The sequence below is a fragment of the Pedobacter sp. ISL-64 genome, from assembly GCF_018613605.1.
Lineage (GTDB): Bacteria > Bacteroidota > Bacteroidia > Sphingobacteriales > Sphingobacteriaceae > Pedobacter.
The window spans coordinates 288,357-346,027 of the sequence record NZ_JAGGPU010000006.1; the positions used below are offsets into that span (position 1 = coordinate 288,357).

General features: G+C 38.0%; 56 protein-coding genes, 1 tRNA gene and 1 riboswitch (2 of these 58 cut by a window edge). Of the genes, 25 read left to right on the forward strand and 32 right to left on the reverse strand.

Annotated elements, in window-relative coordinates; all coding sequences use genetic code 11:
• The 3 genes from J7E57_RS09240 to J7E57_RS09250 form a co-directional block, all read right to left on the reverse strand.
• Positions 1-169, reverse strand: partial view of an SAM-dependent methyltransferase gene (locus tag J7E57_RS09240; protein ID WP_215127298.1) — the beginning only. Its footprint begins 581 nt before the window's first position; the window shows 169 of its 750 coding nt (coding positions 1-169); its start codon is at positions 167-169; the stop codon falls past the left edge of the window.
• Positions 159-1,349, reverse strand: a complete 1,191-nt coding sequence (locus J7E57_RS09245; RefSeq protein WP_215127300.1) for a cytochrome P450 — start codon at positions 1,347-1,349, stop codon at positions 159-161. The genes J7E57_RS09240 and J7E57_RS09245 overlap by 11 nt, the downstream gene beginning before the upstream one ends.
• A 211-nt stretch (positions 1,350-1,560) precedes the next feature.
• Positions 1,561-3,714 carry a GH92 family glycosyl hydrolase gene (locus tag J7E57_RS09250; protein ID WP_215127302.1) on the reverse strand — a complete coding sequence of 718 codons (2,154 nt, stop codon included), beginning with the start codon at positions 3,712-3,714 and terminating at the stop codon, positions 1,561-1,563.
• A 222-nt stretch (positions 3,715-3,936) separates the two neighbouring features.
• On the opposite strand from J7E57_RS09250, the gene J7E57_RS09255 reads away from it, so the two are divergent.
• Together J7E57_RS09255 and J7E57_RS09260 are read left to right on the forward strand one after the other, a co-directional pair.
• On the forward strand, positions 3,937-6,204 hold the full coding sequence (locus J7E57_RS09255) for a glycosyl hydrolase family 95 catalytic domain-containing protein (RefSeq protein WP_215127304.1): 2,268 nt from the start codon (positions 3,937-3,939) through the stop codon (positions 6,202-6,204).
• A gap of 170 nt (positions 6,205-6,374) precedes the next feature.
• A complete protein-coding gene (locus tag J7E57_RS09260; protein WP_215127306.1) occupies positions 6,375-6,728 on the forward strand; it encodes a nuclear transport factor 2 family protein in 354 nt (117 codons plus the stop codon).
• 313 nt (positions 6,729-7,041) lie between these two features.
• Here the strand turns inward: J7E57_RS09260 and J7E57_RS09265 are convergent, their stop codons facing one another.
• On the reverse strand, positions 7,042-7,236 hold the full coding sequence (locus J7E57_RS09265; protein ID WP_215127308.1) for a hypothetical protein: 195 nt from the start codon (positions 7,234-7,236) through the stop codon (positions 7,042-7,044).
• Positions 7,237-7,409: 173 nt separating this feature from the next.
• Entirely contained in the window at positions 7,410-8,834 is a 1,425-nt protein-coding gene (locus J7E57_RS09270) for a glycoside hydrolase family 125 protein (protein WP_215127310.1), read from the reverse strand.
• Positions 8,835-9,123: 289 nt separating this feature from the next.
• Here J7E57_RS09270 and J7E57_RS09275 point away from each other — a divergent pair, with 289 nt between their 5' ends.
• Complete coding sequence (locus J7E57_RS09275) at positions 9,124-10,311, forward strand: DUF1624 domain-containing protein (RefSeq protein ID WP_215127312.1); 1,188 nt, start codon at positions 9,124-9,126, stop codon at positions 10,309-10,311.
• Here the strand turns inward: J7E57_RS09275 and J7E57_RS09280 are convergent.
• The 4 genes from J7E57_RS09280 to mutS form a co-directional block, all read right to left on the reverse strand.
• Positions 10,308-10,913 (reverse strand): thioredoxin family protein, encoded by a 606-nt coding sequence (locus J7E57_RS09280; RefSeq protein WP_215127314.1) that lies wholly within the window; start codon positions 10,911-10,913, stop codon positions 10,308-10,310. The two genes, J7E57_RS09275 and J7E57_RS09280, sit on opposite strands and share 4 nt — an antisense overlap.
• A gap of 6 nt (positions 10,914-10,919) precedes the next feature.
• A complete protein-coding gene (locus tag J7E57_RS09285) occupies positions 10,920-11,387 on the reverse strand; it encodes a TlpA disulfide reductase family protein (RefSeq protein WP_215127316.1) in 468 nt (155 codons plus the stop codon).
• A 166-nt stretch (positions 11,388-11,553) separates the two neighbouring features.
• A complete protein-coding gene (locus tag J7E57_RS09290) occupies positions 11,554-12,060 on the reverse strand; it encodes a C40 family peptidase (RefSeq protein WP_215164961.1) in 507 nt (168 codons plus the stop codon).
• Between the two features lie 45 nt (positions 12,061-12,105).
• Positions 12,106-14,685 carry a DNA mismatch repair protein MutS gene (gene mutS, locus J7E57_RS09295; RefSeq protein WP_251029865.1) on the reverse strand — a complete coding sequence of 860 codons (2,580 nt, stop codon included), beginning with the start codon at positions 14,683-14,685 and terminating at the stop codon, positions 12,106-12,108.
• A gap of 658 nt (positions 14,686-15,343) precedes the next feature.
• Between mutS and J7E57_RS09300 the strand changes: the two genes are divergently transcribed.
• Both J7E57_RS09300 and J7E57_RS09305 read left to right on the forward strand, forming a co-directional pair.
• Positions 15,344-16,093, forward strand: a complete 750-nt coding sequence (locus J7E57_RS09300) for a phospholipase D-like domain-containing protein (RefSeq protein WP_215127320.1) — start codon at positions 15,344-15,346, stop codon at positions 16,091-16,093.
• A 75-nt stretch (positions 16,094-16,168) separates the two neighbouring features.
• A complete protein-coding gene (locus tag J7E57_RS09305; protein ID WP_215127322.1) occupies positions 16,169-16,483 on the forward strand; it encodes an HPF/RaiA family ribosome-associated protein in 315 nt (104 codons plus the stop codon).
• Between the two features lie 153 nt (positions 16,484-16,636).
• On the opposite strand, the gene J7E57_RS09310 is transcribed toward J7E57_RS09305, so the two are convergent.
• The 4 genes from J7E57_RS09310 to J7E57_RS09325 all read right to left on the reverse strand — a co-directional run bounded on the left by J7E57_RS09310 (position 16,637) and on the right by J7E57_RS09325 (position 20,356).
• Positions 16,637-17,377 (reverse strand): menaquinone biosynthetic enzyme MqnA/MqnD family protein, encoded by a 741-nt coding sequence (locus J7E57_RS09310; protein ID WP_215127324.1) that lies wholly within the window; start codon positions 17,375-17,377, stop codon positions 16,637-16,639.
• 144 nt (positions 17,378-17,521) lie between these two features.
• A complete protein-coding gene (locus J7E57_RS09315; protein WP_215127326.1) occupies positions 17,522-18,145 on the reverse strand; it encodes a histidine phosphatase family protein in 624 nt (207 codons plus the stop codon).
• 100 nt (positions 18,146-18,245) lie between these two features.
• Entirely contained in the window at positions 18,246-19,439 is a 1,194-nt protein-coding gene (gene mqnE, locus J7E57_RS09320) for an aminofutalosine synthase MqnE (RefSeq protein WP_215127328.1), read from the reverse strand.
• Between the two features lie 422 nt (positions 19,440-19,861).
• Positions 19,862-20,356 carry a lipocalin family protein gene (locus J7E57_RS09325; protein WP_251029866.1) on the reverse strand — a complete coding sequence of 165 codons (495 nt, stop codon included), beginning with the start codon at positions 20,354-20,356 and terminating at the stop codon, positions 19,862-19,864.
• 122 nt (positions 20,357-20,478) lie between these two features.
• Between J7E57_RS09325 and J7E57_RS09330 the strand changes: the two genes are divergently transcribed.
• The gene (locus tag J7E57_RS09330) at positions 20,479-21,594 is read left to right on the forward strand and encodes a trans-sulfuration enzyme family protein (protein ID WP_215127330.1); all 1,116 of its coding nucleotides are present in this window, start codon (positions 20,479-20,481) and stop codon (positions 21,592-21,594) included.
• Positions 21,595-21,719: 125 nt separating this feature from the next.
• Here J7E57_RS09330 and J7E57_RS09335 read toward each other — a convergent pair whose 3' ends face one another.
• Positions 21,720-22,733: a hypothetical protein gene (locus J7E57_RS09335; RefSeq protein WP_215127331.1), complete on the reverse strand. Its 1,014-nt coding sequence runs from the start codon at positions 22,731-22,733 to the stop codon at positions 21,720-21,722.
• Positions 22,734-22,944: 211 nt separating this feature from the next.
• Positions 22,945-23,055: riboswitch (SAM riboswitch) on the forward strand.
• Between the two features lie 263 nt (positions 23,056-23,318).
• On the opposite strand from J7E57_RS09335, the gene J7E57_RS09340 reads away from it, so the two are divergent.
• The 3 genes from J7E57_RS09340 to J7E57_RS09350 all read left to right on the forward strand — a co-directional run bounded on the left by J7E57_RS09340 (position 23,319) and on the right by J7E57_RS09350 (position 27,169).
• Positions 23,319-24,650, forward strand: a complete 1,332-nt coding sequence (locus J7E57_RS09340) for an O-acetylhomoserine aminocarboxypropyltransferase/cysteine synthase family protein (protein WP_215127333.1) — start codon at positions 23,319-23,321, stop codon at positions 24,648-24,650.
• Positions 24,651-24,695: 45 nt separating this feature from the next.
• Complete coding sequence (gene metX, locus J7E57_RS09345) at positions 24,696-25,793, forward strand: homoserine O-acetyltransferase family protein (protein WP_215127335.1); 1,098 nt, start codon at positions 24,696-24,698, stop codon at positions 25,791-25,793.
• A 131-nt stretch (positions 25,794-25,924) separates the two neighbouring features.
• Positions 25,925-27,169: a homoserine dehydrogenase gene (locus J7E57_RS09350; RefSeq protein WP_215127337.1), complete on the forward strand. Its 1,245-nt coding sequence runs from the start codon at positions 25,925-25,927 to the stop codon at positions 27,167-27,169.
• A gap of 78 nt (positions 27,170-27,247) precedes the next feature.
• Here the strand turns inward: J7E57_RS09350 and J7E57_RS09355 are convergent, their stop codons facing one another.
• Both J7E57_RS09355 and J7E57_RS09360 read right to left on the reverse strand, forming a co-directional pair.
• Positions 27,248-27,697: a hypothetical protein gene (locus J7E57_RS09355; protein WP_215127339.1), complete on the reverse strand. Its 450-nt coding sequence runs from the start codon at positions 27,695-27,697 to the stop codon at positions 27,248-27,250.
• A 41-nt stretch (positions 27,698-27,738) separates the two neighbouring features.
• Positions 27,739-28,509: a queuosine precursor transporter gene (locus J7E57_RS09360; protein WP_215127342.1), complete on the reverse strand. Its 771-nt coding sequence runs from the start codon at positions 28,507-28,509 to the stop codon at positions 27,739-27,741.
• Between the two features lie 197 nt (positions 28,510-28,706).
• Here J7E57_RS09360 and J7E57_RS09365 point away from each other — a divergent pair, with 197 nt between their 5' ends.
• The gene (locus J7E57_RS09365; protein ID WP_215127344.1) at positions 28,707-29,933 is read left to right on the forward strand and encodes a multidrug effflux MFS transporter; all 1,227 of its coding nucleotides are present in this window, start codon (positions 28,707-28,709) and stop codon (positions 29,931-29,933) included.
• Position 29,934: 1 nt separating this feature from the next.
• On the opposite strand, the gene J7E57_RS09370 is transcribed toward J7E57_RS09365, so the two are convergent.
• Complete coding sequence (locus J7E57_RS09370; protein ID WP_215127346.1) at positions 29,935-30,624, reverse strand: PepSY-associated TM helix domain-containing protein; 690 nt, start codon at positions 30,622-30,624, stop codon at positions 29,935-29,937.
• On the reverse strand, positions 30,590-32,122 hold the full coding sequence (locus tag J7E57_RS09375; RefSeq protein WP_215127349.1) for a DUF2271 domain-containing protein: 1,533 nt from the start codon (positions 32,120-32,122) through the stop codon (positions 30,590-30,592). The genes J7E57_RS09370 and J7E57_RS09375 overlap by 35 nt, the downstream gene beginning before the upstream one ends.
• Positions 32,123-32,403: 281 nt before the next feature.
• On the opposite strand from J7E57_RS09375, the gene J7E57_RS09380 reads away from it, so the two are divergent.
• The 8 genes from J7E57_RS09380 to J7E57_RS09415 all read left to right on the forward strand — a co-directional run bounded on the left by J7E57_RS09380 (position 32,404) and on the right by J7E57_RS09415 (position 39,774).
• Entirely contained in the window at positions 32,404-33,549 is a 1,146-nt protein-coding gene (locus J7E57_RS09380) for a methionine aminotransferase (RefSeq protein WP_215127351.1), read from the forward strand.
• Positions 33,550-33,569: 20 nt separating this feature from the next.
• Entirely contained in the window at positions 33,570-34,373 is an 804-nt protein-coding gene (locus tag J7E57_RS09385) for an amidohydrolase (RefSeq protein ID WP_215127354.1), read from the forward strand.
• Positions 34,374-34,532: 159 nt separating this feature from the next.
• The gene (locus J7E57_RS09390) at positions 34,533-35,567 is read left to right on the forward strand and encodes a N(4)-(beta-N-acetylglucosaminyl)-L-asparaginase (protein WP_215127356.1); all 1,035 of its coding nucleotides are present in this window, start codon (positions 34,533-34,535) and stop codon (positions 35,565-35,567) included.
• A 43-nt stretch (positions 35,568-35,610) separates the two neighbouring features.
• On the forward strand, positions 35,611-36,489 hold the full coding sequence (locus J7E57_RS09395; RefSeq protein ID WP_215127358.1) for a YegJ family protein: 879 nt from the start codon (positions 35,611-35,613) through the stop codon (positions 36,487-36,489).
• A 23-nt stretch (positions 36,490-36,512) separates the two neighbouring features.
• Positions 36,513-37,274, forward strand: coding sequence for a copper homeostasis protein CutC (locus J7E57_RS09400; protein WP_215127360.1), 762 nt, complete (start codon positions 36,513-36,515; stop codon positions 37,272-37,274).
• 563 nt (positions 37,275-37,837) lie between these two features.
• Complete coding sequence (locus J7E57_RS09405) at positions 37,838-38,365, forward strand: hypothetical protein (RefSeq protein WP_215127362.1); 528 nt, start codon at positions 37,838-37,840, stop codon at positions 38,363-38,365.
• Between the two features lie 103 nt (positions 38,366-38,468).
• On the forward strand, positions 38,469-38,990 hold the full coding sequence (locus J7E57_RS09410) for a hypothetical protein (RefSeq protein WP_215127364.1): 522 nt from the start codon (positions 38,469-38,471) through the stop codon (positions 38,988-38,990).
• Positions 38,991-39,153: 163 nt separating this feature from the next.
• Complete coding sequence (locus J7E57_RS09415; RefSeq protein ID WP_215127366.1) at positions 39,154-39,774, forward strand: CPBP family intramembrane glutamic endopeptidase; 621 nt, start codon at positions 39,154-39,156, stop codon at positions 39,772-39,774.
• Here the strand turns inward: J7E57_RS09415 and J7E57_RS09420 are convergent.
• From J7E57_RS09420 to J7E57_RS09430, 3 genes are all read right to left on the reverse strand, one after another.
• Complete coding sequence (locus tag J7E57_RS09420; RefSeq protein WP_215127369.1) at positions 39,771-40,163, reverse strand: DUF983 domain-containing protein; 393 nt, start codon at positions 40,161-40,163, stop codon at positions 39,771-39,773. The genes J7E57_RS09415 and J7E57_RS09420 overlap by 4 nt on opposite strands.
• 124 nt (positions 40,164-40,287) lie before the next feature.
• Positions 40,288-40,872 carry a Crp/Fnr family transcriptional regulator gene (locus J7E57_RS09425; RefSeq protein WP_251029867.1) on the reverse strand — a complete coding sequence of 195 codons (585 nt, stop codon included), beginning with the start codon at positions 40,870-40,872 and terminating at the stop codon, positions 40,288-40,290.
• A gap of 187 nt (positions 40,873-41,059) precedes the next feature.
• Positions 41,060-42,046 (reverse strand): D-alanine--D-alanine ligase, encoded by a 987-nt coding sequence (locus J7E57_RS09430; RefSeq protein WP_215127371.1) that lies wholly within the window; start codon positions 42,044-42,046, stop codon positions 41,060-41,062.
• A 188-nt stretch (positions 42,047-42,234) separates the two neighbouring features.
• Between J7E57_RS09430 and J7E57_RS09435 the strand changes: the two genes are divergently transcribed.
• The 5 genes from J7E57_RS09435 to J7E57_RS09455 all read left to right on the forward strand — a co-directional run bounded on the left by J7E57_RS09435 (position 42,235) and on the right by J7E57_RS09455 (position 45,671).
• Positions 42,235-43,005, forward strand: a complete 771-nt coding sequence (locus tag J7E57_RS09435) for a PASTA domain-containing protein (protein WP_215127374.1) — start codon at positions 42,235-42,237, stop codon at positions 43,003-43,005.
• A gap of 19 nt (positions 43,006-43,024) precedes the next feature.
• Positions 43,025-44,080, forward strand: a complete 1,056-nt coding sequence (gene mltG / locus J7E57_RS09440; protein ID WP_215127376.1) for an endolytic transglycosylase MltG — start codon at positions 43,025-43,027, stop codon at positions 44,078-44,080.
• Positions 44,080-44,484 carry an acyl-CoA thioesterase gene (locus J7E57_RS09445; RefSeq protein WP_215127378.1) on the forward strand — a complete coding sequence of 135 codons (405 nt, stop codon included), beginning with the start codon at positions 44,080-44,082 and terminating at the stop codon, positions 44,482-44,484. The genes mltG and J7E57_RS09445 overlap by 1 nt, the downstream gene beginning before the upstream one ends.
• A 12-nt stretch (positions 44,485-44,496) precedes the next feature.
• Positions 44,497-45,486 (forward strand): YihY/virulence factor BrkB family protein, encoded by a 990-nt coding sequence (locus J7E57_RS09450; protein ID WP_215127380.1) that lies wholly within the window; start codon positions 44,497-44,499, stop codon positions 45,484-45,486.
• A 95-nt stretch (positions 45,487-45,581) separates the two neighbouring features.
• Positions 45,582-45,671, forward strand: a tRNA-Ser gene (locus J7E57_RS09455).
• Between the two features lie 180 nt (positions 45,672-45,851).
• Here J7E57_RS09455 and J7E57_RS09460 read toward each other — a convergent pair.
• A complete protein-coding gene (locus J7E57_RS09460; protein WP_215127383.1) occupies positions 45,852-46,250 on the reverse strand; it encodes a VOC family protein in 399 nt (132 codons plus the stop codon).
• Positions 46,251-46,283: 33 nt separating this feature from the next.
• A complete protein-coding gene (locus J7E57_RS09465) occupies positions 46,284-47,033 on the reverse strand; it encodes a DUF6597 domain-containing transcriptional factor (RefSeq protein WP_215127385.1) in 750 nt (249 codons plus the stop codon).
• 422 nt (positions 47,034-47,455) lie between these two features.
• On the opposite strand from J7E57_RS09465, the gene J7E57_RS09470 reads away from it, so the two are divergent.
• Positions 47,456-47,905, forward strand: coding sequence for an SRPBCC family protein (locus tag J7E57_RS09470; protein WP_131029825.1), 450 nt, complete (start codon positions 47,456-47,458; stop codon positions 47,903-47,905).
• A 194-nt stretch (positions 47,906-48,099) separates the two neighbouring features.
• Here J7E57_RS09470 and J7E57_RS09475 read toward each other — a convergent pair whose 3' ends face one another.
• Both J7E57_RS09475 and J7E57_RS09480 read right to left on the reverse strand, forming a co-directional pair.
• Positions 48,100-49,014 (reverse strand): pentapeptide repeat-containing protein, encoded by a 915-nt coding sequence (locus J7E57_RS09475; protein WP_215127387.1) that lies wholly within the window; start codon positions 49,012-49,014, stop codon positions 48,100-48,102.
• 132 nt (positions 49,015-49,146) lie between these two features.
• Positions 49,147-49,986 carry an AraC family transcriptional regulator gene (locus J7E57_RS09480; RefSeq protein WP_215127389.1) on the reverse strand — a complete coding sequence of 280 codons (840 nt, stop codon included), beginning with the start codon at positions 49,984-49,986 and terminating at the stop codon, positions 49,147-49,149.
• Positions 49,987-50,105: 119 nt separating this feature from the next.
• Between J7E57_RS09480 and J7E57_RS09485 the strand changes: the two genes are divergently transcribed.
• Entirely contained in the window at positions 50,106-51,119 is a 1,014-nt protein-coding gene (locus J7E57_RS09485) for a zinc-binding alcohol dehydrogenase family protein (RefSeq protein ID WP_215127391.1), read from the forward strand.
• Positions 51,120-51,536: 417 nt separating this feature from the next.
• Here J7E57_RS09485 and J7E57_RS09490 read toward each other — a convergent pair whose 3' ends face one another.
• From J7E57_RS09490 to J7E57_RS09520, 7 genes are all read right to left on the reverse strand, one after another.
• Entirely contained in the window at positions 51,537-51,836 is a 300-nt protein-coding gene (locus tag J7E57_RS09490; protein WP_029276618.1) for a hypothetical protein, read from the reverse strand.
• A gap of 41 nt (positions 51,837-51,877) precedes the next feature.
• Positions 51,878-52,435: a hypothetical protein gene (locus tag J7E57_RS09495; protein WP_215127395.1), complete on the reverse strand. Its 558-nt coding sequence runs from the start codon at positions 52,433-52,435 to the stop codon at positions 51,878-51,880.
• A gap of 153 nt (positions 52,436-52,588) precedes the next feature.
• Complete coding sequence (locus J7E57_RS09500; RefSeq protein ID WP_051691792.1) at positions 52,589-53,005, reverse strand: helix-turn-helix domain-containing protein; 417 nt, start codon at positions 53,003-53,005, stop codon at positions 52,589-52,591.
• A gap of 134 nt (positions 53,006-53,139) precedes the next feature.
• On the reverse strand, positions 53,140-55,068 hold the full coding sequence (locus J7E57_RS09505; protein ID WP_215127397.1) for a polysaccharide biosynthesis protein: 1,929 nt from the start codon (positions 55,066-55,068) through the stop codon (positions 53,140-53,142).
• A gap of 31 nt (positions 55,069-55,099) precedes the next feature.
• Positions 55,100-56,158 carry a GNAT family N-acetyltransferase gene (locus tag J7E57_RS09510; RefSeq protein ID WP_215127400.1) on the reverse strand — a complete coding sequence of 353 codons (1,059 nt, stop codon included), beginning with the start codon at positions 56,156-56,158 and terminating at the stop codon, positions 55,100-55,102.
• A gap of 30 nt (positions 56,159-56,188) precedes the next feature.
• The gene (locus J7E57_RS09515; protein WP_215127402.1) at positions 56,189-57,226 is read right to left on the reverse strand and encodes a GNAT family N-acetyltransferase; all 1,038 of its coding nucleotides are present in this window, start codon (positions 57,224-57,226) and stop codon (positions 56,189-56,191) included.
• Positions 57,227-57,265: 39 nt separating this feature from the next.
• Positions 57,266-57,671, reverse strand: the 3' portion of a protein-coding gene (locus J7E57_RS09520) for a GNAT family N-acetyltransferase (protein WP_215127404.1). Its footprint extends 89 nt past the window's final position; only the last 406 of its 495 coding nucleotides appear in the window; its start codon lies beyond the right edge, outside the window; its stop codon occupies positions 57,266-57,268.

Sequence of the window (57,671 nt, forward strand, 5' to 3'; positions counted from 1 at the left end):
GTTTTATGACGAGCGCCTCGCATGCAGCTTCCAGGGTTGCATGATTGTTGGTCCAATCGCCTACATTATAAAAACCTGAATTGCCATACATGGCTTTCATGGTTTCAGACAGGATCATGTGATCGTACCTCTCAATAAAACTACCCGCAGTGGTCAATTCATTTTTCATGATTCCAGTTTATATCCAATAAAATAGAAGATGGCCCTCTTTGAACGCTGAAATGACTCCAGCTTATATGATCAGCAACAGGAGCGTAAGTGCTCACATGCGCAAAAAAACGGTGCAGGCCAATACCGCCCTGAATTTGCGCAAGTCTCGCGCCTATACACCTAAAAGCACCCGCGCCAAAACCAAGATGGTTTGGTCTTCTGGTCAATATTAATTGATCCGGGTTGTCAAATTTTGCAGGATCCCTGTTTGCCGCACCTATGCTAATGAGCAATTGGCTACCGGCAGGAATAGTAGTGCCGTGAAGATGTATCGGTTCCTGAGTAATTAGCAAAACGGATTGTAGCGGAGAGTCATAACGGATCAATTCATCCACGCTACTTATCGCAAACGGCAAGCTTTCGCGAAGCATTGACTGGTCTTCAGTTCTGCCTTGTAATGCTACCAAAGCATTTCCCATAAAATTCATCATATTCTGATGGCCGGCATAAAAAAGTAACACCATCAGTGAAATTATATAAGAATCATTCCGGTCATCAGCTGGCACAACGGCGAGGATAGCACTGCACAAATCCTTACCAGGTGTTTGGCGTTTCAACCCGATCAGCCTTCGCAGCGTGTCGATGAATGTTTTTTTTTGTTCGTCCCCACCATTTGTCCATGATTTTTCATCAATAAAACTCAGGTATCCCCCTTGCAAGCGACTCACTATTTTGGAAAACGCATCCACCTCTTCTTGTGGCATCCCCATTACCCGGCAAATCGTTCCGAATGTAAACGGATGGGCATAATCACTCATGAATTCCATACGGGAGGAAAAACGAAGCGCATCGAAAATTTTATCTGCCTGTCGCTTCATGTCATCTTCATCGACTTGGAGCGTTCTGGCAGCAAGTTGGTGCATGATCTGCTTGCGAAATGCAGGCGTATTACCGGGTGCCAGCGCATGTAATGTTTGCGCAATGGCTTTTTCAACCGGACTCAAATACTGAAAAGTTCTGCTGTCCTGCCCCCAATGCGAACAGCGGGGATCACTTAATAACATCAGTGCATCCTCATAGCCTGTGATCATCCACATACCTTCGGACGTTCTAAAAACAGGTTTTTCCTGTTGAACCCATTTATACCATGGGTAAGGATCAGCAATTGAATATCGAGGTTCGTCTGCGTTTATTATCATGTTATAGGTAATGGAATGACCAGATGGCTTAAATTTAGAAAATCAGATATAATGTAGAACAGCAGAAAAACAATAAGACACCATCCATTCTCTTCGTAAATATAAGTAAATTTAATCAACCCCTCAAGCCAAATACCATGGAAGCTTTGGAAAAGATCGATACGTACGGATCACTAAGCTCTCAAATAAACAAATAGTTGCTTAAATAAACTTATCGTGTACCAATTTCTACCTTGCCACCATTTTTAAACAGATCGTGGGAGATGAAATATCCGTTATTTGCTTTCCCGTTAACTTTAATGTTGGTGATCCCCCTTCCCTTCCCAGGTTTGGTTATCGTTAACAATTTTCCTGTACTGGTTTTCCATTTTACCTCATCAAAAAGTGGAGCAGTAACCAAATATTCGGCATCAGTTGCGGAGAATGGATACAAACCTAAAGAACTGAATACATACCAGGCCGACATTTCACCAGCATCATCCATTCCCGAAAGTGCCAAACCATCGCTTCCTATACCATATAGCTCATTTAAGATTTTGTCGATAATTTTTTGTGATTTTTCTGGTTTCCCGATAAACGTATAAGCAAAAGGAGCTTCATGATCTGGCTGATTTCCCTGGCAGTATTGACCAATCATGGTTTCTACATTCCTTGCAATATATTTCGGGTTCCAGGGTACAGTAAACAGGGAATCTAACTTGGATTCGAACCCTTTTGCACCACCATATAGTTCGATTAAACCTTTCATGTCATGAGGTGCATAAAACGAAACCTGCCAGGCGTTGGCTTCCCTGTACATGTATTCGTAATAAGGGTATTGTGGATTAAAAGGTTTGATCCAATCGCCATTCTCTAATCTGCCCCTCATAAAGCGTGTACTTGGATCGAACATATTTTTATAGTTTTTCGATCTCGCCATCAAAGTGCGGTAATTGCTGCTATCACCCAGTTTTTTGGCGATTTGGGCCAGCGAATAATCATCGTAAGCGTATTCCAGCGTTTTAGAAACGCCTGCCTTGGCTTTGGTTTCGACATGTGGATTTTTAACCTCAGGATCAGAAATATAACCCTTTTCGATATATTCTTTCACAAATGGACGGGCGCCACCATCTACATTGGCATTACGTAATAAAATTTGATATGTCCCCCCGATATCGAAATCATCTATTCCCCTCAAATAAGCGCCTGCAATAGAAGATGCGCCATGGTCGCCGTGAAAAAACGTTGGGATGAAACCTGTTTTATCGCCAACCTCTTTCATGGATTTAATCACGTCAAGCGTAACCTTAGGCGTAATTAAACCCAGCAGTACATCCTTATTGCGATAAGTGTCCCAAAGGGAAGGTTCGGTATAATAGTCGAAATTCCCCTTAACAACATTGCGCTTAGCATCTTTAAATTCCCCGTTTACATCACTCCGCAAAGCTGGCCATAAAAAAGACCGGTACAAACAAGAATATAACATTTGCTTCTGTTTTTCGGTGCCACCCTTTACCTGTATGGCAGATAAAAGTGTTTCCCATTTTGCAGTCGCTTCATTGCGAGTCTCCTGAAAAGTCTTGTTGCCAATCTCTCGTTCCAGGTTTTCTTTGGCATTAGCCGTACTTACAAACGATAAGCCGATTTTAAGTTCCACAGGCGCTGCACCGGCATCGGCCAGATGGATAATAGCGTAACCAGAACGTTTGCCCACATCAGTCTGATCAAGTTTTTCGATCTTGGCATTTACCGTTGCATAGAAATATACATTTTCGCCACCTTGGAAGCCCTGTACAGCAGAAGTACCAACTTGCTCGATATTCCAGGTAGAAACCCTGCTATTGGCCTTTCCCATGTCGAAAAGAATCTGTCTGTTATTGGAGTTTTTATATTCATATTGATGGAATCCACACCTCAAGGTTGAAGTAAGCTTCACGTTAACCTTATAGTCTTCAAGATAAACCTGGTAAAAACCTGGTGCTGAACTTTCATTTTTGTGCGAAAATTTCGATCCGAATTTACCGTTGGCATTAGATAGTGGTAGAATTGGAATGTTGCACAGGTTCCAGTGCCCTTTATTGGTGTGCGCGAAGCCATAGATAGTGTCGTCTTCATATTCGTAACCAGCACCAGATCCAAATTCGGTAATCGGACTTAACTGCACCATAGCATTGGGTAATGAGCTACCTGGAAAAGTTAAACCTGCCCACGATCGCCAGCCCTGTGGCAACTCATAGCCTAAAATTTTAGGATCGGTTAAGGGCGCTGTGCCGATAAAAGTATTTACATACTTGGTAAAAAATGTTTTGGATTGACTTTGAACAGTATAAACACTCGTAAGGCTCAAAAACAAGATTAAGGATAAGAATTTGGTTAGCGATTTCATTTTACATAAAACGTTTTAGTGTGTTATATCAAATATAGAAAATCTATTAAAATCCAATCAAAAATATCATAATAGTTACCAATTAAAGTTTGCTGATGCAACTACTGAATGCTTAAATAATTGAATAGTATGCCAATAATCGATAAGCATTCGCCTATTAAGTCCATAGCACAATCGTTTGATTATCTATATATTTGACTACACACTAATCAAATAATCCACATGTTCTTTAATTGCAAGCAAGTTATTCTCTGCACGCTAATCTCATTTTTAGCTTTTAGTTTTTCTACACCTATTTTTGCTCAAAAGAACGAAAAACCATCTTTATTGCTTTGGGACAACAAGCCTGCAACAAAATGGATGACAGAAGCCTACCCCATTGGTAATGGTCGCATTGGTGGTATGATTTTCGGCGATGTAAATCAAGAACATATTCAGTTTAATGATAATACGCTCTGGACAGGAGATGAAAATGATCGCGGTATGTACCAGGCTTTTGGAGATATATTTATTGATTTCGATAATAAAGAACAAAATTTCAGCAATTATACACGGAAATTAAATCTAACGGATGCGGTCCATTCCATCAGTTACACTCAAAATGGAAACAGTTATAAACGTGAATATTTTTGCAGCTTTCCGGATAAAGTAATGGTTTTAAGGTTAACTTCTGATCAGAAAAAATCATACTCGGGCACGGTTAGCCTTAAAAACGCACATCAGGGCAATATCACAGTAAATGGGAATACCATCCAGTTTACTGGAAAGTTATCCAACGGAATGCCTTATCAGGCCACTGCTTTGGTTAAAATCGAAAATGGTAGCAGCCATGCAGTTAAAGACAATGATGGCGAAAAATTAAAAATAGAAAATGCCGATGCCATAACCATCCTCTTTACAGCGGCTACGAATTACAGTAATAAACATAGCGATAACTGGAAAGGAGAAGAACCGGCTTCAAAGATAGACCGCATCCTGAAACAAGCAACTGCAAAATCATATTCAAGTCTTTTAAAAGCACATATTGAGGATTACCAGCAATTATTTAACCGTTTGGCTATTAATTTAGGTGAGCATGATATTAATAACAACAGTTTGCCAACTTATCAAAGGCTTATCAATTATAAGAAGACGCCTGATCCGGCCTTAGAAGCGTTGATTTTTCAATACGGAAGATACCTTCTGATCAGTTCATCAAGACAGGGAGGTTTACCGGCCAACCTGCAGGGGCTTTGGAACGAAAGCAATACTCCGCCATGGGGCAGCGATTATCATTCTAACATCAATATCCAGATGAATTATTGGCTGGCAGAGCCGACCAACCTTTCTGAATGTCAGCTCCCATACCTCGATTACATTAATAGCATGCGGGAAGTGAGTGCTGTAGCCACACGTAAACAATATCCGAATACCCGTGGCTGGACCGTAAAAACTGAAAATAATATTTTCGGCGGAATGAGTTTTTTATGGAACACGCCTGGTAGCGCGTGGTATGCACAAGCACTGTGGGAGCATTACGCTTTTACAAAAGACAAGGATTATCTAAAGAATTTTGCTTACCCAATTATAAAGGAGATATCGGAGTTTTGGGATGACCACCTGAAAAGAAGACCAGATGGGACTTTGGTATCGCCATTAGGCTGGTCGCCAGAACATGGGCCAACTGAAGATGGCGTAACGCACGATCAGCAAATTGTATACGATCTCTTCACCAATTATATAGAAGCAGCCGAAATTTTAGGCATTGATGGTGATTATAAAAAACACATTGCAGATCTTAAGGCTCACTTATTAAAGCCTAAAATTGGCAAATGGGGGCAATTGCAGGAATGGGAAACCGACCGTGATGATCCCAAAGATCAACATAGACACATTTCTCATCTGTTTGGTCTGCATCCAGGGAGAGAAATCAGCACCATTAAAACACCAGAACTTGCCAAAGCCGCGAGGGTAACTTTAACTGCACGTGGCGACGAATCGACAGGATGGTCTATGGCCTGGAAGATTAACTTTTGGGCCAGACTACAGGATGGAAATCATGCCTACAAAATATTACAGAACTTCATTACGCCAGTAGGTGGCTCAGGTACCGATTACAACAAAGGTGGCGGCATTTACACCAATCTTTTCTGTGCACATCCACCGTTCCAGATTGATGGAAATTTTGGTTATACTGCGGGCGTTTCAGAAATGCTCTTACAAAGCCAGGCTGGTGAATTGCAATTTTTACCTGCCCTGCCCGATCAATGGTCAACAGGAAGTATCCAGGGTTTAAGAGCAAGAGGGAACTTCGAAATTACCGATCTGCAGTGGAAAGATGGTAAAGTCATAAGACTGTCGATCAAATCGTTATCAGGCGAAGATTGCATTGTGAGGTCTCCTAATACGTTAAAACCTAAGCTTAAAGGCATCGATGAAGAAAAATCAGGAAATGACTTTAAATACAGTTTTAAAACACAGGTTGGAAAAGTATACAGTTTTGAAGGCTAAATGAAATTAGTGAATGATTGAGTTTTGAATGATTGAATGTTGGAATAACATGTTAACTATTTCCTCATTCAATCCTTCACTCATTCTCTAATTTTATCCTTCACTCATTCAATTATTCCCTTCCAAACATTTCTCTTCCAATTTTCGTTTAATCATAAATAGATTTTGTTATGAGCACATCCGATAAACTATTAACCGAACATAATGCTAAAGTTGTTGTCCTTGATTTTATCAATGCATTAAACACCGAAAACTTTGAAATGGCCAGAGCACAACTGCATGATAATATGACTTTTAAAGGGGTAATGGGCGAAAGAAATGGCGCAGATATTTACATCGAAGACATGAAGAAAATGAAATTCAAATACGATGTTAAAAAAGTATTTGTAGATCAGGAAGAAGTTTGCCTTTGGTACGATATAAACATGGGTAAAAGCACCATATATGCCTGTGGTTGGTACCAATTAGCCAACGAAAAGATTAAATCGTTCCAGGTGATTTTCGACCCGAGACCAATTTTATAAGATTAACTTATCTATGCAACTTTAATCCCGAGGGATTTATTTTCTAAATCAATATGACCGTATCGTCATTTCGACCGTAGTGGAGAACCCGAAGGCTCTACGAAGTAAAATCTTTTAAATTTGATATCAATAACTTGGTACAAAGATCTCTCCATTTCGCTTCGCTACAGTCGAGATGACGATCATTGTATTGGAGTCTGTCAATGGTAGCAAAGCTTCAGGATTTTTACCGGTTTTAGATACCAATACATTTCTCTGTTCTATTACGTTTCATCTAATAACTATCGATCAAAATGACCGATTGTAATAAACATTAGCAAACCTGTTTGAGTTTCTTTACGATGATGTAACCGGTTTCCAACTGAAAAAGAAACATTAAAAACTCATCCGTTTCACTGATTTCAATACTTTTAACTGTGCCAGATTGGCCCTTTCCATTTGTTATAACCTCTCCTATTTTAATTTCTAAAAGTGTCGAAGTAGGCAAATTATCATTTATTATTGTCATATTGTAAAAGGTAAGTTCAGTGTGAATATGTTTTTTTAGACGTAAAAGATACCTTTATGGGCATTGGCAATTTCTGATATAATGTATGGAAAGATAAAACAAAGCCGTATTGATTGGGAATTGAACTGAATATCAAAATCAGCCAATAACACCAATCAATACGGTCGGTTATATTAAACTTTTAATAAAGCTGGTTTTTCATGGTAGGTTCTCCAAAGTAACTCACCAAATAAGGTGTTAGACCAGGCAAACCAAGCCCTTGTAAAGTTCGCCGGGTTATCTTTATTGAAAGACTCGTGCATAAAACCCTTGCCAGCATGTGTTTTACGTAACATATCGATGCAGGATTTAATCTCTGCATCATCTTTCGATGTTAAGGCACGCATGGTGATACTCATTGGCCAGATCATATCCTGACCAGCATGTGGCCCACCAATACCCTCAGCAGCTGTACCTTTAAAGAAATATGGGTTATCTTTAGAAAGCGCAAATTTCCTGGTATTTTGATAAATCGGATCTTCAATTTTCATCGCACCTAAATAAGGTAAGCCCAATAAGCTTGGCACATTAGAATCGTCCATCAGATATGAGCTTCCAAAACCATCTACTTCAAAGGCGTAAATTTTACCATATTTTGGATGATTAACGATAGCGTGTTTCTGTAGCGCTGCACTCACTTCATCAGCAAGGTTTAACAAACCGCTTTCCAAAGCCTGGTCACGCTGTAAAGCTTTAATCATTTCAGCCGCCTGTTTTAAGCTCGATACCGCAAAAAAGTTAGAAGGAACCAGGAATGGAAAAATGGTGGCATCGTCACTCGGACGAAATGCCGAGCAGATTAGGCCAACGGGATTTACAGGAAAACCGTAACCAGCCATTGGTAATGAATCGGTAGGCTGGGTAGTTTCCCGCTGAAAATGGTATGGTCCTTTATCCGTTTTTCGCTGTTGTTCTTTAAACGTTTTTAAAGTAGCTTCAATTCCTTTTTTCCAATTGGTATCAAAAGGTGTTTTATCTCCGGTTTTTTCCCAGTAGTGGTACGCCAGGCGGATGGGATAACATAAGGAGTCTATTTCCCATTTGCGCTCGTGCACACCGGCTTGCATGGCAGTTTTATCAGTTTTCCACTCGCCTACCTTAGTAGGATCGCCATAAAAAGCATTTGCATAAGGATCTTTTAAAACACACTTAGTTTGATGGATAATTACGCCAGCTATTAATTTTTTAAGTGGCTCATCTTCATTTACAAATTGAAGATATGGCCAAACCTGTGCTGAGCTATCGCGCAACCACATCGCATCAATATCACCGGTAATTACATAAGTATCTGGTCTACCCTCTTTTTCTGAATGGTAAACCGTAGTATCTAAAGTATTTGGAAAACAGTTTTCGAACAGCCAGGCTAATTCGGGATTTTTAACGTTTGCCTGGAAAGTCTTAATTGCGGCATCTACAGCTTTACTTTGAAAGTGTCGTTTTGCGGCAGCTACACGTACCACAGGGAATTCTGGTGCAAGATTAGCAGCAAAAGAAAATTTCGATGCGACAACTCCTGCCCCTAACAAGCCTGTGTTTTGTATAAATGTTCTTCTTTTCATTATGATGTGTTATGATATTTTGGTTTAATTTCTACTAAACGAAATCTATCCATTATCAATTATGATAAATAGTAGTGGTCAGATATTATTCGGTTAGCGCTTAACAAATATTATTATAATTTTTCGAACATCAAAATCATTATAGTCAATTAAGCTATTCCTAAATCGATTTTCTTCTACATCGTATTGAAATAGATTCAGATCACATTTTTGACGAAAACTAAAGGTAATAATTATGTCAGTAAAAATAATTCGGAATGAGTATATTTAAATAACCAAACCTATTCTTATGAATGCTGATAACAATACCCTATCCAAGCGAATTTTATCCATCGATATATTACGCGGATTAGTGATGATCATTATGGCGCTGGATCATACGAGAGATTTCTTCCATGTAGGGGCCATGACCGGCGATCCGCTAAATCCAGACACCACTACAGGAATGCTATTTTTTACCCGTTGGATTACACATTTCTGTGCACCAACCTTTGTTTTCTTATCAGGATTATCGGCCTATTTATCAGCACAGCACAAAACAGCGGCACAGGCGAGCTCATTTTTATTAAAACGAGGGTTATGGCTAATACTGATTGAAATTATTGTGATTACTTTCGGATTAACGTTTAATCCAACCTATAATTTTATTATTCTTCAGGTGATCTGGGCTATCGGCAGTAGTATGGTATTCCTGGCATTAGCCAGTCGCATTTCGTATAAGACCGTACTCATAATCGGCCTGATATTGGTTTTCGGACATAATCTTTTTAATTTATTCCCTGCTCCAACAGACTCCAACGGTGGTTTGATCTTAAAAATATTTTTCACGGCATCAGGAACTGTTGTACCGCTTTCAAGCAATCACCTTATCGGTGTATTTTACGCCATCTTCCCATGGACGGGTGTAATGTTTGTGGGCTATGGAGTTGGTGCATGGTATAAAAAAGGTTACGCTGCCGAACGCCGGCAGCGAAATTTATTAATTATAGGCTTGCTAACCATATTTGTGTTTATCTCCCTAAGGCTGATCAATATATATGGCGATCCTGCGCCGAGAAAAGAATACCACGATTTCTTTAAGAATCTACTTGCCTTTTTTAATGTAAGCAAATATCCACCATCCTTACAATATACCGCCATGACTTTAGGTCCGGCTATGCTATTTTTGGCTTTTACTGAAAACCTGAGCAACCGGTTTACCAGAATAGCTTCTGTATATGGTGCTGTCCCCTTCTTCTATTATGTACTGCACTTTTATTTGTTGCACACCCTCTTAATTGTGGTATTTTTTGCCACAGGACATACTACCAAAGAAATTGTGCAGGTACCATTTTGGTTTAGGCCTGCAGCGTTTGGGTTTAATTTGCCAATAGTATATCTAATCTGGTTTTGTGTAGTCGCCTCTTTGTACCCTCCATGCAAGTGGTTTAAACGATATAAGGAAACACACCGGCAATGGTGGTTAAGCTATGTTTAGCCTTTTTTCCATTTTATACCACAGCCAACAGCTTTAGTTGATACAATTGCAGGCTTTTTACCAATCGATAATTCGTTAACTGCATTTTTAACGTACTCCACTTTTGTACTGTTTACTTCTTCCGGATCGTTATCTATGGCACCAATGTACTCAACCACATTTCCTTTGTCGGTTTTGTTCAGCACAAAAACATGTGGTGTTCTGGTTGCACCAAACTGTTTGGTTACCACATGATCGGGATCTAACAGATAAGGGAAATTGAATTTCTTTTCTGAGGCCAAAGCTTGCATTTTTTGAAAACTTTCGTCCGGAACGGTACCTGCATCGTTCGGATTAATAGCTATTACTGGATAACCCTTTGCAAAGTAAGTGGTGTTTAAAGCCGAGATACGCGCTTGATAAGCTTTTGCCACGGGGCAAGTATTACAGGTAAAAACAACAATATAACCCTTTGCATCCTTGTAATCGGCCAGCGTAACCATTTTGTTATTTACGTTTTTAAGCGAGAAATCTTTTACTACATCGCCCACTTTATAACCTTCAGTCTGTGCAAATGCGAATCCGGGGATCAGCATAAAAGCCATTAAAATCAATCTTTTCATAACGATCTATTTTAAGTTTAACAAAGTATTTTTCAGTTCAGTTTCTGTAAATTCTTTCTCATAAAAACGCCTGGCTTTCTTATTTACAAACAGTGTAGCAGGAATAGCACCCGACCATTTTTTGTCGATCCGTTCAATATACTCTTGCTGATCGGGTTCGTTTAAAAGAAATACTTCGGCATTAATTTTATTGTTCAACACAAATGGAATCACTCCCTTTTGCAATTTTGACTTGAAATCTAAACTCACCAAAAGCACTTTAACTGGCTTTTTTAAATTGGCTAAACGTAATTTCTCGAAATTCGGCAACTCAGCCACACATGGCGAACACCAGGTTGCCCAGAAATTGATTACATAGGTTGTATCTTTTCCATTGGCAATGCGTTTATCCAGATCATCCAATTTGAGCAATTTCACCTGCGCAGCAGCTGAATAAGTAATTAAACATAAGCAGATTATAAAAAATATACGCATCAATGGATAACGAAAAATAATAAAGTTTGTTTTATTGATTGGAGCCTAGAAAAGTGATCGTCATTTCGACTGAAGCTCACCGATTTTTCATCGGGAGCGAAATGGAGAAATCTATAACTTAGATTTCTTCATTTCGTTGCACTCCAGTCGAAATGACGAAAATGGATTAATTCACCGATCCCGATTTAACCAAAACACGTTGATAAGCAGGTAAAGTTAAATCATCAACAATTACGCCTCTGGTAGTGCTTGCATGTACGAAAAAGCCATTATTAAGGTAAACCCCCACATGGTCAACATCATTGCCGCCAAAAGAGAAAAATACGAGATCTCCTTCTTTTAAACGATCAATATCTTTGCGTTTTACAACATTAGCCTGTTCGCGTGAAATACGGGGTAATGTAACGCCATAAATTTCTTTCTCCAATAGAAAAGCAAAACCCGAACAATCAATACCTCCCTTATCCAATCCTCCAAAACGATATTTTACGCCTGTCCAATCAGTAATGAAGCGATAAAGCGGTTTACTCTGTAAATTTGCCATCGCATCGGCCGCTTTGGAAGCTTTAGTATCACTTTTAACAGTATACTTACGTGTACCGCATGACGAAAGAAAAAATATAATTGCTATTAAAAAGAATATATTCCTTTTGAGGTGGAAGGTAAAAGGCATAAGGTTTAAAACCTTATGCCTTAAACCCCACACCTACAACCTCTCTTAGTTCTTAATCAATCGCTGTATTTCGTCCAGTTTCAATAAGGCTTCAACAGGTGTTAATACGTTTACATCCAAATTATTCAATGTATCGCGGATTTTCACCAGAACAGGATCATCTATAGCGAACATCTGTAACTGATAAGCCTGGTTCTGCACTTTTTTAATGCTGTCTTTTATGCTTTGTCCTTCTGTACGGTCTATTTCAAGTTTTTTTAATATTTCATTGGCACGGCCAATTAATTTTGCTGGCATACCGGCCATTTTTGCAACGTGTATACCAAAGCTATGTTCGCTGCCTCCAGGAACGAGTTTCCGTAAAAAAATAACCTTATTAGTCATTTCTTTTACCGATACATTAAAGTTTTTAATGCGCGGCATGGTATTGGCCAGTTCATTTAATTCATGGTAGTGCGTGGCAAATAAGGTTTTTGGTCTGGCAGTTGGATGCTGATGCAAAAATTCGGCAATGGCCCAGGCGATTGAAATACCATCGTAGGTACTCGTTCCACGACCAATCTCATCGAGTAAGATTAAACTGTCATCCGAAATGTTGTTCAGGATACTGGCCGTTTCATTCATTTCGACCATGAACGTGCTCTCACCTGAAGAAATATTATCAGATGCCCCTACCCGGGTAAAAATCTTATCTACAATACCAACTTCAGCATCTTTAGCAGGAACAAAGGAACCCATTTGCGCCATCAGTACAATCAGCGCCGTTTGCCTTAAAATGGCCGACTTACCCGCCATGTTGGGGCCAGTAATCATAATAATCTGCTGACTTTCGGTATCTAGATATACATCGTTCGTAATGTATTCCTGACCCACAGGCAATTGCTTTTCAATTACCGGGTGGCGGCCTCCTTTAATATCAAGCACCTTATTTTCGGTAACTTTGGGTTTGTTGTAGTGGTTTTTAACTGCCAACTGTGCGAAACACAATAAACAATCAAGCTGTGCAATTAAGAATGAATCAAGTTGGATCGGTTTAATGTAACTGGCCGTTTCGTACATCAGTTCATTATATAATCGGATTTCAATGGCCTGTATCTTTTCTTCGGCACCTAAAATCTGATCTTCGTATTCTTTAAGCTCTGGTGTAATGTAACGCTCCGCATTTACCAGCGTTTGTTTACGGATCCAGCCCGCTGGTACTTTATCTTTATGGGTATGGGTAACTTCTAAATAATAACCGAAAACGTTATTAAAGGCAATTTTTAACGATGGTATTCCCGTTGCCTCTGCTTCGCGTTTTTGTATCTGAACCAGATAATCTTTACCACCAAAAGCAATTTTACGCAAGCGGTCTAGATCTTCATCAATTCCGTCTGCAATTACATTTCCTTTAATCAGCAAAGCTGGTGGTTCGGGCTGTAATTCCCTTTCAATTCTCTCCCTAATGGCCAAACACGGGTTTAATTGATCCGCTATTTTAATCAGGAAAGGGTTTTTAGAATCGGCAGCCAGTTTTTTAACTGCCTCAATATGGTAAAGCGCACGTTTTAAAGCAACCAATTCTCTCGGACCAACGCGTTGAAGGCCGACTTTAGAAATGAGTCGTTCTAAATCGCCAATCTGTTTAATGTTATTTAAAAATTCGCCTTGTAATTCTTCATGTTTAACAAAATACTCCACCATTCCAAGTCGCTCCTGGATTGGTTTCAATTCTTTTAAGGGCATAATGATCCACTTCTGCAACAAACGTGCACCCATTGGCGTACAGGTATGGTCCAGAATATCGAACAAAGTTACTGCATTATCGTTAGGCGAATTCACTAATTCGAGGTTACGGATGGTAAAACGGTCTAACCACATGTAACGGTCTTCTTCAATGCGACCAATCGAACTGATGTGTTGTAGATTACGATGCTCAGTTTCGCCCAAATAGTGTAGAATAACACCAGCAGCAACAATTCCACTCTGCAAACGCTCTACACCAAAACCTTTTAACGAAGAAACCTCAAAGTGTTTCATCAGGGTTTCGTTCCCAAAATCAGTGGTAAAAGGCCATTCGTCTAAACCAAAAGTGTAAAAACGGTCGCCGAAGTGCTCGGTAAATGCCTGTCGCTTCGATTTCTGAAAAATAACCTCTGTAGGTTTAAAGCCTTGCAAAAGTTTATCAATATAATCGCTGTTGCCCTGTGCAATTAAGAATTCACCTGTCGATATATCTAAAAATGAAACGCCCAGTTGTGTTTTATCAAAGAAAACACAGGCCAGGAAATTGTTCGATTTTTGGTTTACAATATTATCACCGTAAGCTACTCCAGGCGTAACCAATTCTGTTACACCACGTTTAACAATGGTTTTTGTAGTTTTAGGGTCTTCCAGCTGATCGCAAATGGCTACACGTTGTCCTGCCCGTACCAGTTTGGATAAATAATTATCTAACGAGTGATGCGGAAAACCAGCCAGTTCTAAAGCACCGCCATTAGGCCCGGTACCTCTTCTGGTTAATACGATGCCTAATATCTGTGCCGTTTTAATGGCATCTTCGCCAAAGGTTTCATAAAAATCGCCAACCCTAAATAGTAAAAGTGCGCCCGGATACTTCGCTTTAATCGCGTTGTATTGCTGCATTAACGGGGTTTCTTTATTCGTGTCTTTAGCCAAAACTGAAATTAATTTACAAAAGCCATAAAGATAACACGAATAAGCATTTTACAGCTGTTTTGTTGAAAAGTTAAAAGATTGTTAGTTTGTTTAACCGGTTTACTGCTCAAGTCGGTTAATTGAGGCATATCACGGTGAACCGATTTCTACAGCTTAAACAATCTTGAAAACTAAGGGTTCTGTACATTTGGGGGGCTGTGGCCCTGCTTTTTGCTTGTAGTCCCTCTTTTCAATCGGGAGCTACCGCTGCAATCAGGTTTATGAACAAGGGGCTGTTTTAACCCAGTTTCATCATAGTTCTCTTTCTTCAATAGTTCACCAGTTATTGCAATTTAAACAGTTAACCATTTTTTGGAAATGAAGGGTCCTGTGCATTTCGGGGCATACAGTCCTGTTATCCGCTTTATCCCGATGAAACCTGTGAAACAAGCAAGCACACCATAAAAAAACAACAAATAGTGCTTAAATCGGGATGTTCGCTCCTACCAGGTTTAGGTACAACGGTTTGATTAATAAAATTCTTATTATTTGTCCAAAAATATTACCTTAATCATAATGCTACCTGCATTAAATAAATATATTATAATGAGATAATTAACAAAAACAGAAACTTAAGATCTCAGCTATGTACTATAATAACGCACTTTGTGATATTTATATAGGAAAAGGGGCAGGTAAAAAGTTAATGGATGATATGAGGAGTGCAAAACATTCTGTCAAAATCATATCCCCTTACCTATCACCATACCTAATTTCAGAATTGATTAATCTAAAAGATAAAAACATTGATGTTAAGTTAATTACCACAAATAATATCGAGGATTTTTATGGTGATCGTGAAAGAAATATCTATAAACTCATTATTCAGAAATGCAATACAGACTTTGATAAACAAATAATTAGGAATAAGTGGATTAAGCTTGCAGAAACACTGTCATATATTAGCTATGGCCTAATAGCGCTATTGATCGCATTGGCTTATTATTTCAGAGACCTTAAAATATTCCTAGGTTTTATACCTATTATTATTCTATTCCTTATACGAGGTTTCTACAAGATAAAAATTAAAAACCTTCGGATCTATTCTTACAACTATACTCAGCTATTTCCTTTTAAAGTGTATATGTGTAATGAAAAAACATCTTTAATTCACAGTAAAATATACCTAATTGATGGTCAAATCGCCTATATGGGATCGTTAAACTTTACTGCTAGTGGAACCCAACACAACCATGAGACTCGAATTAGAACTACGGATATTAACGCAATTGAGAAAATAAATAAGGAAATTGACGACCTTTTTGAAAACCCTTATATGCGTGCGGCAGATCTACAACTATGGGGAAGACAATTATACATTGAACCTATTAACTAAAATTAACACTAATTTCAAAACGTTTTGGCCCTGTTGCTGTTACATTAATATAAATTTATACCTAATATTTTAATTATGACGATCCAATTGAATACCGACAAAAACTTAACAATACACCAAGAATACGACGAAAAAATTCAGACACAGCTAAATGAAGGCTTGAGCAGATATAGCGATCTAATTACGCGCTTAGAAGTTCATCTATCTGATGAAAACGGCAGTAAAGATGGCTTAGATGACAAAAGATGTTTATTAGAGGCCAGAATAACCGGAAAAGACCCTATAGCCGTTACCAATATGGGTAATACCTACGATTTGGCTATTACAGGTGCTTTAACAAAATTAAAAAGTACACTCGAAAAAGTGGCTGGAAAAATGAAAACCCACTAGTTTAATCAAAACTTTAAAATAGCCTTTCTGATAAATTAATTTGTAATAACTCAATATAGTAAATCGTCATTTCGAGCGGAGTGCAACGCAGTCGAGAAATCTAATTGTAGATCTCTCCATTTCGCTACGCTACAGTCGAGATGACGATTTTATTTATATACTTACTTTCTCCAGCTCTTCGATATAGCTCAAAAACAAATTCAGTGCTTTCTTTCTATCATCGGTAACCTCAAATTGAAGTTTGTGGTACAGGTAATCTTCCAGGTCGAAATTCGGCACTTTAGGTAATTCCTTTAAAACATTTTTTCTATGGGCTAAGCCAAATTTTAAAGCGGCATTAAATTCATCTTTAAATTCTTGTGAGATTTCTTTGTTGGCCACCCAGGCTGCATACATAAAGGGTAATCCGGTAAAGTTTTTCCATTCCTCACCCATATCGTAAGCGTAAGCGAAGTCTTCTTTTTTACCAAAGGTTCTGTCACCGATTAAAACAAAAGCATCGGTTTTTGCAGCAGGGTCGGTAGTAAACTCCACTTCTTTTTTCCAATGGAACTTAAGCAATACTTTGGCTAAATTGTTCGAAGTACGCGAGTGGGTGTCCAGTCTAACCGTTTTAATTTCCTGGGCAGGAACTTCACTAAAAATGAATACAGAATTTACACCTCCATCACTTCCAATACAATAATCGGCTACAATATTGGCATTTGGAACCAAGGGAATAGCTGCTACAGGCATTAAACCGATATCAACCTGACCGTTAATTACTTTAGCTGCGCAATCTGAAGGAATATCTAAACTTAAATCAATCTTATTTATAATGTCCGAATGTTCTAATCCGTATATAAAAGCTTTGGTATTGGTATAGGCAACAGCCGATATTTTAATCTTATTCAAGGTGTTATGTTAAATCTTTTATTATTACTCGCCATGGTTCGTGTCGTCACGGACCATTATATAAATCCCTATTTATTATCCGTGCCATCAGATCCTGAAACAAATCCGATAGCTATCGGATTACGATGACGAATTATATTGGGCTTATCCAATTACTAAACCGTCTAAATGAACGGCACTATTAAATTCAAGAACAGTAAATTTTCCATCTTCGAATCCCATTTTATAAAGCACCGTATTTTGATGTGGAAACTCGGTCATCTCGCTCAGCGGTTTACCCAACAATAAACACAAGAAAACGCGCATCGCTCTACCGTGCATGCAAAGTAAAACTGTTTTTTCTTCAGGTCTGCTCATCAAAACTTCCATCGGTTGTTTTAAACGTTCGTAAACATCCTGAACGCTTTCGCCACCTTCGAAATGAGCAGTATAATCACCATCCTGCCAGCTTTGCAACATCTCACGAAAAGCGTCACGTGCATCTTCAGTATTCGGTTTCCCTTCCCAAACGCCCCAGGCCAATTCGTCTAAACCCGAAAGTTTTTCCCAGGGTAATCCCGAATCAATAAACTTCTGGACGGTTTGCCAGGTACGTTTTAAATCCGAAGTGTAAATCTTATCAAAAGGGACATTTTTATAGGTTTGATAAAACGCTTCTGCCTGTGCCCTACCTAAATCATTTAAGTCAGAATTTATACCTCTGCCCTGTACTATGCCTTGTCTGTTAAGTTCCGTTTCGCCGTGGCGTATAATGTATATTTCCTTCATTTATTAAGTTATTGAATGAGTGAATTTTGAATGATAGAATGACAATCTAACATCCACTATCCTAAACACTCACTCATTCTGTCATTCCTTCATTCAATCATTAATTCACTACCGGTAGCTTATAATATTGAGGTTTTTTTTCTTCTTCGAAAACTACGTGCTCGAAATCGGTAACCACATTATATAAAGTATCGCGCTCTATTGCTTTTCTCCCCACTTGTTTTATCAAATTCACCAGCTCTTTGGTACTCATTGCGGGTGTTTGCTCTTCGGCACCAGCCATTGAATATATTTTGGTGGTATCGTCCAAGGTTCCGTCTATATCATCAACACCATAATTTAAGGATAGCTGAGCTGTTTCACGACTGATCATTGCCCAATAAGCTTTAATATGATCGAAATTGTCCATGTAAATACGGGCGATGGCGTAATTCCTTAAGTCTTCAATTACTGAAGATTCAGGCACATTACTCATTTGGTTATGTTGATTTCTGAATTTTAGCGGAATAAAAGTCTGGAAACCACCTGTGCGATCCTGCAATTCGCGTAATCTCTCCATATGATCTACCCGATGCCAATATTTTTCGATATGACCATAAAGCATGGTGGCATTACTGCGCATACCGAGTTTGTGCCATTCTTCATGAATATCAAGCCATTGCTGACCAGTACATTTATCTTTAGCAATCTGTTCTCTGATTTCAGGGTGAAAAATCTCTGCTCCTCCACCTGGTATTGATTCTAATCCGGCCTCTTTCATCAAACGCATACCTGTTGCATAATCGATTTTGGCTTTCTTAAAGATATAATGGTACTCAACAGGCGTTAATGCCTTCACATGTAAATCAGGGCGATGCTGTTTAATAGCGGTAAATAAAGCAGAATAAAAGGCAACATCGTATTGAGGAAGTACCCCACCTACAATATGCACTTCCGTTACAGGTTCGCCATCATATTTTTTAACGATATCGAGCATTTGCTCCATCGTTAAGGCCCAGCCTTCTTCTTTTTGTTTGATTAAACGGGAGTATGAGCAAAATTTGCAGTCGTAAACGCAAAGATTGGTAGGTTCTAAATGGAAGTTCCGGTTGAAATAAGTTTTATCACCGTGTTTCTGTTCGCGGATAAAATTTGCCAGAATACCAAGGTAACCCAGTTCTGCATGTTCGTACAAGTGAACGCCTTCATCAAAGGTAATCCGTTCTCCGTAAAGGACTTTGTGTGCTATGTTTTGTAATTCAGTTGATAAATTGGTATCAGCTAATATCTTTTCAACTTGCTCAGTTGTATTCATTCCTGATTTATTTTGAACAAAAATACAATAATGAGGCGATTTGCAAATCATTTTCTTGTAACAAACCGCGATTTTTGAATGTTGGCTGTGAGAATCAACCACAGATATAACGAGAATAAACACAGATTTGATTGCTTTCTTGTAAAATTGCCTTAGAGTCGTCATCTCGACTGGAACGCAGTGGAATGGAGAGATCTATCTTGATAGATTTAGCTTCGCTGAGCCTTCGGGTTCTCGACTTCGTTGCACTCCGCTCGAAATGGCGGACGATTTAGATTAGTGCATAAAAAAGCACCTCTTTTCAGAAGTGCTCTCACTATATGTTTATCACTGGCAATTTATGCGTTTCAGTGATAGTAATGCTATCATGAACATTTATTACTTAGTTATGAAGCCGTTCATAACGGTTTCGTAACTAATGCTTAATTGGCTGCTGGAGAAAACGTCAACACGATATTAGCTGTTTTTCCACCGAATTCAATTGGCGATTTCATAACCATATTTCCTTTAGAAAGTTGAGTTAACACCAAACGGTAACCCTCTGTTACATTTTTAGCTTTATCACCCTCAAAAATTTTCTTGAATTGGAAAGTTTCATCAGCAGGTGTTGCCGACCAGAAAATAGTTTGCATTACTGAACCACAAGTACTTGATGCTGGTAAAGTATAAGAACCATTACCGCTATTGGTTAATTTCCATGTACTTCCCTGAAAACATTTGTATGATTTTTCGCCGAATAAACCTTGAACAGTTTGGTCAGGCAAACCCTCTAAAGTTACATTGTTTAAAACCCAGGTACCAGTAATTGTACCTCTACCACCATTAATACCTGTTGCAGCATTTTTAGTTGATGAACAACTTTGTAACATTACTAAAGTAGAACATGCTATTGCGATAGCTATAAATAATCTTTTCATTTTCGTTTAATTTAATTTCGTCAAACTTGTTACATAAATCTTGCCAAAACCATTACGAACCTTAAATTAGCGCCAAATTATTAAATTGCATCACCATATCACTTCGATCAAAATCAATTATCATGAAACCCGAAACCCTTGCTATTCACGCTTCTAATCTTGTAAAAAGCATTACTGGCGATGTTACCCTACCTATTAATCTATCAACAACTTTTTTTCGTGATGAAGATGGAGGTTATCCCGGAGGGCATATGTATAGCAGGGTAAGCAATCCAAACCGGTCTGCTTTAGAAAACACTGTAGCCACATTAGAATATGGCGAAGATGCTGCTGCTTTTTCTTCAGGCAATACCTGTGGTATGGTTTTGTTCCAGGCCTTAAAACCTGGTAGCCACATTATTGCTCCTGATGATATGTATTGGGGTATTAAAAAACAGCTTCTTACGATTTTTAACGATAGTTTGGAATTTGATTTTGTTGACCAAACTGATTTAAACCTGATCCAATCGAGCATCAAACCTAACACCAAATTGATCTGGATCGAAACCCCATCTAATCCATTATTAAAGATTACCGACATCGAACAAATTGCCAAAATAGCTAAAGCTAAAAACATTACAATGGCCTGCGACAGCACCTTTGCTTCTCCTATTTTACAAAACCCGATTTTACTGGGTGCTGATATTGTAATGCATAGCAGTACCAAATACCTGGGTGGCCATAGCGATGTACTTGGCGGGATTCTGGTAACAGCAAAAAAGGACGAGTTGTGGGAGAAAATCAAAAACATACAGCAAACGGGTGGTGCGGTTCCTTCTCCCTTTGATTGTTTTCTGTTAACCAGAAGCATTAAAACACTAGCTTATCGCATGAAAGGCCATTGTGAAAATGGAAAAATTATAGCTGACTATTTAAACGGACATCCAAATGTTGAAGCTGTTTTTTATCCAGGCTTGGAAAGTCACCCACAGCACGAAATTGCAAAGAAACAAATGAAAGATTTTGGTGGAATGATGTCGTTTTTGGTTAAAGGAGGTGTTGAAAAGGCCCACAAAGTAGTAAATAAGGTTCAGCTATTTGCGCAGGCTACCAGTTTAGGTGGTGTAGAAAGTTTAATTGAGCACCGTTATTCGGTGGAAGGCCCTGATAGTAAAACGCCAAAAAATTTACTTCGTATTTCTGTAGGCTTAGAGCATGTAGACGATATTATCGCCGATTTAGCACAGGCGTTGGGTTAAAAAGAATCGTCATTGCGAGAAGGCTTTTTCAGCCGACGAAGCAATCTTACAACGGTCGCTACTAGCGTGCGCTTTAAGATTGCTTCGTCGTTCCTCCTCGCAATGACGAATATTTGTTTTGAAATCTATTTAGGATTGCAAATCGTAGTCAACTTCAACGAATAATTTGCCTCCAGAGGCTCATTAGTCTGTGCTAAACGTTGCGAACCTGTATTAGCTGGGCAGGCAATGTCACCAGCAGCATCATATATTAATTTTGTACCACCAGCCAATAATTCTTTAGGTACATAAACCTGTACCTTGGTAATCGAATAACCAGAAGGAAAATAACGTACATAATAACCGTCAGGGTGTTTGGTCCAGATACCGCTTGGCACATCGCTTCTTGGTGGCGCCATACCCGCTATAATCGCATATTTTTCCATGTCGGCATAAGTATAATTTCCAGACGAAACCAGTTGACGGATATTATTTTCTGCTTCAAAAACAGCCCTCACCCCTGATGGTAACTGGTCTTTAGCCTTTTCCATTACATCAAAAGGCAAAACACCTAAAGCACCGCCTTCCAATTGTGTAAGTTGTTTTGGCGTTAACAATTTAATGGCGGTTACTTTAACCTGTCCATTAAAATCAGCAAATTTTGTTCTTGCAATAATGGTCCATAATAATGCCTGAATGTCGTGTTGGTCTACATCAGAATGCTTTTCTGCACTTTTCAGTATTGAAACCACAATTTCTTCCTTCGGGCCTAAAACAGGCGCAAACATGTAACCATCACCCTTTGATGGGGCAAAAGTTCCTGCTTTTAGACAATAACTTTTATTGGTCATTTCGTAAAGCCCCTCGCAAAGCACAAAACCACCATCTGGATTTTTAGGCAGTAAATACAAGGGCTGGGCTTTTAAATTTAATGAATTAATAAAATCAGGCAGCTTTTCGCCTTCTCTATTTACGTCTTCAAAATTAGTGGTAATGGCAGCAGGCTGTTTTAAAAACTTATCTACACCTAAAGCTTTAGCACCCTGGGCAGTGCCCACTTTTAATAATTTATCTTTTAAGCCTCCGAATTGAGCATTTACATTATTTAAACAAGCAATAGTAAACAACAGGCCTAAACATAGTGATTTTGTATTTTTCATCATAATTAATTTAGATAGGTACCACAAACTTAGAATTTTAAGCGTTAATTCAGTATTAAAGTTTCAGATTGTCATTGTATCATAAAAATACGCAATTCATTTTCAATGAGTTAATGTAATTTCAAAATTTTATTTTGTGGATTAAAATTAAATTCAGACATTTGGAATATTATTTGGCAGATAGCTAAATAAAAGTCAATCTTCACGGGTTGATTTATAAAGAAGTGGCGAGAGACTGGCTCGATGACCCACTGGCAACCCTCAGAAAGAGAAGGTGCCAATTCCTGACCGGATAACATGGTGTTATTTGGAGATATAAATTAGAACTGATGAAAACATTAAATCTTCAATCGCTAAGCGAGCCCAGTACAAACCTTAAAAAGGTAGAACAAGCTTCTATTTCTTTTATTTGTTGTGATATGCGTGCGTTTACTTGTATGTGCTGTTGCATACAGTAATTTAAAAATCTTCCTTTTTTGTTTCTTTCAAATTGGAAGGTCCCGGGAAATCGGGATACACCCTGCTAGGTTTTAGGATTATTCTAATTTCTGCTATCTAATCACATCAACTAAAAAAATAGAAATTATGTCAACATCATATAAATTTGAAACTTTACAACTACACGCTGGCCAGGAAATAGATCCAACAACAGGATCAAGGGCTGTTCCTATTTACCAAACCACTTCTTATGGATTTAAAAATGCCGAACATGGGGCTAATTTATTTGCATTAAAAGAGTTTGGCAATATCTACACCAGGATTATGAACCCAACCAACGATGTTTTCGAAAAACGTATTGCAGCTTTAGAAGGTGGTGTAGCAGCTTTAGCGGTAGCATCGGGACAAGCAGCACAGTTTATTGCATTAAATAATATACTGGAGGCAGGCGACAGCATCGTTTCTTCTAGCCATATTTATGGTGGAACCTATAATCAATTCAAAGTAGCTTTTAAGCGCTTGGGTATTCATGTCGATTTTGCCAATCCAGATGTACCTGAAGAATTTGAAAGTAAAATAACCGATAAAACAAAAGCAATCTTTTTAGAAACGATTGGCAACCCTGCATTTAGTGTGCCTGATTTCGAAAAAATTGCCGCAATTGCAAAAAAATACGATCTACCATTAGTGGTCGACAATACTTTTGGTGCAGGAGGTTATTTGTTTAAACCATTGGAACATGGCGCCAACATTGTTGTAGAATCTGCAACTAAATGGATCGGCGGGCATGGAACAAGTATTGGCGGGGTTATCGTTGACGGTGGAAATTACAACTGGGGCAATGGTAAGTTTCCTCAATTCTCTGAGCCCTCAGAAGGTTATCATGGTTTGGTTTTCAGCGATGTTTTTGGTATCGGCGGACCATTTGGTAACATCCAGTTTATCATCCGTGCCCGAGTAGAAGGATTAAGAGATCTGGGACCTGCCCTATCGCCTTTCAATTCTTTTCTTTTATTGCAAGGATTAGAAACTTTATCACTCCGCGTTCAACGCCATGTAGATAATGCGTTAGAATTAGCTACCTGGTTAGAAAACCATCCATTAGTTAAAGAAGTTCAGTACCCTGGCCTAGCAAGCAGTAAATATAACAACCTGGCTAAAAAATATTTAAGCAATGGTTTTGGCGCAGTTTTATCTTTCGAATTAGCTGGAAGCAAAGAAAATGCAACACAGGTAATTGATAACTTAAAACTGGTGTCGCACCTGGCCAATGTGGGTGATGCAAAAACGCTGATCATTCAGCCTTCTGCCACAACACACCAGCAATTAAACGAAACAGAACAATTAGCAGCTGGTGTAAAACCGAACGCGCTGAGGGTTTCTGTAGGCATTGAGCATATCGATGATATTAAAGCCGATTTCGAACAGGCATTTGCAACCATTAATGCTACAGTTCCGGCAGAGAATTTACAAGCCTAAACCTCAAACCCCTTTATGGGCTTTTAACAACAACAACATTACAAAATGCATAACAGTAAAAACGATAATGTAAAATCCACTTCAGGGAATTTTGCATCAACATATAGTTATAACAAACAGTTTAAATTAGAGAGCGGAAAAAAGATCCGTAACCTGCAAGTTGCTTATCAAACTTATGGCAAATTAAATGCAAATAAAGATAATGTAATTTGGGTTTGCCATGCACTTACCGCCAATGCTGATGTTTTTGAATGGTGGGAAGGTTTGTTCGGCGAAAATGCTTTGTTCAATCCCGAAGAGCATTATATCGTTTGCGCTAATGTTTTAGGCTCGCATTACGGCAGCACAAATCCATTAAGTACTAATCCCGTAACAGGCTTACCTTATTACCTTTCGTTTCCGCAGTTTACCATCCGCGATTTAGTATCGGCACACCAGTTATTGGCTTCGCATTTAGGCATTGATTATATTAAATTATTGATCGGAGGTTCTTTAGGCGGGCAGCAAGCTGTTGAGTGGAGTATTTCGGAGCCGAATAAAATTGAAAACCTGATCTTGATTGCGACTAATGCAGCGCATTCTCCATGGGGAATTGCTTTTAACGAAAGTCAGCGTTTGGCCATTACTACTGATAGAACTTTTTATGCCAACCAGCCAAACGGTGGCAGCAAAGGTTTAAAAACAGCCCGTAGCATTGCACTTTTAAGTTATAGAACCTACAGCGCTTACGGTAGTACACAGGTAGAAAGCGTAAACGATAAAACCGACAATTTCAGATCCTCTTCTTATCAGAATTATCAGGGAGAAAAACTGATTAACCGTTTTAACGCCTACAGTTATTATTATTTAACCAAAGCAATGGACAGCCACAATGTGGGCCGTAACCGCAAAAGCATTGCCGATGCACTAAAATTAATTACGGCAAATACTTTGGTAATCGGGATAGAAAATGACGTTTTGTTTCCTTTATCGGAGCAAAAATACCTGGCCGATCATATCCCAGGAGCAGAATTTAGTGCCTTGCACTCAGATTATGGTCACGATGGATTCTTAATCGAAACAGATGCCTTGACTAATGTAATAGGAAACTTTATCAAGGAAAGCCGGAATAAAAAAATAATCAAACTACAGCATACCGCTTAGAAAGGTATAAGGAAGAGGGTGTAAAGGTTGAAGGTGAAAAACTGGGTACCATAATAAAATTTAAAATAAATCACAAAATAAGAACAGCTATATCGGTGTAATCCATTTATCTGTGTAATCACTTTAAAAAAATGAGTAAGAATTTAAAAATCGGTTTATTTGGTTTCGGCGTTGTAGGACAAGGTTTATTGGATATTATCCAAAGCCAGAACCTGAACCTGGAGATCATTAAAATTGCGATAAAAGACCCAAGAAAGAAACGTACCCTTAATAAAGATCTGTTCACTACTGATCGCAACGAAATACTGAACAATACAGAGATCAATACAATTGTAGAATTAATTAACGATGCCGATGCTGCTTACGAAATTGTAACCACTGCATTAAAAAACGGTAAAAACGTAGTTTCTGCCAATAAAAAAATGATCGCCACACACTTAAAAGAGCTGGTTGATTTACAACAAGAGCATGGTACTTCTTTATTGTACGAAGGGGCCGTTTGTGGCAGTATTCCAATTATCCGTAACCTGGAAGAATATTACGACAATGAATTATTCCATGCTTTGAGTGGAATTTTTAATGGCTCATCTAATTACATTTTGTCGAAAATATTTAATGAGAACCAAAGTTACGACTCGGCTTTAAAAGAAGCACAAGATTTAGGTTTCGCAGAAACCGACCCGATTTTGGATGTGGGAGGCTACGATCCAAAATATAAACTGGCTATTGCTACAGCACACGCATATGGTTTATTTGTAAATCCAGATGCCATTTTAAACATCGGTATACAGAACCTTTCTAACCACGACATTAAATATGCGCGTGAGAAAAACTTTAAAATTAAATTGGTTCCTACGGCACGTAAAGTGAATACAAAAGATATCGTAACTTATGTACTACCGAAGCTGGTAGCTAAAGATGATTTCCTTTACAACGTAGAAAACGAGTACAATGCAGTTGCAGTTCAGGCAGCTTTTGCTGATAAACAATTTTTCTACGGTAAAGGTGCTGGAGGCCACCCTACTGGTGCTGCTGTACTTTCTGACATTGCTGCCTTGCGTTACGATTACCGTTACGAGTACAAAAAATATCACTCAGAAAATGGCGTAAAACATACCGAAGAAATTTTATTGGAGATTTACCTACGTTATGCGGATGAAGATCTGATTACACTGTTAGAATTTGACAACATCAGCGAACGTTATGCTGCAAGCAGCTATAAATATGTGGTTGGAACAGTTAAGTTGGAGCGTTTAATTAAAAACCGCGACTTGCTTTTGGATGAATCTGTTTTTGTAGCTTATACTGGCAGACAGATTTACAAACAAGAGCAATTGAGTGAAAATGTTTTTGCCCAGGAATTGGCAAGCCTGTAATTTATTTTTAAGGTTAATTTTTTTATTTGTTTTGTTGTTAAGTACAAAGGTCGGAGCGAGTCCGACCTTTTGCGTTAATCACTTTACCTTAATGTATTTTTCGATAATCACCCGGTCTACCCCTGCTTTTTCTACCTTCTCAATGCCTTTCTGAATCAAAGTATCTTTATGGATAGCGAGTTTAAACTTAAAAGTTTTGCCTTCCCAATCTTTGTTTTTATAGTATTCTAAATGCTCGGTATAATTATCTTTATCCAATACATAACTTCCTCCACCAGCATCAAAACTGCTGGTATCTTTAGGATTAAGGCTATGTTTTAAGAATGCAAAATGTGTATTATTAAACATCTTGATCATTTTCAGCTTGCCAGAATAATCTGTTGTTTGGCTAGTTCCATTTTCGATGGTTGTAGCTGATAATAATTGCCAGGTACCCTGAATATCAAGGTCTGAACCTTTTTTGCTTGCATCTTTGTTAACACAAGAAAATAATGAAAGCACTGCCAATAGCATTAAAATGTTTCTCATAAATGGGATGTATTAATTTGGTTATTATTTGTTTTAAATATTTATCCCCTTCCAGCCATTTTGATCAGCTTGTGTGCGAGGTCTTTCCCTAAGTAACCATCAATTATGGCATGTACAATATATAAAATCGGGGTCATTAAAATAGCCACAACAAATTTATAGGTATATCCTACTAAACCAATGGCAAAAACCTGTTGCCAGCTGTAATGATATTGAGGATTTATATAAAATGCGATAAAAATGACCACAAAACTATCAATAAATTGAGAGACTAAAGTAGAACCTGTAGCGCGTAGCCAAAGTGCCCGCTCCCCTGTTATCCTTTTTATTTTATGGAATATCATTACATCAACCATTTGCCCAATAATAAAGGCCGTAATCGATCCTACAATGATCCACATCCCTTGCCCGAATATCCCCGCAAATGCATTATTCATATTGAGGTCTTCTCCATTTATATTTTGATGCACCCAGAAATCGGCGGCAGTTAAATACATCGATCCCCAAACCACAAGAAAAGCAAATGCAATTAATATGGCGGTAAGAATTGATAAGAACCGAACCTGTTTAACACCAAAATATTCATTGATAATATCCGTCATGATGAAAATAATCGGCCAGGTTAATACTCCTGCCGACATTACAAAGGATAGATGCGGAACACCCAGTAAGTTTATATCGAACTTTTTAAAGCCCAGCGTTTCTTCGACACTGAACAATTTAACCCCAATAAACTCTGATAATATAGCATTTGCTACAAAAAAGCTACCCAGAATGAGTAGTAAACGGCTTTCTTTTGTCTTAAAAGTCATAGACTATAAATCTATAAATAAATAGCAGATTTAGTATAACAATCATCGTATTTTTAACAGAGCTAACACAAAGATTACGCAGCCACCCGCTTTAATCGTTCAATAATAAAATATGATTTTTACAATCGTTCGACGGTAAAAATAGGTTAGCAAATTAAATCTCCCAATCTTTGCGGAATCAAAATCTGGTAATCTTCATGGCTAAAAAACAACACTTCTATCTTATACTCATTTTAGGTTCATTGGCAGCTCTTGGCCCCTTCTCTATTGATATGTACCTACCTGGTTTTGTTGATATTGCAAAGGATTTAAGAAGTAATGAATCAACTGTAGCCCTATCATTATCAAGCTTTTTTATCGGAATTTCTGCCGGTCAGTTATTGTATGGACCACTCTTAGATAAATTTGGGAGAAAGAAACCGTTATATTTTGGTTTAGCACTTTACATTATAGCTTCTTTTCTGTGTTTAGCCGTAACGGATGTTAATCAACTAATTGTTTTACGTTTTGTGCAGGCCACTGGAAGCTGTGCCACTGCGGTGGCCTCTGTTGCCATGGTACGGGATCTGTTTTCGGTAGAAGAAAGCCCGAAAGTATTTGCTTCCTTAATGCTGGTGATCGCGGTTTCGCCTATGCTTGCCCCAACTGCAGGGGGCTACTTAATTTCGGCCCTTGGCTGGAAATATGTGTTTGTATTTTTAGGATTGATGGCAGTTTTAATGCTCTTGGCTTCAATTTTCAAGCTACCGGAGAGCTATAAACCCGATCCGAATTACTCTTTAAAACCAAAGCCTATTTTAACCAATTTCTATACCGTTTTAAAAGAGCCTCAATTTTACACCTATGCGCTGATCAGTTCGATTACCTTTTCGGGATTATTCGCCTATGTATCTTCGTCGCCTCAGGTATTTATGAAAATATATGAGGTAAGTAAAACAGGCTACGGCTGGATCTTCGCCCTACTTTCTGTATCATTTATTGGATCGAGTCAAGTGAACAGCTTGATACTAAAATGGTTTACCAGCAAAAATATTGTAACCTATGCACTTATTGCACAGTGTATTTTCAGTTTAATCTTTTTGGTTTTCGCCTTAAATAACTGGTTAAATTTATATTCTACCATAGGCTTTATCGCCTTATTTTTGGCCTGCTTAGGTTTAATTAACCCAAATGCAGCTGCCTTGTCACTCGCTCCATTTACCAAAAATGCGGGTAGTGCATCGGCCCTAATGGGTGCCTTACAAATGGGATTAGGCGCGCTGGCCTCGGTAATGGTAAGTTTATTTAGCGAACACTCGGTTGTGCCTATGCCTTTGGTAATGACAGCAGCTGCGTTTATTGCTTTAGGCTGTTTGTTAATCGGCAGAAGGTTTATCGCCACTGAAGTAGAAGCATCGTCTGATGCTGCTGTTGCAGCGCATTAAACTACGGTACAAATAACTTGTAGATTATATAGCAAACGATTGTTCCTACGGCAGCAATGATGAAGCCGCTTAATCGTTTCTTTTTAATAAAACAGATTAAGATAATTCCGGAGATGGATACCAACGTCATCAGCACTGCCGAAATATCGATAATCCACGACCAGGCCTTACCAGAATCCCTTCCCTTATGCAGGTCATTGATCACAGCCACAGCGCCAAATCTGGTGGTGGTTAATTCATATTTACCAGTTTCGCGGTCTATAAAAGAATCGGCAAGGTAACCAGGACCGTTAAAGGTTAAGCTCAGTTCCCTATCGTCCATTCTAAAATCACTCAATGCACCTTTGACCTGATATTTGCTTCTGAAAAATTCAACAATCTGCAACTTGTTAATCTTATTCGTATCTGGCTCATTAACCCATTTTAAGTTTACTGAACCGGAATCTTTAGTAACCACTTCCTTGCCAGAAGTAAACCAATCTGCATGATTTAAAGTTAAACCCGATACTGCAAAGAATAGCAGGATCGTAAAACTTACCATTGATAAATAAATGTGCAGCCAGCGTGATAAACCAGCTAAACGCTTTTTACCCTTACCTTTTCCGTTATCTTTTTTAACCTGCTTTTTTCCCAGGCCGTTAGGTGCAGCCGTTATCTTATTTTTTTGCGGTTCCGATTTTTCTGTAGTCAAGAGATGCTGATGTTAGTTCTGTATTTGGCGTTAATTCTATTCTTTTTGCTGAGCCGGTAAATTTCATTTCTTGAGCAATTACCTGATAAGTTCCATGCTCGCGGGCTACTTCAATAAAAACGGTGTAATTACCTGCTTTTACCAATTTCCCGCTATCGTCTTTTCCATCCCATGATAAGCTATATTTACCTGGACCACGTGTTGCAGAACTTGTTGAGCTTAGTTTTCCTTCTGCTCCTTTTTTAAACTCATCGCCATTGGCACGGCTCCACGATTTTAAATCTGGCAACCAACGGGGTTTGTTATACCAAATAGCCAGATTACGTACAGGGCTTTTAGCTGCATCCTCAATCCATACTGCCACAAACGGACGACGGACACGTTTACCATCTGTAGATTCGATATTGGCAATTTCTAAGTTTACCACTAATTCATATTTAGTATTCCAAAGTTTATCAGCTTTGCTTGCTTTTCCTAAAACAATAGCCGGCTTATTTAAAGCAAGCTCGTAATTAGCCCATTCTTTGCTTCTAATTTCTTTGCCATCTTTAGTGATTAACAAGTAGGCGATGTCATTTCTAGTCGCAGTCAATGCCTCGATCTCGGCAATAGAAAGTACATTAAAAGAAGTAGCCAAAGCACCTGCTTCACTAGCATCAGGGCCAATAACCGTTGCACTGATTATTTCCGAAGCAGGTTTTCCAGTGCGTGGATCAACAATATGCGAATACCATTTTCCATTTACATTAAAACCCCTGCGGTAATTACCACTGGTTGCCACGGCCATATTCCACACTTTGATTGTTGTTAGTGCGGCATCGTTCTCGGCATCAGCTTTAGGGTTTGCTATTTCGATAGCTTCTGGCTGATTTCCTTTAATTACCATATCGCCACCAATATTCACAACCACGTTTTCAATTCCTGGGCTTTGAAGCGCTTTCTCAGCGGCTTTATTAATGATATAACTTTTTGCAAAAGAATTCAATGCCAATGGTGCATCATCTAAACGGGTAACCGTTTTATCCTGTTCGTTTAAAATGTAGTGTTTTTGTTTAACCAAAGTAACTGCATGCGCTAATGCTTCAGCAGATGGTAAACGATCTTCGGCAGCTGCTTTTTTCCAAACATCACCTATTACTTTAGCTGATGCATCAAGCGCGCCATTGGTTAATACTTTATAATTCTCAAATTGCTTTAAAATTTCAAACAAATCTGCCGAAACTTTGGTGGTTTGTTTACCATTGCTCATCCATTTACTAAACTCGCTGTCAGCTTTATAAGCACTCAAAATATCATCTAACCTATCTATTTCGTTTAATGCACGTGTTTCGGCTAAATCTGCATCGGCCTGATTGGTTGTTTTAAATTTTAATTCTAACGATGTGCCCAATACATTTTCGTAGTTGGAAACAAATGTTCTTAAAGCTTTTTTCGGGCTAACAAATGCAGATGCACTTATTACCAATAAAAAGGCAGCGGTTAAGTGTTTAAACTTCATATTTAATGAATAATTGAGATTTTAAAATGCAAAGAAAGGGGTTTATTTGGAATAATTTTAAATAAGCAGAAATATATTTGAAATAATACAAAATTTCGGGACTAAAATTCATTGACAACCGTCTGTTTAATACCCTGGTTATTGACGTTAATTTAACACGAGGGTTTAATGATTCTTAAAATTTTCTCTTTGTGCAGAATTGCAATCGCACGATCAAGTAGCGGGGCTTTTGGCATGGGGTTTTACGCTTTAAGCTTTTTTTTCCTATTTTCGCTTGTAAGATGCTTAATATACAATCTAAACTCCCTGGCGTAAGTACCACCATTTTTTCGGTGATGAGTAAACTTGCAGCAGAACACAATGCCATTAATCTTTCTCAGGGATTTCCTGACTACGCCTGCGATCTAAAACTAGTTGAATTGGTAAATAAAGCCATGCAAGATGGTTTTAATCAATATGCACCAATGCCTGGTTCTACTTTTTTAAAAGAAACTATTGCTGAGAAAGTTGAAAAATTATATAACATAAAATATAATCCTGAAACAGAAATTACGGTTACAGCAGGTGGAACGCAAGCTATTTTTACAGCATTGGCCGCTATTATCAATGCAGGTGATGAAGTTATCATTTTCGAACCAGCTTACGATAGTTACGCACCTACGATTAAACTGTTAGGCGGCCTGGTTAAAACCTACGAACTTGCCCCGCCGAGTTATGCCATTGACTGGGACATGGTTAAGAAATTATTTACAGCCAAAACCAGGATGATCATCTTAAATACGCCACAAAATCCAACAGGTAGTATTTTATCGTCAGATGATATGAAATCGCTTATTAAACTGATTACAGGCACCGATATTTTAATCTTGAGCGATGAAGTTTATGAACATTTAATTTACGATGAACAAAAGCACCAAAGTGTAATGCTTTATCCTGAATTAAAGCAAAGAAGTTTTATTGTAGCCTCCTTTGGTAAGCTCTTACATGCTACTGGATGGAAACTGGGTTACTGTTTGGCACCAGAGAAACTAACCAAAGAATTTAGGAAGGTACACCAATTTAATGTTTTCAGCGTTAATAGTCCCATGCAGCAAGCTATTGCCGATTATATTAAAGAACCAAAAAATTATACTGAAATAGGCACATTCTTTCAACAAAAAAGAGATTATTTCAGAAGTCTTTTGGCTGAAAGCCGTTTTAAGCTTTTACCTTGCAACGGTTCGTATTTTCAATGCGCAAGCTACAGCAGTATCAGCGATGAAAAAGACACTGATTTTAGCATGAGGCTGATCAAGGAATTTGGCGTGGCCACCATTCCGGTTTCTGCATTTTACCAAAAAGCAACCGATCATAAAATTATCAGGTTTTGCTTTGCTAAAGAAAACGCTACACTTGCCTTAGCGGCAGAGAAATTAAAAAACGTTTAACCAGACTAAACCTATATACAATGGAAGCACCTGTGTACACTCAAATAGAAAATCTGAAAGTAACTGTCTTTCAGGCCTATCTTTTTTGGGAAAACATTGAGAAAAACCTTTTGAATCTGGCACTTAGATTATCGATGGGTGTAAGGGAGAAAACCGATATTATTATTTTACCCGAAATGTTTAACACAGGTTTTAGCATGAATTCTGAAGCCTTAGCCGAAGAAATGGGTGGAAAAACGATGCAGTGGATGCAAAAAATGGCACATCAGTACAACTGCGTAGTTACGGGAAGCATCATCATAAAAGAAAACAATCAATATTTTAACCGTTTAATCTGGATGGAGCCAGATGGTAAAAACCAGCATTACGATAAACGCCATTTGTTTGGCATGGGTGATGAAGATCACCACTTTAGTCCGGGTAAAGAAAAACTTATTGTCGAACTTAAAGGATGGAAAATCAGATTAGCCATTTGTTACGATTTGCGTTTTCCGGTTTGGTTACGCAATGTAGATCAGGAATACGATATCTTACTCTTAGTTGCCAACTGGCCTGATAAACGATCGGCACATTGGAAAGCATTAATTCCGGCAAGGGCAATAGAAAACCAAAGTTATGTTATTGCTGTAAACCGCGTTGGGCATGATGGAAATCAGATTTACCACAGTGGATTATCCATGTGCTTAGATCCTTACGGTAATACCGTTTATTATAAACCAGAAGACGAAGATTTATATACATTCAGTATTAATTACGAAGAGTTGGTTAAAATCAGAAGACAATTTCCATTTTTAAAGGATGCAGATCGGTTTACCATTAGTTAAATTAATAACCGATATTCTAATTACAATAATCAAACTGGAGCGATCGGTTCAACAATTTAGCAATCACAACAATGTAACAATTGAAAAGTAGCGATTGATACATCAATTACCTAGTTAAACGATTTAAACAATTAACCACCACAAACAATAACCACACACATGTTTAACCGCCGCAAATTTATAAAAGCATCTGCCCTATCGGCTGGATTGCTGGCTATTGATAAAAGTAGTATCGCTAATGTAATTCCGCACAAAGAAACAAAAGCAGAAAATTTCCCGATTGTAATTTCTACCTGGGACTTTGGAATTGCGGCTAATGCTGATGCATGGAAGGTCTTATCAACCGGTGGACGTGCCTTAGATGCTGTAGAACAAGGGGTTTGGGTACCTGAAGCTGATGAGAAAAACCAATCTGTTGGATATGGTGGTTTGCCAGATCGCGATGGACATGTTACCCTCGATGCCTGTATTATGGATGAACTCGGTAACTGTGGCGCCGTTTTAGCACTCGAACATATTAAACACCCTATCTCGGTTGCGCGTAAAGTGATGGAAAAAACGCCGCACGTAATGTTGGCTGGCGATGGTGCTTTGCAGTTTGCGTTAGAACAGGGTTTTAAAAAAGAAAACTTACTTACTCCTGCCAGCGAAAAAGCTTGGAAAGAATGGTTAAAAACGGCGAAATATGCGCCTGTAATGAACATCGAAAATAAGCTCTACCAGAAAGCTGCGCCGCAAAAACTTCCTGGAAACCAATATAATCACGATACCATTGGCATGCTCGCAATCGATGCTAAAGGAAACATTTCTGGTGCCTGTACAACCAGTGGCATGGCCTATAAATTACATGGAAGAATTGGTGATAGCCCGATTATAGGCGCTGGCCTTTACGTAGACAATGAAGTTGGTGGTGCAACTTCAACAGGTGTAGGTGAAGAGGTAGTAAGAAACGTTGGATCATTTTTAGTGGTAGAATTAATGCGTCAGGGTTATACTCCCGAAGCCGCCTGTAAAGAAGCGGTAATGCGTATCATTAAAAAGAAACCCGAAACTGCCAAAAACATACAGGTCGGATTTTTAGCTATCAACAAAAAAGGCGAGTATGGTGCCTACGCCATCCAGAAAGGTTTTAGCTATGCCGTTTGCGATGCAGAAAAACAAGATCTTTTAATCAAAGGCAAAAGCTATTATTAATATGTTGAATTTTCCCAAACGATTAACAAAAATGAAACGGTAAATGGGATTATTATCTAAAATTTTCGGAAAGAAAAATGTTGCCGAGCGCGAGGGTGAGCCAGATATGGTTTATGTACCGAGCGAAGATGAACGCATGAACTGGGCGATCGAAAAAGCCAATTTAACCCTTTGGTATTTCGAAGAAAGTTTAAAAAACAAACAACCTTACCAAAACTATTTTTCTATTAAAGTACTCATTACCGATGGTGATGAAGGCGAACATATTTGGTTAACAGACCCACATTTTGACGATGAAGGAAACTTATTTGGTACCGTTGGAAACGAACCGGTAAATATTCGTTCTGTAAAATTTAATCAAAAAATCGGCATAAAGCGCGATTTAATCTCTGATTGGATGACTATTGAAAACGGCAGATTAATTGGCGGTTATACCATACGGGCCATTAGGGATGGCGTTGCAGAAAAAGAGAAAGCAGCATTTGACAACAGCATAGGTTTATATATTGATGAGGGCGTTGATCATTTTAAAGCCAATCTCGAAACACCGGAAGGTGCGATTCTGGCGATTGAAAAAGCCTACAATAATAAAGATATTGATGCTGCCATAACCTGTAAGGATTTTTTTGAAGAAGCTAAATCCTTACTTTCTGTGATGAAAATGGAGATTGATCAGGATATCATCAACGAAACTGCCGAAGTGCTTAAACTATCTTTTATCAACAATATAGAAGAACATGGTTTTCCTAATTTTTCCACTATCCAAAATGCTTTTCCGGAACGTAAAAAAGTTGGCGAAACCCACTGGGTAATTACAGAGGTATGCTGGTATCCGGATGGCGGAAAATCAGTGCAGTTACTTAACACCTACAAATCGCCAAAGGGATGGGTGGTTTTAGGGCCAGCAGGGCCACAGGAATAATTTAAATTAATAAATCTAATATCATGAGTGAAGTGGCAATTGGTTGCTTAGAAGTATGTGCTAATTCCTATCAGTCGGCATTGGCTGCGCAAAATGGTGGAGCAAAAAGAGTGGAGTTCTGTGATAACCTGGCAGAAGGTGGTACAACACCAAGTTATGCTCAAATTGCCCTGGCTAAGAAAAACCTATCCATCGAAGTTTGGCCAATTATTCGTCCACGTGGAGGCGATTTTCTGTATTCCGAAATCGAATTTGAGTTAATGAAAGAAGATATAAAAATCTGCAGATCATTAAATTGTGAAGGTGTAGTTACCGGAATACTTAAAGCTGATGGCACTATCGATAAAGAAAGATGCGCTGAATTAATTGAGTTGGCAAAACCTATGGAGGTGGCTTTCCACAGGGCATTTGATATGAGCAACGATATGGATCAGGCTCTGGAAGATTTAATCGCACTTAAAATAAAAAGAGTGCTCACCTCCGGAGGTGCTTCTTCTGCAATTCTAGGGGCAGAAAAACTGGCACAGCTGGTAAAAAAAGCAAATGGCCGAATTACCATCATGCCTGGTGCAGGTATCAATGAAAACAACATCAAACCCCTCATTGATCAAACTGGTGCCACACAATTTCATGCCTCTGCCAAAGAATTTGTACCAAGTAAAATGGAATTCAGAAATACGGAAACCAAAATGGGCAGTATTGAGGACGAATATCGATACGAACTCACTTCCGAAATAAAAGTAAAGGCTTTGGTAGATGGTATAAATAGTTTTATAAATCATTAATTTCAAACCGTCGTCTATTTAAAGCACAAGCTGTACTGATTTAATATCAGTAGCGAAATACCTGAAATTACAGGCTGCGAGGTATCGTCATTGCGAAGCCGATTTTTCATCGGATGAAGCAATCTTTCCTGCTGCGATAAGATTGCTTCGTCGTTCCTCCTCGCAATGACGCCCAATTTTTAAACTTAATAGAGTCTTTATTTATAACGAAGACTGCAAGTGGCTTTATACATGCCTCTGTTCCATAAACCCGGTAAAAGCGGCAGCCTCCGATCTTTTATCGGAGCTATAGCGAATAACGGGACTGCTGTTTCCAAAGCATTACTGAACACTCATTTTCTAATTAAAAACCTAATCATAAGATACATGTGTTAGATTTTTATTCGCATTATGCTATAAATTATTAAAATCATTTTTAACATCCAATACTTTGAGCTGGGTTCACATTTTGTTAGCTATTTTATTTAGTTGTTCCTGTTCAGGTACGTAAACTCAGGGAACAAAAACTGTATACATTCCATTAATATTCAAGTAATTAGTTATATTTAATCAAACTAATTATCATGAAAAAATTATCATCCCTGATTATGGCTACCTTACTTTTCGCAGCATGTGAAAATAAGGAAGCTAAAACTACTGATATGGCAGTAGCAGCAGATAGTACCAAGTACCCGTATACCATTAAACAGGTGCAAAACTGGGAAATGAACCCCGATACAAAAAATGCGGTAACCGCAATGACCCTTATTAAAACATTCGAAAGTTTAGATACAGCCAGTATGAGCAAGGTGCTTGCCGACAGTGTGGCCTTAGACCTGGATGGTTACAAATTTAAAGGGACAAAATCTCAGCTCTTGAAAGAATTACAAGGCGAATTCGACAAAATGAAGGGCTTTAAAATCGACATGCAAGACATGGAATCGGTTGTGAACAAAGATAAAAGTGAAGAATGGGTAAGCCTGTGGTACAACCAGGTGTCTTCGACAAAAGATGGAAAAACCGATACAGTGGCTTTATTTAACGATATTAAATTGAAAAATGGAAAAGTGGTGAGACTATCTGAATATGTTCAGCACCCGATGAAGAAGTAGATTTTTTTTTTAGAAATTACGACAAAACAGGGAAATATTCCCTCGTTTTTTTTGGATTGTTTTTTTTCATTCTATATTTACAAAAAATATTAACGCTCATATTATGGAAAACCAAAGCGACAGTTTATGTAACAGCTGCTACAGACCATTTGTTCCTTCAGATACCTACTGCAACAATTGCGGCTTCCCTTTTCAAGGAACCAAAGAAGAAAAAGACCATCACATTGCGAACAGAACCGTTAAGGAGATAGATCTTAGTGATTTGAATAGATCGGTAGAGAGCGCCTGTAATTCGCTGTATTGGATTGCCGGTATAAACGCCGTATCAGCTATTTTTATATTCTTTACTGCAGCACCAGAAGATCAGTTTACATTATTAATTATGAATGTCATCCTGGTTGGAGCATTTTTGGCTTTTGGTGTTCTAGGCAAAACCAAACCTATTACGGCCATGGTTTCAGGCCTATCACTTTATGTAATTATTCAAATCTTAAATCTAATCGCCGATCCGACTACTATTTTTAAGGGCATTATTTTCAAAGTTCTGATCATCGTTTACCTAGTTAAAGGTATAAGAGCAGTTCTTGAGGCTGATAAAATAAAAAAAGAGCTTAACATCGAATAACTTGGAGGAGCTGCAGATTTCTGATAACTTATGTGATCATTGCCAAAACAAAGTTTCGGTAGGCCATAAATTCTGTAGCCATTGCGGTAGCGCCCAAAATTATAAGGAAGTTGTAATTCACAGTAAGAAGTGGCCAAACATACAACAAATTGGCCTGTTCTTTATGATAGAGATATTGTGTTGTACAACTTCATTGCTCATAGAAGAACATTCTTTAACTACACTTTTTTGTATCGATGGCATAATGGGTATCGCTGCCCTTTTGTTCTTTTTTAATAGCTGGTCGGAAACTAAAAATATATTAAAATGGCCGGGGTTTTCCGTTTGGAAACTGATGGGCTTAATAACAGCAACTATTCTGGCTTCCATTATGGTCACATTTGTGGTTGACCATTTAAACGAGCTTGTTTTTAAAAAGGAAATGGAATATTACTCCATATTCGCATTTCATAAATATGGTACCTGGTTAATGTTTGCCTCTATAGCCCTCTACCCTGCTATATTCGAAGAATTGGCTTACAGAGGCTATTTAATGCAGAAGTTATTAAGTGTGGTTGACGAAAAGGAAGCTATTTATATTTCCTCTATTTTATTTTTCGTCATTCATTTCAGCCTGATTTCGGTATTCTGGTTGCTGCCTTTTGCTTTGTTTCTTGGTTGGCTCAGAATTAGAACTAAAACCTTGTGGTATGGTATTTTTATTCACTTTTTCTTTAATCTTACCGCTTGCTTTTTAGACCTTTACCCGCTGGAAGACCTCTTTGGATTAGTTTTTCAGCACTAATCCCCACTTCCGGGAACATAGTGCAATCCTGGTGTAAGGTAATGAAGCAAAATAACTCTCGAATAGCGGTAATTAATTGGAGATAACAATAAAACACCCGTTAAGATTAAACTTACATAATACCACAGGTTTTCATAAATTAAAGGCAAGCCTAAAACATACGATGCTACTCCAATGGTAATAATTTCTGCAACGTTCATGGCATAGCTTACAAACATCGCTACGTAGAAAAATCCGGGTTCACGTTCAAATTTTAAATTGCAATGCGGACAGGTAATATTTGTTTTTTGTAATCTGAAAGAATAAGCACTTCCGGTAAAGATATCTCCTTTGCGGCAGCGCGGGCATTTACACTGTAAAAATGCTTGAAATTTAGATAACTCAGCCATAATCTTCTAATTTAATAGAACAAAGGTAAGGCTAAAATTAAAAACTAATTTATGATCTACGTCATGTTTGAGGGATTAGTATATTGGTTCACTAGTTCATTAGTCATTTGTTCCAAATAAAATGCTAAACCTTTACTATTTTCCCTTTAATGGTTTTGATCAGGCCTTTTTCGGCTAGTGTTTTAGTGCCACGGATAACTGTTTCTACCCTCAAACCAGTCATATCGGCTAATTCTTGTCGCGTTACCTTTAAATTTTCACCTACAACAATATCATCGAGAAGGTAATTGATAATCGTTAATAATCGATGCTCTGCTTTTTCGCTCGCCAGTTCTTCCAGCATCATCGATTTATAAAAAAGGCGGCGACTTAGCGTCCGGATCAGGTCCATGCTAAAATCGGGTTCGTTTTTGATCAAACCAAAGAAATCTTCTTTATTTACAGCAATAATGTGCGAATCTTTATTGGTGATGGTAAAAGCTAAATAAGGCCGGTCGATTAATAATGCAGGTTCGCCAAAATACTGTCCCGTTTTAAAAACTCCTTGAATAAATTCCTTTCCTTCATCGCTAACGGTAACCATTCTTACCTCACCTGATTTGATAAAATACACGTAGCGCGGCTGCATACCGGGCTCGTAAACAACCGAATCTTTTGGATAGCTTTTGAGTTTTAAACCTTTATCAATCAGTTTTTGGAAGTTCATCATTGCTTATAGTAGTTTAATCTGCTCAAACAGTCGTCATTCCCGCGCAGGCGGGAATCTTAAAGCCTATTGCATTACGATTATTCATAAGTTTCCCTTGTTTCAAAGGCATTCATGAGCACTCCGTGGTTCCCAATCAACCCGATAGCTATCGGGTTGGGAATGACGCTAATGACAAGAATTATGAAAACTACCCTAATGTTTCTTTCATTAAACGGGTGTAAAACTCTTTCAGTGTAATACCCATTGCCGCTACCTGTTGTGGGATAAAACTGGTTGCTGTTTGCCCGGGAATGGTATTGATTTCGATAAAATAGAACTTACCAGTTCCTTCTTCCAGGAAATAATCAACACGTACCACTCCCCTGCAATTTAGTTTCTTATATACGTCCTTTACCACCTGCTGTACGCGACTCACCTCTTCTTCATTCATTCTGCCTGGTGTAATTTCTTCAGTTGCGCCTGGCGTATATTTGGCTTCGAAATCAAAAAATTCATTTGCCGGGATAACTTCTGTGGTTGGCAAAACAATAATTTTTCCTTCAGCGCCAAAAATGCCTATCGAAAACTCTCTACCACTAACAAACTCTTCAATTAAAATCTGATCATCTTCTTTAAAAGCCTTTTCTAAAGCACTTTCCAAGTCATCGGCATATTTTACCTTACTCATGCCAATGCTACTGCCCCCACTATTTGGTTTAACAAAATAAGGCAATCTTAGATCTTGCTTAATCTGATTTAAATTATAGTTGCCGCCTTTAAATATCTGAACAGATTTTGCGGTGTACAGGTTATCAATGCCTTCTACAACTGCTTTGGTGTAACCTTTATTCATCGTAATTGACGAAGTTAGCGCATCACAGGCCGTGTATGGGATACCTAACATATCAAAATAGCCTTGTAATTTCCCATCCTCGCCAGGCGACCCATGGATAGCAATAAAAACGCCATCGAACTTAATTTTTCTTCCTTCAAGCGTTAAGGAAAAATCATTTTTATCAATTTCAATTTTAACAGAATCAGCAGGTTCATAAAACCAGCCCTTTTCGTTCAGCATAATTTTATACACATCGTATAAATTGGGGTCGATATTTTGAGCAATAGTGGCTGCGCTTTTCACCGAAACAACCCATTCGCCTGTGGTACCGCCTGTTAACAATGCTATCGTTTTCTTCATGTTAAAAATCCTTTTATAAATAGAAATTGAATATAAATATATCCTCAAAAATATAAATATCTTTGTGCTTTAGTAATATTGAAGGAGAGAATTTATTGAATGATTGAATGAGGAAATGGATTCTATAATTCAATCAATCATTAAAATAGTTACATTTGAGCTTGTACGCATAACCCAAATTAAGATTCATGTCTAAATTTATAGATTATTTAAAAACCAAATCGTTTAGAAACAATATTTTAGCTGCAATAATAACTGTTGTTGTGCTTCTACTGGTCGCTTTTTTTAGTTTAAGATATTATACCAAACACGGACAGGGCCTAAATGTACCTATGGTAAAAGGCTTATCTTTTGAGCAGGCAGTTAAGAAACTCGAAGATGCCGGATTAAAATATGAAGTAGATTCTGTTTTTATTATGGATCAACCTGCAGGAATTGTAATTGATCAGGATCCTGATCCCAATACTTTTGTAAAAGATAACCGTACCATTTACTTAACCATTAATGCAGGTAAAACACCGAATACAAAATTCCCTGATATAGCGTTTAAGACCTTAAGAGAAGCACAGGCTATAATAGAGAGCTCGAGATTAAAACTCGGCGATACCACCTATAAGCCAGATGTAAGCCGCGATGTGGTTTTAGAAGCTTCTTTCGGCGGCCAGCCAATAGCAGTCGGACAGATTGTGCCTGTTGGCTCGAGGATTAACCTGGTATTGGGCGATGGACGTGGAAACGAAGAAGTAGATATTCCACAATTGATGGGATTAACAATGGATGAAGCGAAATTTAGCCTAAGAGGTTCGAACCTGAGTTTAGGTACTATTATTTACGACGGACCTATTACCGATAGTGCTGCTGCCATTATTACTAAACAAGATCCTATGCTGGTTGATTCGTTAACCAAAGTGGCTATAGGCACAAAGATTAACATTACCCTATCTAACAAACAACAATAAACACGTATCATATTTACAGATGACTGAAGTAGAAAAAAAGAACATGAGTACAGGCAAAAAAGTGGCAATAGTGATTGCGCTTGTTGTTATTTTAATTGCCGGTTACTTTGCGTTAAATATTTACAGGCTTTACTTTGCCCCTAACGTTACCGAAAATCAAAAATATCTATATATCAAAACCGGAAGCAGCTACGATGATCTGATCGCCGAAATTAAAAAGAAAGATCTGGTAAAAAGTATCTCATCTTTTACTGCAGCTGCCGGAAAAATGAATTTAGTTACAAGTGTAAAACCCGGCCGTTACCGTTTAACCAAAGGAATGACCAACCGCAGTTTGATTAACTTAATTAAAGCTGGAAATCAAGATCCGGTTAAATTGAAGTTCCACAACATCCGCAAGAAAGAAAACTTCGCTGCATATCTGGCCAGCAATCTGGAAGCCGATTCGTTAAGCTTTATCAATGTTTTAGATTCTATGGTGCTGATTAGCAAATATGGTTTTAACCAGGATAATGTGTATGCCATGTTTATTCCGAATACTTACGAGATGTACTGGAATATTTCGCCGGTTGATTTCTTTGAGCGCATGCACAAGGAATATGATAAATTCTGGACAGCCGACCGCAAGCAAAAAGCAGCAAGTTTAAACCTGACTCCGGTACAGGTATATACACTGGCTTCTATTGTTGATGCAGAGGCGCTTTACGACAAAGAAATGCCCATTATAGCAGGTTTGTATTTAAACCGTTTAAATAAAGGCATATTGTTACAGGCCGATCCAACGGTGATTTTTGCAAACAACGATTTTACGGTAAAAAGGGTAACCGGAAAATTATTACAGGTACAATCGCTTTACAACACTTATAAATACGCTGGTTTGCCTCCAGGGCCGATTATGATGCCAAGTATTAATGCAATTGATGCCATACTAAACCGCGATAACAACAATTACATTTACATGTGTGCCAAAGAAGATTTTTCCGGCTACCATAACTTTGCTGAAAATAAAGCACAGCACGAAATCAATGCAAAGAAATATCGTGAAGCTTTAAACAAAAGAAACATTTTTAAATAATGTATAGCCACAGCACAAAAATCAGGGTCCGGTATGGCGAAACCGATCAAATGGGTTATATGTATTACGGCAATTATGCACAGTACTACGAAGTAGGCCGGGTAGAAATGTTGCGCAGTTTGGGCATGAGCTATAGCTCGATGGAAGCTGATGGAATTATGATGCCTGTTTTGGAATTAAAATGCAAATATATTAAACCTGCTCTATACGATCAGAAAATTACCGTAAAAACAATCATCAAAACGACGCCAGGCATCAGGATCTTTTTCGAATACGAGTTGTATAACGAAGAAGATGAGCTCATAAATGTTGGGGCCACTACACTGGTTTTTGTTGATATGAAGAAAAATAAACCTACAAATCCGCCTGAAAATTTTATGAAAAAACTATCGGTGTTTTTTTAATTAACAAATACAATGGAATGGTTACATAGGCAATTATTACATCTTAAACTCTATTCTAGATTTATCGAATGGACGAAGGGATGTGTTTTGCCTGGTTTTAGCCCACTTCCATTGTATACTGTAGCTACATTTTTCTTTCGTGAAATTGGCAAAGATGCTTTGGTAAACAAATCATCATCATTAGCTTATAGTTTCATGCTGGCTATCTTCCCAGGCATTATCTTCTTATTTACGTTAATTCCTTTTATTCCAATTAAAGGCTTCCAGGATCAGTTGTTAAACTTAATACAGCTTGTACTTCCACACAATGCTTTTGATGCTTTCGAAACCACATTGAAAGACATCATAAAAAATCAGAACAGGGGCTTATTATCTTTCGGTTTTTTATCGGCCATATTTTTTGCCACCAATGGGGTTAAAAACTTAATGAAGGCTTTTAATAAATCATCATTGATTATCGAAACCAGGGGCTGGTTAAAACAACGCTTAATTGCACTGGTATTAACTACGATTATTTGTTTTTCCATTATCATCTGCATCAGCGCTATGACTCTGGGAGAAGTTTTACTGAATAAGATCACAAACGAACTCCACATTAAGGGTAGTTTCCTGGCTTTTGCAGTACAGTTTACCCAATGGGCACTACTGGCTATTTTATATTTTTTAACGGTATCTATATTATATCGATACGGGCCAGCACATTCAAAAAAGTGGCGTTTCTTTAGTGCAGGCTCCTGGCTGGCTACCATTTTAGCTTTCCTTACTATTTGGGGCTTTTCTTTTTACATTAACCATTTTGCGTCATATAACAAAGTTTACGGCTCTATCGGAACATTAATCGTAATCATGATCTGGCTTTACCTCAACTCTTTGATTTTATTGATCGGTTTTGAGCTGAATGCGAGCGTGGATGTAAGTAAAAGAAGTGTGAAGATTATCCGCCCAACCTTTAATTTGTTCAAAAAATCAGAGCCGATTGAAGAAAATATACAGAAGAAATAATTTTTTTCTCCCTCTGTGTTAAGTAATTATCAAGTTTATATAAAAAAAAAGCATTCACAGTTTGCAGTTTTAATAGGAGTTTGTACTTTTGCGCCGGAGAGTTGGCAGAGTGGTCGATTGCGGCAGTCTTGAAAACTGTTGACTTGTTAAAGGGTCCGCGGGTTCGAATCCCCCACTCTCCGCCAAAAAATCAAAGCCTGAGTCGTAAGATTTCAGGCTTTTTTCATTTATCGAAACATCCATCCCATTCTAGTAAAGGTCTAATGTCAATATGGTAAGCCATTCGGCACAACAAAAATAATTTAAAACGCTTAACTTAACGATATTGAACGCAAGCCTTGAAAAATCTGTGCGTTTACTATTAATTATCGACTTTTTCTCAATTCAGAATATAATTCAATTAAATTACCTTCGGGGTCTCTGAAGTGCACGACTCTAGTCCCCCAATCTGACATCGATTTCGGCTCTCCTAAAAAATTTACTTCCTTATTTCGAAGCGAAGCGTACACTTGATCCACACTGTCTACCTGCAAAATAATTACAGCTTTATCTTGTTCAAACTCATTTTTGTTTACTACTTTATTTATAGCATTATTCATAATGTCAGCTTTAAACAAAGCAAGTCCGGAAGGGCATCCAATATTGAAACTTGCATAATTGTCGCCCAAACCGCCCCAAGAGCATTCCAAACCCAGAACGTCATTGTAAAATGTAAAGCATTTATCAAAGTCGTTCACTAATAACCTGATGTTACTAAATTTCATTTTGTCTTTCTTTAATTGTTTAATAGTACAAAATTACCGTTCTTTCATCGTGGCTAATTGTAAAAATCGGTCGTTTTTGTTTTCAAATAGCTTTGTTGGATTGTTTCCCGTAAATTCTTTCAAATCTTTAATGAAATGTGATTGGTCGAAATAATTTTGTTCAGGAAAGAAATGGCCCTTTTTAACGGATGAAAAAGACGCGAAACATTTCAAAATCTTGCAATATGATTTTAAAGGGATACCAAATCTATCTTGGAAATAACGATTGATTTGTCTTCTACTCCAAAATACATGTTGAGAATATTCTTCGACTGACAGTCCGCCATTGGTCTGATATAGCAAATTGAACAAATTCTCTCTTCTAATGTCAATATCTTTTTGATTGGATGTGGCTGAAAGGATAGTTTTATTCAATTTTTCAATGATTGTTTCAACATTATGAAATGAAAGTTGATCTAGTTGCCAAAACATGTTATTCATTAATTGTTCGCTATCCAAAAGTGCTGATATTTTCTGTCTTAAAATGTAGTCAGCCGCCAATAATTTGAACCGCACTCCAAATACTTGCCTGTTTGGCTCAATGGAAACATCCACCGATTTTGTCCAAAGTCCTGTCAGCGAAATTTCTTGTTGCTCATAATTGTCAAGTGAAACGATAAGGTCAAAATAGCCATCCGGCAAAATTGTAAAGTCCAGTTTTTCTGCAGTGCAATTGTCGAACCACCAATAGCTCTTTATGAATTTGGCTAGTAATTGGTCTGGAGGAAATTCTTTGTAAATCACTTATTCTGACGAAGATTTTTTATTATCGGTGTTAAGGAAACATGAATGATAGGTTTCTGCGCATAGCAAAACTACAATATTTATATTTAGGTTATCAGTACGTTTATTCAAAATCTCGATTAACCCCTTCCAATGCAAGTCTTAGTGCCTCGGACTTAATATCTTAATACGCTCGATATTGGCAGTTTAGCCTAAGTCTTAGCGCTTAAGGGACATTAAACCATAGAATGTTATCCACCCTTAAATACAATTCACATCTTACGTCCAATATTAGCTAGCGCAAGTAACCCCTAATAAAGTCGCATTAACCCCCACTGGCTTTAACTTTTTACTGCCATCTTTGTTAAGACAGTGGAGCAGCAACCATTTAAAAACGGGCGAACCGAAAAGCCATATGAGTAGGATCAGAAAAAATCTATTTTATGTCTAACAACCAAGTTTCATTACACAGAGTAATTAAGGCATCTCCTGAAAAGTTATATCGTGCATTCATCGAGCCTGTAGCACTTGCTTCCTGGATGCCACCCTACGGCTATCTGGGTACGGTACACCAAATGGATGTTAAAGTGGGTGGTACTTTTAAAATGTCGTTCCAGAATTTCACTACGGGCAATAGCAATTCCTTCGGTGGTGAGTACCTGGAGGTTAAGCCGAATGAGCTGCTGAAGTTCACAGATAAATTTGATGATCCTAACATGCCAGGAACCATCGTAAATACGATCAGATTAAAAAAGACTTCAGTAGGTACAGAACTGGAAATTTTACAGGAAAATATACCAGCAGCCATACCTGCCGAAATGTGTTACCTGGGTTGGCAGGAATCGTTAGAAAAACTGATTAAATTGGTAGAGCCAGAAATACCTGAAGGTTAACTGGTTTATGGTTGGCAGCTTAGAAAATGGGGCGCCAATGCGGGGAGGAACAAAAGCCTATCCCGACTTTCGGGGAAGCAACCTTTCCTGGTGCGATAAGATTGCTTCATCCGATAAAAAATCGGCCTCGCAATGACGATCCATCTATACCGATCAGCTCACCTCCTTTTTTAAGAGGCATAGATATGCCTATATTACACCAGGTTAACCTTCGATAAATCGGCGCCTAAACCTTTGAGTGAAGCATAGGTTAGCTTATCCATCGTTGCCCCTTCAAAGCAGATCGTTTTAATAGCCTTGTAATATTTATTGGTGAGGGCGAAGGTAGAGCGAAAAGATACATTTTTAAGGGTTGCACCTTTAAATGTAGTTTCGTTAAGTGCTGCGTTGTGAAACAGCACCCCTGTAAAAGTCTGCCCATCCAAACGCAGTCCACGCAGATCGGAATAGTCAAAGTCTACCCCCTCAAACACGCAGTTTTCAAAAACCGTTTTCCTTAAATCGGTCTTGCTCAGTTTTACCTCAGTTAACTTGGTATTACTGATTGTTGCGCCGGCCAGTTCTAAAGCATAGAATTTTGTACGCACCAAAATGGCCTGACCAAAATTAGTGGCTGTAAGATCAGTAGCCGACAGGCTGCAATCGGTGAGGTTTGCAGCTTGAAAACTGGCTTCACGTGCATCGCTACCCAGAAACGAACTGCCAGTCAGGTCAGCACCAGTAAAATCTGAGCCGCGTAAATTACTCCCGTTAAATTTCAGCTTATGCGCGATAATACCAGCAAAATCAGTCTTAGCGAGATCGTTCCCGCTAAAATTGGTCAACAGCTGTGGCTGATGTGAATCTGTTAAACTGTTTACCTCTGGTACAGTCTCTTCAACCGCACTGATGGCATTTATAGAAGAGCGGTTTTCTGAAAAATAATTGAGGTCTACATCCAGAATTTTGGCGAGTTGGTTCAAGGTAATAATGTCTGGCATTGACTCTCCCCGCTCCCATTTCCCAACGGCCTGTGGACTTACAAATACATGTCCGGCAAGTCCGGCCTGAGACATGTTTATTTTTTTTCGTGCTCCCGCGATTTTATTGCCAATCATTTTTGCATCCATACGTACTGTCTTTTTTTAATCTTTCGACATTGCAAATGTAGCCAGCCTGTTAGCCAGATTCAGCAAATCAGCCGATCATTATAGTTGTAATTACGCTACTTATTGTTGCTTTTTAGCAACCAGTGGTTGTATTTAAGCTACAAGCGAATTTCTAAAAGCTTTAAGGCTTAATCCTCTTTGCGATTTGAAAAATTTGTTCAAATGGCTTTCATCTGTAAAACCCAACTCATACGCAATTTCGCTGATCCGCATGTTACTGAAACGTAAACGGGCCTCAACCAGTTTAATCCTTAAATTGGCAATATATTGCTGAAGCGTTTCGTTGGTATGTTTCTTAAAATATTTTCCAAAGTAATTCTCAGAAATACCAAATTGGCTACTCAGTTTTTCGGCCCTTAATTTCTCAGGATTATAAATATTCGCCTGGATATAGTTTAGTAACGCCAAGGTTTTCTCTTCAGCATCTTCTTTAATGGCAGCAGGCAGGTATTTGGCAATATTCCGGGCTACCACAACAATCATCGTATCTACTATTTTCGCAATTAACTCTTTGTTATACAGATCGCGGTTTACATATTCGGCCATCATTGCATCAATAAGCGACCGAATAAAAGGTTTATCTGAGAAGTTTTTTAGGATACAGCCTGGTTGATGACTGGCATTCTGCAGAATATATTCCATCCGCTGTACATCATCGGTACGAAAATCCTTCGATCGGATATATACATTTCCAAAACGGAGAAAGAAAAATTCGGTAGTGGTTTCTATCTCAAACGAATGGCAATCTTCTGGCGTAATCAGAAACATATGACCGGCATAATAATCAAATTTATTGTTATTGATGCACTGTTTTCCTGTGCCCGATAAAACATATACCAGTTCAAAAAATAAATGTTTATGGCCTTCTTTCGGACATTCATCTAACTTCTTATAAATAATTTCAAAAGGTTCGTATAGCGTTTCTTTATTCATTTTGTGCTAAACCATAGCGCAAATTTACCAATTAAAAGCAAATTTATACTGAATAATGACACCATATCAGTTTATATTTGCCTTACAGAAATTATAACATTGTATATTAATATAAAGACATGAACGCCATAGGATTTAAAACCTCACTACCCATTTCGGCAGAAGAAAGTTTTATCGAATTTGAAACAGCTGTTCCACAACCTAGCGGACGCGATATACTGGTTAAGATAAATGCAATCAGTGTAAATCCGGTAGATTATAAGATACGCCAGAACAGTGCTAAAGATACAGTATTGGAAACGCCTAAAGTGATTGACTGGGATGCTACCGGAACGGTAGAAGCTGTTGGAGAGGCGGTTACTTTTTTTAAACCTGGCGATGCGGTTTATTATGCTGGTGACCTTACGCGCAGTGGCAGTAATACCGAATATCAATTGATAGATGAACGTATTGTGGGTTTAAAGCCAAGCACACTCAGCAATGCCGAAGCTGCTGCTATGCCCCTAACCGCACTTACAGCATGGGAATCGTTATACGATCGTATCCGCATCAGCGAACAAAAAGATAAAGGAAAAAGTATACTTATTATTGGAGGTGCCGGTGGTGTAGGTTCAATTGCCATACAGCTCGCAAAAAAAATAAGCGGACTAAAGGTAATTACCACAGCTTCGCGTACAGAAACCAAAGAATGGTGCCTGGAGATGGGAGCCGATTTGGTAGTAGACCATAAAAACCTGATTGAAGAAATACATGCAGGAGGTTATCAGGAAGTAGACTTTATACTAGATTTTGTTGATTTAAATAGCTATTGGGATGCCGTAGTAGAATTGATCAAACCGCAGGGACACATTGTTTCCATTACCGGTTCAGCCACTCCTATTGCGCTGAATAAGTTAAAAAACAAAAGTGTTACTTTTTCGTGGGAATTGATGTACACCCGTTCGATGTATCAAACCGCTGATATGGAAGAGCAACACCATATTTTAAATAAACTCGCCGAACTTTTTGACAATGGCACGCTTAAAACGACATTAAACACCAGGCTGAAAGGATTTACAGCAGCAAACCTAAAAGAAGCACACCGCTTATTAGAAAGTGGAAAAACGATTGGTAAGGTTGTAATCGAATATTAGGAATTATAGATATAGGTGGTACCATAAATATCGGATTGTAATCCTGATAAATCAGTTTTAAAAACAATGGATTGACGATATAGGATACGGGTATCGTCATTCCCAACCCGATAGCTATCGGGTTGATTGGAAACCACGCAGTGCACATGAATGCCTTTGAAGAGAAGAAAGCTTATGAATAATCGTAATGCTTGATAGGGGCCTGTCGGTTCCATTAAGATTCCCGCCTGCGCGGGAAAGACGACCAGTTTTCAGAATGTGCATTTAGTAGAAGTTAGTATTTAGCCAAAAACAAAGGAGCTGAATTATAAATTATGTTACAGTCTTTATTGCTTACGATAGCACGGAAACAAGAAAAGGCTACTCCTTTCGGAGCAACCTTCCCGTATTTTTGATCGATAAAATAAATTGGGCGGGTTATTTTTTCCCGCTCATATCCATAAAGATTGATTTGATGCCTTCCAAAAGCTCTTTGCTCTCGCTTGCCAGCACCAATGGAAACCATTCGTCTGTGTGCAATTCTATCACATGCTCATGGATCAGGTAATGCCTGCCAGATCTAACCCTTCGCCGATTGCCGGGAATGACTGTTCCTGATAACATTTTGATTATAATTTTCGTAATCATCCTAATGTATTTCGGAGAATCCTCATATTTACAATCAATAAAAAGGATCCATAATCCGTTCATCGTATTGTATTGTATACTTGCTTTCATTTATGAAGCTTATTAAAGATGATTACTAAGGAATGCCCGTTTTATAAGCTGAAGCCCCAGGCGATCCTGAGGCCTACAAAGTTGTTCGTATGGTCGCAGTGATAGAATTTGCCATTGCTTTCATAGCGTAATCCTGCATCGATATAATTATTGTTGTGCAGATAAAATATCATTCCTGCCTGTGGCGCGTATACAAACGCAGCTTTTTTGCCCTCAACACAATTTGTTTTATTTAAAAGAAAGGAGAAACCTATTTCCGACTGCAGATAAAGATTACTTCTGTAGAAATATTTTAAGCCTGCTTTAACTGGTACAAGCTGTAAATCATCTACCAGGCGGGAGTAGTTGCCCGATACAAAAATGTTATTGAATCCAGTATTTACCGAGGCATATAAAATGCTTTCGGTAATGGGAAATTCTGCCTGAACGGAAACGCCAAGCGGCGCCTCGTACTTTTTAGCCAAATAGCCAGTAGCCAAACCTGTTTCAATACCAACAGAATACCGGATACCGGTACCACCATAAACCTGTGATTGTGCTTTGGCGCCTTGAAAAGCAAACAATGGCAACAGTAGAGTTAGTGCGTTAATTGTTTTCATGATTTCGAAATTTTAGTGAATAGAAATCCATCACCATAAAGTGTATTTATGGTGAATTATTTAGAGAGATACTATAAAAAAAGGGAGAGTTCACCGGGATGGTAAACGCTAAGAAGATATGGGTTTAAAATAAATTAAAATACCAGCGATGGCTTAAGAAATAGACCGATTGTTATTTCTTGGCATAGTATGATGTGCAACTGTTTCTGAAACACTCTTATCAATGTTGTTATTGCTTAATATTTCGTTGTATTTTTCAAGTAACTTGATGTATTTATTCATCCAGAAGTATACAGAATTCGCATCACCTTTAGTTTGATCCCCTGTATGGGCATCTAAAGCTTCGTGGATATAGTTACTGTTTTTAGCAAAAGTTTCGGGTAACTCAACAGAAAAATCGTGACCGATTACGGTACCCACTTTCCAAATAATTTCAGGGTTTAGACTTTTCTGATCAAACCAATTGTAAATAGTTCTTCTACTTACATTTAATTTCCGGGATAATTCACTTATCCCCATTCTATCTCTGCGTACAACACGCTCAAGAACTTGGCCTACATTTAAACTCATAGCAGTTAATTTAATTTAAAATAAAACATTTAAACTCGATCAACAATCTGGGACGACTATTACTATTTAATGCAATTTAATAATTATTTCACGAACAAAAGTAAAATAATTTTATTAGGGTATTTTTACGGTAATTAATTGGCAACCAACAGGTCTAATTCTTCAAATCTCGAATTATTACTGATGTAGTCGGGTATAATTTCTTTCATTTTCTTCACCATATTCAAATCGTTGCCATCGTTATTCAGCACTATCAGATCTTTAATAATCTGATTAACGTACAAATAATTGTAAGCTACTTTTTGCGATATTTTAATTTTTGGATGGTGGGTGGGTATAATTTCTTCATCAATAAGCAAAAGTTCTTCATACAGCTTCTCTCCTGGTCTTAAACCTGTAAACACGATATCGACATCCTCATAAGGTGTTAAACCCGCTAATTTGATCATATTTACAGCTAAATCGACAATCTTAACTGGCTTACCCATATCGAAAAGGTATATCTCTCCCCCTTTACCCATTGCTCCCGCTTCCATTACCAATTGAACGGCCTCCGGAATCGTCATAAAATAGCGGGTAATTTCCGGATCGGTTACTGTTATAGGGCCTCTTTTTTCTATCTGGCTTTTAAACCTTGGAATAACAGAGCCATTTGAGCCCAAAACATTTCCGAAACGGGTAGTTACAAAACGGGTGCGCGGAGCTTGTGTGGTAATTTCACCAGTTGAAATAATCTCAGGACTGTTTAGTGACTGAATATAAATTTCGGCCAAACGTTTAGATGCCCCCATTACATTGGTTGGCTTAACAGCTTTATCGGTAGAAATCATTACAAACTTTTCTACGCCAAATTCCATTGATATGTCGGCCATGTTTTTAGTGCCCAGTACATTGGTTAAAATGGCCTCAGCTGGATTATTCTCCATCATGGGAACATGTTTGTAAGCCGCAGCATGGAAAACAATTTCAGGTTTATAGAGTTCGAATAATGTTCTGATCCGGTTTAAATTCTGCACATTGGCCATAAATATCTTCACGTTCGCGTCCTGGAAGTTATCTTCCAGTTCGAGTTTTAAATCGTGAAGCGGTGTTTCTGCCTGGTCGCAGAGAATTACAGATTTAGGATTGTACTGTAAGGCCTGCCGAACAATCTCCGATCCGATAGAACCCGCAGCGCCTGTAACTAAAATACATTTACCACTTAAATCTTTCAGAATATTCTTTTTATTGAGCTTGATCGGTTCACGTTCCAGCAGATCTTCAATTTTCAGGTCGCGTAATTGGTGCGAATCCAACTTCCCGTATAACCATTTATCTGATGGCGGCACCATAATTACTTTCATACCTTCGTTAACACAGATATCGATAATTTTCTTTTTGTTTAAAGTGTTTAGTGCATCTTCTGCAAAAAGTATCTTTTTTATATTGTGTTTTTCTTTTAATAACGCCACTGAGCAAGAGTGGTATACTTTTTTCTGCTCGAGGTATTTATCAACCCGATCTCTGTTATCATCAACAAAGCCAATGATGTTCAGGTTAGAATCTCCATTCTGTTCTATTGCTTTTTTGATGAGGATCGCTTTTTTTTCTGATCCATAAATCAGAATATTCTCTTTGGTTTCTGATTTAAGTTCTTTAAAAAACAAAAACACTCCTTTTACCAAAATACGCATGAGAATAAGCAGCGATGAGGAGATAAAAAAGTTCAATATCAATGCCTTATCCATTTGATGCCAAAGCAATTGAAAACGTTGCGAAAGTATTTTATTTACGCTAACAAAGAGTAAACTGGTTACAAAAACCGCAAGGAAGACCCTCAAAATATCTTCGGTATTGGAATAACGGATAATACCGGTGTGTATTCTTAGTGAAATGAAAACACCTGCAGCGATGGAACAATAAAGTGCCACGTAAACTGCATTGCCGGAGTTAAAAACGTCGGCGTAGTTTAATGTATTGGTTAGTACAATGGATATAAACAATGTCCATACAACGATCATCTGATCAATCAATAAAATTAACCACCTTGAGTGTGCTCTGTCTGGAAAAAAGAAATTTTTCATAATTGAGAATCATTAAATATTCGTTTAAAGTTTATTGAGGTATCATTCTATAAAGGGGGAAAAAGTCTATATCTGTATGTATCTGATTACCCGATTTTTCTACTAACTGATTATAAACAGCTTTATTGGCAATAAAACGCCAACTGCAATAATCTAAAACCATATTTGAAAAACCCAGTTTCCATTCAAATAGCGAATCTTCTTTATAACCAAGTCCGCCACCTAAATGGTAGTATTTCATCTTCCACTTGCGGCCTAACTCACTAATTTCATCAACCAAGAATTTAGCTGGAGAATTTTTAAGATAATGGGCATTAGTGGCAATTAAGTGTCCTTCTATAATGCTATTGGTACACATAATTATACTTCCGCAAACCAAATCATCGTTCGAATAAGCCAGGATTAACTTACAGTCGAATTCTGTAGCCTGAACAAGCTTGGTAAAGTATTCTTCAGTAAAAAGATAAAAATCAGCAGCACTAATACGGTTCATATTAGATTGATAAAGCTTCGTGAAAGCAGCGATATTTTCCTGAGTGGCAGCCTCAACAGCAATATAACCAAACTTTCTACATTTCTTAATGCTATCTCTCGTTGTTTGCCTATACTGTTTGCGTTGCTCTTCTATACTTTGTTGTAAGTTAATGGCAACTGTTTTTCCATTTTCATATATGCTATCCGTTTTTTGTAACAGTATATTTTGATCAAAAAAAGGGTGAAGCCTGGAGAAAACAGAAACGTAGCTGCCTTTATATAAGAATGCTGAAAAAGCGTTTAAAAAATTTCCTTTTAAACTGTCGCTCATATCGGTAAATTTCAGGTTAGAAACAGGGCCTGAATATCCGTAAACGCAATGCAGATCGTAATATGGCGTATCCTGTATTGCACGTTCTAGTAAAGGCATAGCGATAAAACTATTGGCTTCGCAATACACAAATAAAATGGGCCTTCCGTTGGTTGCCATAGCATGATAGTGCCAGGTATGATAAAAATCATAATCGGCAGCCAAGCTAATATACTTTACCCAATCGTCTTTTTGCTCTAAAGTTAATTGCAAAGTAGTGCCCGCAGCATTATTTTCAATCAGCATATCCATTTTATTAAAAGAAATAATAATTAATTACGAGGCAATTACAGGACTACGGTAGAGTGGAAAAAAATCAACAGTCGAAAAAGGATCAAGCGATCTTTCGTTTAAAAGTGCATTATATAATTCATTATTGGCAATATACCGCCAGCTATTAAATTCGAAACATAAATTAGAGAAACCCATCTTCCAGCCAAAAAGGTTGTCTTCTTTAAAATTAACACCCCCACCCAGGTTAAAGTATTTATATCCTAATTGTCTACCAATTATGGTAATTTCATCAGTCAATAATTTAGCTGGCGATTCGAACAGGTAAGCGGTCCTGGTAGCCAAAAGGTGCACCTGCATAATTTCTTTGGTACAAACTACTATGGCGCCAGATATGGCTATGCCATCTTTATACACCATAAAAAGCTTGCTATCAAATTCATCAGAAGAAAGTAGCGCAACGAAATAGGCATTATTAAAAAGGTAATGGTCTTTTGCGCCTATGCGAATCATATTTTCAGTATATATTTCAGAAAAAATGCTCGTATCATTAATATCGGTCGAAATTCGGACTTCATAATCACGCTTTCGTAACCGCCTGATTTTTTCTTTTACGCTTTTTCGGTAGCCCGCCCTTTGACTTTCAATGGTTGTGGTTAAATCGATTGCCACTGTTTTTCCATTGGCATATACTCCAGAAAACTTCTCCATTAACCTTTCCTGATTAAAAAACGGATGCAATCTGGAAAAAACGGTTACATTTTGACCAGTTTCGAGATACGCTATGAATGTATTTTTAAAGCGTTCCATAAAATCATCGTCCAAAGAATTGAAGTCCATGTTTGAAATAGGCCCTGTATATCCATAAACCGATGTAAAATCAAAAAAATCGGAACCAGGGATGTTTCTCTTCAAAAGTGGGAATGCAATGTAATTTTCGCCTTCCTCATACACAAACAGTATAGGTAAACCACTTTTATCTAAAGAGTGGTAATACCAGGTGTGATAAAAATCGTAATGCAAAGCACGCTTTACATATGCAGACCATTCTTGTTTATCATCAATTGTAATAATCTTTCTCATTTCGAGCTATTAAATTAGGGTAGATTTAAAGTAAATAGTTCAGTTTGTGGCAAGTAAAACAGAAGAATTAATTACCATTTTTATGAAATCTTCCTGCTGTGAAACAGGTTGAAAGCCTACTTTTTTATAAATAGAATAAGCAGCCCGGTTATCTGAATGTACTTCTAAGAAAATATGTTTAAGGTTAAGGTTATAAAAGGCATATTTTAACAACATTAAAGAGGCCTTATAGCCTATGCCCTTCCCCCAGTATTTCTTTTCGCCGATAAAGAGGTGAAATTCTGCACTATCGTTTCCGATATCGAGCAACTGAATATTGCCAATGTATTCATTGGTGTTTTTTACGCAGATGGCAAAACGTTTTTCGTTGGTCAGATTTAGTTTATTTAATAGCCATTGTTTTTCAACTTCGGCGGTAATTTGCTCTTTTAACACAAATTTGGTG

What these genes read in the sequence shown, in the direction of transcription:
- J7E57_RS09245 (WP_215127300.1), bottom strand. Translation starts at nt 1,349, where the DNA reads ATGATAATAAACGCAGACGAACCTCGATATTCAATTGCTGATCCTTAC.
- J7E57_RS09250 (WP_215127302.1), bottom strand. Translation starts at nt 3,714, where the DNA reads ATGAAATCGCTAACCAAATTCTTATCCTTAATCTTGTTTTTGAGCCTT.
- J7E57_RS09255 (WP_215127304.1), top strand. Translation starts at nt 3,937, where the DNA reads ATGTTCTTTAATTGCAAGCAAGTTATTCTCTGCACGCTAATCTCATTT.
- J7E57_RS09260 (WP_215127306.1), top strand. Translation starts at nt 6,375, where the DNA reads ATGAGCACATCCGATAAACTATTAACCGAACATAATGCTAAAGTTGTT.
- J7E57_RS09265 (WP_215127308.1), bottom strand. Translation starts at nt 7,236, where the DNA reads ATGACAATAATAAATGATAATTTGCCTACTTCGACACTTTTAGAAATT.
- J7E57_RS09270 (WP_215127310.1), bottom strand. Translation starts at nt 8,834, where the DNA reads ATGAAAAGAAGAACATTTATACAAAACACAGGCTTGTTAGGGGCAGGA.
- J7E57_RS09275 (WP_215127312.1), top strand. Translation starts at nt 9,124, where the DNA reads ATGAATGCTGATAACAATACCCTATCCAAGCGAATTTTATCCATCGAT.
- J7E57_RS09280 (WP_215127314.1), bottom strand. Translation starts at nt 10,913, where the DNA reads ATGAAAAGATTGATTTTAATGGCTTTTATGCTGATCCCCGGATTCGCA.
- J7E57_RS09285 (WP_215127316.1), bottom strand. Translation starts at nt 11,387, where the DNA reads ATGCGTATATTTTTTATAATCTGCTTATGTTTAATTACTTATTCAGCT.
- J7E57_RS09290 (WP_215164961.1), bottom strand. Translation starts at nt 12,060, where the DNA reads ATGCCTTTTACCTTCCACCTCAAAAGGAATATATTCTTTTTAATAGCA.
- mutS (WP_251029865.1), bottom strand. Translation starts at nt 14,685, where the DNA reads ATGCAGCAATACAACGCGATTAAAGCGAAGTATCCGGGCGCACTTTTA.
- J7E57_RS09300 (WP_215127320.1), top strand. Translation starts at nt 15,344, where the DNA reads ATGTACTATAATAACGCACTTTGTGATATTTATATAGGAAAAGGGGCA.
- J7E57_RS09305 (WP_215127322.1), top strand. Translation starts at nt 16,169, where the DNA reads ATGACGATCCAATTGAATACCGACAAAAACTTAACAATACACCAAGAA.
- J7E57_RS09315 (WP_215127326.1), bottom strand. Translation starts at nt 18,145, where the DNA reads ATGAAGGAAATATACATTATACGCCACGGCGAAACGGAACTTAACAGA.
- mqnE (WP_215127328.1), bottom strand. Translation starts at nt 19,439, where the DNA reads ATGAATACAACTGAGCAAGTTGAAAAGATATTAGCTGATACCAATTTA.
- J7E57_RS09325 (WP_251029866.1), bottom strand. Translation starts at nt 20,356, where the DNA reads ATGAAAAGATTATTTATAGCTATCGCAATAGCATGTTCTACTTTAGTA.
- J7E57_RS09330 (WP_215127330.1), top strand. Translation starts at nt 20,479, where the DNA reads ATGAAACCCGAAACCCTTGCTATTCACGCTTCTAATCTTGTAAAAAGC.
- J7E57_RS09335 (WP_215127331.1), bottom strand. Translation starts at nt 22,733, where the DNA reads ATGAAAAATACAAAATCACTATGTTTAGGCCTGTTGTTTACTATTGCT.
- J7E57_RS09340 (WP_215127333.1), top strand. Translation starts at nt 23,319, where the DNA reads ATGTCAACATCATATAAATTTGAAACTTTACAACTACACGCTGGCCAG.
- metX (WP_215127335.1), top strand. Translation starts at nt 24,696, where the DNA reads ATGCATAACAGTAAAAACGATAATGTAAAATCCACTTCAGGGAATTTT.
- J7E57_RS09350 (WP_215127337.1), top strand. Translation starts at nt 25,925, where the DNA reads ATGAGTAAGAATTTAAAAATCGGTTTATTTGGTTTCGGCGTTGTAGGA.
- J7E57_RS09355 (WP_215127339.1), bottom strand. Translation starts at nt 27,697, where the DNA reads ATGAGAAACATTTTAATGCTATTGGCAGTGCTTTCATTATTTTCTTGT.
- J7E57_RS09360 (WP_215127342.1), bottom strand. Translation starts at nt 28,509, where the DNA reads ATGACTTTTAAGACAAAAGAAAGCCGTTTACTACTCATTCTGGGTAGC.
- J7E57_RS09365 (WP_215127344.1), top strand. Translation starts at nt 28,707, where the DNA reads ATGGCTAAAAAACAACACTTCTATCTTATACTCATTTTAGGTTCATTG.
- J7E57_RS09375 (WP_215127349.1), bottom strand. Translation starts at nt 32,122, where the DNA reads ATGAAGTTTAAACACTTAACCGCTGCCTTTTTATTGGTAATAAGTGCA.
- J7E57_RS09380 (WP_215127351.1), top strand. Translation starts at nt 32,404, where the DNA reads ATGCTTAATATACAATCTAAACTCCCTGGCGTAAGTACCACCATTTTT.
- J7E57_RS09385 (WP_215127354.1), top strand. Translation starts at nt 33,570, where the DNA reads ATGGAAGCACCTGTGTACACTCAAATAGAAAATCTGAAAGTAACTGTC.
- J7E57_RS09390 (WP_215127356.1), top strand. Translation starts at nt 34,533, where the DNA reads ATGTTTAACCGCCGCAAATTTATAAAAGCATCTGCCCTATCGGCTGGA.
- J7E57_RS09395 (WP_215127358.1), top strand. Translation starts at nt 35,611, where the DNA reads ATGGGATTATTATCTAAAATTTTCGGAAAGAAAAATGTTGCCGAGCGC.
- J7E57_RS09400 (WP_215127360.1), top strand. Translation starts at nt 36,513, where the DNA reads ATGAGTGAAGTGGCAATTGGTTGCTTAGAAGTATGTGCTAATTCCTAT.
- J7E57_RS09405 (WP_215127362.1), top strand. Translation starts at nt 37,838, where the DNA reads ATGAAAAAATTATCATCCCTGATTATGGCTACCTTACTTTTCGCAGCA.
- J7E57_RS09410 (WP_215127364.1), top strand. Translation starts at nt 38,469, where the DNA reads ATGGAAAACCAAAGCGACAGTTTATGTAACAGCTGCTACAGACCATTT.
- J7E57_RS09415 (WP_215127366.1), top strand. Translation starts at nt 39,154, where the DNA reads ATGATAGAGATATTGTGTTGTACAACTTCATTGCTCATAGAAGAACAT.
- J7E57_RS09420 (WP_215127369.1), bottom strand. Translation starts at nt 40,163, where the DNA reads ATGGCTGAGTTATCTAAATTTCAAGCATTTTTACAGTGTAAATGCCCG.
- J7E57_RS09425 (WP_251029867.1), bottom strand. Translation starts at nt 40,872, where the DNA reads ATGATGAACTTCCAAAAACTGATTGATAAAGGTTTAAAACTCAAAAGC.
- J7E57_RS09430 (WP_215127371.1), bottom strand. Translation starts at nt 42,046, where the DNA reads ATGAAGAAAACGATAGCATTGTTAACAGGCGGTACCACAGGCGAATGG.
- J7E57_RS09435 (WP_215127374.1), top strand. Translation starts at nt 42,235, where the DNA reads ATGTCTAAATTTATAGATTATTTAAAAACCAAATCGTTTAGAAACAAT.
- mltG (WP_215127376.1), top strand. Translation starts at nt 43,025, where the DNA reads ATGACTGAAGTAGAAAAAAAGAACATGAGTACAGGCAAAAAAGTGGCA.
- J7E57_RS09445 (WP_215127378.1), top strand. Translation starts at nt 44,080, where the DNA reads ATGTATAGCCACAGCACAAAAATCAGGGTCCGGTATGGCGAAACCGAT.
- J7E57_RS09450 (WP_215127380.1), top strand. Translation starts at nt 44,497, where the DNA reads ATGGAATGGTTACATAGGCAATTATTACATCTTAAACTCTATTCTAGA.
- J7E57_RS09460 (WP_215127383.1), bottom strand. Translation starts at nt 46,250, where the DNA reads ATGAAATTTAGTAACATCAGGTTATTAGTGAACGACTTTGATAAATGC.
- J7E57_RS09470 (WP_131029825.1), top strand. Translation starts at nt 47,456, where the DNA reads ATGTCTAACAACCAAGTTTCATTACACAGAGTAATTAAGGCATCTCCT.
- J7E57_RS09475 (WP_215127387.1), bottom strand. Translation starts at nt 49,014, where the DNA reads ATGGATGCAAAAATGATTGGCAATAAAATCGCGGGAGCACGAAAAAAA.
- J7E57_RS09480 (WP_215127389.1), bottom strand. Translation starts at nt 49,986, where the DNA reads ATGAATAAAGAAACGCTATACGAACCTTTTGAAATTATTTATAAGAAG.
- J7E57_RS09485 (WP_215127391.1), top strand. Translation starts at nt 50,106, where the DNA reads ATGAACGCCATAGGATTTAAAACCTCACTACCCATTTCGGCAGAAGAA.
- J7E57_RS09490 (WP_029276618.1), bottom strand. Translation starts at nt 51,836, where the DNA reads ATGAAAGCAAGTATACAATACAATACGATGAACGGATTATGGATCCTT.
- J7E57_RS09495 (WP_215127395.1), bottom strand. Translation starts at nt 52,435, where the DNA reads ATGAAAACAATTAACGCACTAACTCTACTGTTGCCATTGTTTGCTTTT.
- J7E57_RS09500 (WP_051691792.1), bottom strand. Translation starts at nt 53,005, where the DNA reads ATGAGTTTAAATGTAGGCCAAGTTCTTGAGCGTGTTGTACGCAGAGAT.
- J7E57_RS09505 (WP_215127397.1), bottom strand. Translation starts at nt 55,068, where the DNA reads ATGAAAAATTTCTTTTTTCCAGACAGAGCACACTCAAGGTGGTTAATT.
- J7E57_RS09510 (WP_215127400.1), bottom strand. Translation starts at nt 56,158, where the DNA reads ATGCTGATTGAAAATAATGCTGCGGGCACTACTTTGCAATTAACTTTA.
- J7E57_RS09515 (WP_215127402.1), bottom strand. Translation starts at nt 57,226, where the DNA reads ATGAGAAAGATTATTACAATTGATGATAAACAAGAATGGTCTGCATAT.